Raw genomic sequence first — 56,394 nt, 5'->3', positions numbered from 1 at the left:
CTCGAGCAGCACTTGGTAATCGTGCGGGCTGTTGAACATGGCCAAGTGCGAGGCGTACACGCGGCCCGTGCCAAATACCAGCATCCCGTGCACGCCGGGGCGGTCGGGGGTGGTAAGCGGAGCGGGGGAGTGCTGCCCGTGCTGGGCTTGGGAGGTAGCTTGTACCAGTAGGAGCGCTGCGGCCAGGGCTACACAGTGCTTAACCCGGCGAAGGGTAGTAACCATTTGTCAGAGGTCGACAAAAAGGGGGATTGCCAATACGCGGCACCGCAGTAAATATAACATTTGTTTGAACCTGCGCGAAGTGGAGGGCCTCGCAGGACGGGCCTGAGGCACGGTTCCGCGGCCTCACCCCCCGGCCCCTCTCGAAGGAAGAAGGGGGCCACGGCGGCGCGGCCGTCAGCAACGATTCCGTGCAACGATTGCGGCGGCTGCGGCTGGTGCCTACGCCGCCGCAGCCCTAGGTGCTGGTGGCAGCAAGCGGCATACAGGAGCGCTATTATCAGCCCGATAACCCCGCAGATGGCAACAGGTTCGGCGAGAATCAGCCGCAGCTTAACATGAAGCAGCAACCCGTAAAAAAGCCGCCCCGGTTTCCCGAGGCGGCTGGCAACTCATTAACTGCCCAACTATTCCCACTCAATCGTTGCGGGCGGCTTGGAGGAAATGTCGTACACCACGCGGTTGATGCCGCGCACCTGGTTGATGATGCGGTTCGATACATCGGCCAGGAACTCGTAGGGCAAGTGCGCCCAGTCGGCCGTCATGCCATCCACGCTGGTTACGGCGCGCAGGGCTACCACTTGCTCGTAGGTGCGCTCGTCGCCCATTACGCCCACGCTCTGGATGGGCAGCAGAATGGTGCCCGCCTGCCATACCTTTTCGTAGAGGCCGGTTTGGTGCAGCGCGTCGATGAAAATAGCGTCGGCTTCCTGCAGCAGGCGCACTTTCTCGGGCGTGATGTCGCCCAGGATGCGGATGCCCAGGCCGGGGCCGGGGAAGGGGTGCCGGTGCAAAATGTGGTGCGGCAGACCTAGGGTGTCGCCCACTTCGCGCACCTCGTCTTTGAACAGCATGCGCAGCGGCTCCACCACTTTCAGGTGCATGCGCTCGGGCAGGCCGCCCACGTTGTGGTGGCTCTTGATGGTTACGGCCGGGCCTTTCACCGACACCGACTCAATTACATCGGGGTAAATGGTGCCTTGCGCCAGCCACCGCGCGCCTTCTACTTTGTGCGCCTCGCGGTCGAACACTTCAATGAAGGTGCGGCCAATGGCTTTGCGCTTCTGCTCGGGGTCGGAGAGGCCCGCCAGGGCCGCGTAAAACTCCTGCGAGGCATCCACGCCGGTTACGTTCAGGCCCAGGCCCTGGTAGGAGTGGAGCACGCTCTCGAACTCTTCTTTGCGCAGCAGGCCGTTGTTCACAAAAATGCCGTGCAACCTAGGGCCGATGGCCCGGTGCAGCAGCAGCGCCGCCACCGACGAATCGACGCCACCCGACAAACCCAGAATCACCTGATCATCGGGGCCGATGGTTTGCTGCAGCGCGGCCACGGCGCCATCCACGAAGTGCTCGGGCGTCCAGTCCTGCGCGCAGCCGCAGATATCCACCACAAAGTTGGCCAGCAGCTGCTTGCCCTGCGTGGAGTGCGTTACCTCCGGGTGAAACTGAATGCCGTAGGTGGGCTGATCTTCAATCTGGAAAGCGGCCACCCGCACCTCGGGCGTGCTGGCAATTACGTGGTAGTTATCGGGCAGCGTCTTGATCGTGTCGCCGTGCGACATCCACACCTGCGAGTTTGGGCTGATGCCCTGCATGAGCGGGTTTTCGGGGCGCAGGTCGGCGAGGCGGGCCCGGCCGTATTCCCGGATGGTAGCCGGCAGCACTTCGCCGCCGGCCTGGTGGGCCAGCAACTGCGCCCCGTAGCACACGCCCAATACCGGCACCTTGCCCAGGTACTTGCTCAGGTCGGGGTTGGGGGCTTCGGGGTCGCGCACCGAGCAGGGAGAACCCGAAAGCACAACGCCCCGGATATCCTCAGTGAGGTCCGGGGCGTGCGTGAAGGGGTGGATTTCGCAGAAGACGTTCAGCTCGCGGACGCGCCGCGCTATCAGCTGCGTGTACTGCGACCCGAAATCAAGGATCAAAATCTGTTGAGGCATGGGCAAAGGTAGGGCGCCGAAGCCGAGCTATCCAACCCCTGGGCACTTTGCCAGCCGCAAAATAAGCCACCAGGCACCGGCACGCCCATAGCCCGAATAGCTATATAGTACCAAACTTGGATAGTGCCAATGGCTTGTTTCAATTTATTGATAAACAGCGGGTAAACGCAATTCCGTCGTTGCAGGGTAAGGGTATAATTAGTTTTTTTACAGAATACCCCGAACTCCGCTTTACCACCTGCTGCTTGAAAAAACTTCTACTTCTGCTCCTAGGCCTGCCCTTGTTTTCGTGGGCCCAAACTTCGCCCGATAGTACCGCCGCCAGGCCGCCGGCGGCCTGGCAGGGCGGCCTGCTTATCGGGCACGATTTGTTTCGCGTAACCAATCCGCAGCCGGGCTTTGTGGTGGGCCAATACCAGATTATTCCGCGCCTCACCACGCCTTCGGCCGGTTTCCGGATCGGGTTTTGGGCGCGCCACAACTTTGGCGGCCCCGCCCGGCGCTGGTTTGTGCAGCCCGAACTCACGTACTCGCGCAGCCAAAGCTGGCACCACATCAACAACACCGCCCGGCAGCCCAACTCCGATGATTTCTGGACGATGTCGTCGGCGCAGGATTGGCAGCGGCTCAACGTGGCCTTGCCGGTAGGATACCGCTTGGGCAAGCGCGTGCGCTTGTTGGGCGGGGCCGCCTTTGCCGTGCGCATTCCTACCGGCTACGAGCGCGCGGAGCAGGATTACGAAACGCGCATTGTGAGCAGCATCAACCACAGCATGCGCCGGCATGGCTTTGCCCTGCAGGCCGGCGTGGGCTACGATGCAGGCCGCGTGCTGCTTACCGCGCGCTACGAACGCGGCCTTACCAAAGCCGCTACCGAAATAAACCTGGATGAGCGCGAGTACGGCTTTGTGCACTACGTGAGCCAGTTGAGCTTTGGTATGGCCTTGCGGCTGCTTCCCTTTAAGCCCTGAAAACCGCACAAAAGCAGAAAAAACGCAGCCGGGCTTGCAATTGCGCGGCCCGCTGTGTTACCTTTGCAACGGCGAATCAGTACGACCAGCTCCTGCTGAACTCCCCCAGGACCGGAAGGTAGCAAGGGTAGGTGGTTGAGCGGTGCGATACTGGTTCGCTTTTTTTTTTGTGCCTGCCCCAACTAGCCGAGGCGAAGGTTCGTTTCCTTCGCCGCCAACAAACGGTTAGCTTTGGGGCATCTTTTGTTTTTAGGGCTTTAAGCTTTTTCGGATGAAGTTTTTCATTGATACCGCCAACCTGAAGGACATTCAGGAAGCTGTGGAGCTGGGCGTGCTCGACGGCGTTACCACCAACCCCTCGCTGATGGCAAAAGAAGGCATCGGCGGCCACGACAACGTAATGGCGCACTACAAGCGCATTTGCGAGCTGGTGGACGGCGACGTGTCGGCGGAAGTAATTGGCACCACCTACGACGAGATTGTGCGCGAAGGCGAGGCCCTGGCCGAGCTGCACCCCAACATTGTGGTGAAAGTGCCCATGATCCGCGAAGGCGTGAAGGCCATCAAGCACTTCTCCGAAAACGGCATCAAAACCAACTGCACACTGATTTTCTCGGCTGGCCAGGCGCTGCTGGCGGCCAAAGCCGGTGCCACCTACGTGTCGCCCTTCGTCGGCCGCCTCGACGATATCGGCCACGATGGCCTGCAGCTGATTGAGCAAATCGTGCAGATTTTCGGCAACTACGGCTACCCCACGCAAGTACTGGCCGCTTCGCTGCGCCACGTGCCGCACCTGATTCAGTGCGCCGAAATCGGGGCTGACGTGGTTACTTGCCCGCTCAACGTAATTACGGGCCTGCTGAACCACCCCCTCACCGACAAAGGCCTGGCTACCTTCCTGGCCGACCACAAGCGCGTAAACGCGTAAGGAGTGGGAATTATGAATTGAGAATTATGAATTATGAATTATGCACGGCCCCAACGGCCAATTCATAATTCATAATTCATAATTCATAATTGAAAAAGCGGTGTACATCATCAAAGTCAAAGGCAAGGCCAAGATTCCGGATTACATTCAGCTGCGCGACAACGAGTTCGTGCTGATTGCCTATTTCCGCGCCGACCGCCCCCTGAAAGACCTGCACCGCTACGGCCTGGAAGGAAAGGAAACCGAACTGGCCGCCGTAATTGAGCAGCTCGAGTTTGGTAAGCTGCAGCCGCTCAACCTGTAGCACAATTGCTGGGGTAACCAGTTAGTCCTTTTTCCTTGAGCCCGGCCCTAGGTGCCCAAACGCATAACCTTCGCACAGGACCCGCAACAGCCGCTATTCAACGCCCCCATGGACAACGCCGCCGTTATTGAGCTTCGCGACGCATACATTATGCAGGACGTGAACACCGTGCTGCAGAACGTATCGTTTGAGCTGGGTAAGGGCGAGTTTGCTTATCTGGTGGGCCGTACCGGCTCGGGCAAAAGCTCGTTGCTGAAAACCCTGTACGCCGATTTGCCCCTGCACGAGGGCATGGGAACCGTGGTGGGCTACTCGCTGCGCAACCTGGCGCCCGAAAAAGTGCCCTACCTGCGGCGCAAGCTGGGCATCGTGTTTCAGGACTTTCAGCTGCTCTACGACCGCACCGTGGCCCAAAACCTGCTGTTTGTGCTGCAGGCCACCGGTTGGCGCGACAAAGCCAAAATGAAGCAGCGCGTGCAGGATGTGCTCATGCGCGTGGGCCTGACGGGCGTAACCGGCAAAATGCCCCACCAGCTCTCGGGCGGCGAGCAGCAGCGCGTGGTAATTGCCCGCGCCCTGCTCAACGAGCCGATGCTACTGCTGGCCGACGAGCCCACCGGCAACCTCGACCCCGACGTGACCGACGGCATCATGCGGCTGTTTATGGAAATCAACAACGCCGGCACGGCCGTACTGATGGCTACGCACAACTACGAGCTCATTCGGCGCTACCCCAAGCGCGTGTTTCGCTGCGAGGAAGGCAAGCTGCGCGTCATCACCAACGACGACCTGCGGGTAAGTACCTGGCTTTAGCCGCCCGGGCGCGCTGCTACCTAGGTCTGTTTTGCTGCCTCACGCTCAGCCACCTGCTGCCATGCCCGGCCTGTCGGTTCTCATTCCGGTGTACAACTGCGATGTGCGGGCGCTGGTGCAGGCACTGGTAAACCAGGCTGCCACCTGGCCCGGCCCCCTCGAGCTGCTGTGCTTCGACGATGCCTCTGCGGAAGCATTTAGAAAACTGAACCGCGAAATAGCTGACTGGCCCGGTGTGCGCTACCACGAGCTGCCGCGCAACCTAGGGCGCGCGGCCATTCGCAACCGCCTGGCTGCCGCGGCCAGCCACCCGTGGCTGCTGCTGCTCGATAACAACACACGCATTACCAGCCCCGACTTTTTGGCGCGCTACGCTGCCGCGCAGCATACAGCGCCGGTAATCGTTGGTGGTTCGGTATACTCCGAAACGCCTCCGGCCAACATGCGCCAGCACCTGCGCTGGCACTACGGCCGCACCCGCGAGGCCCGCCCCGCCGCCGAGCGTCAGCAAGCGCCCTACGCGCAGTTCAACCTCAAAAACGTGCTGATTAGCGCGGCCGTGTTCCGGCAGTTTCCGCTTGATGAAACCCTGACGCAGTACGGCCACGAGGATACCAAGCTGGGCTGGCAGCTACGCCAGCAGGGCGTGCCCGTTCACCACTTGCCCAACCCCGTGGAGCACGCCGTGCTTGAGCCGGCCGAGGAGTTTCTGGCAAAAAGCCAGGCGGCCGTGCGCAACCTGCTGCAGCTCTACCGCGCCAGCGGCCTCGGCGCCGATACCCGCCTGCTGAGCACCGCGCTGCGCCTGCGGCACCTAGGGCTGGCCGGCGTAGCAGCCCGGGCGCTGGCCGTGGCGCAGCCGTGGCTCCGGCACCGGGTGCTGGGCCCGCGCCCCGATTTGCGCAGCCTCGATCTGCTGAAGCTGCTGTGGTTGCTGCAGGCATGGCAACGCCCCCCCGAAAACAAAAAGCCGACCTAGGACAGGTCGGCTTTTTCGTGCAATAGGCAGTGGGGTAGTAAGGCAGTTGCTTAGTCGTTGTCGGTGTTTTTTACTTCCGACTTCACTTCCTTGTAGGCGCCCTTCACGGCACCGCCTACCTTCTGGCCTACGTTCTTGCCGGTTTCGGCGGCGTCTTTGCCTACTTCTTTGGCATCGGAGCCGGCGTTGCGGGCCGATTGCTCCAGGCGTACGCCCGAGCCTTTGGCAGCGGCCTCTTCGCGCTTGCCGGTAGCCAGGTCGGCGCCCTGCGATACGCGGGTTTCGGCTTTGTCGTACGACTTAAAGGCGGCGTACTTCAGCTTTTCCTTGGCAATTTCGGCCTTGTCGCCGGTGCTTACGTCGCCCTTAATCTGCTCGTACTTTTGGTCGAGGGCACGCCACTCAGCGTTGATGTTGCGCCAGTCGTTGATGTCGTAGCGGTCCTCGTTCTGCTTCACCATCTGAATGAAGTTCTCGTAGGTTTGGCGCGCGTTGGCAGCGGTGAGGCTACCGGCGAGGTTGCTGGGCTTGTAGTATTTGCCCATAGCCCCGGCGCCCGAGGTGGCGTTCATCGAGCTGCTGCCACTGGCCGAGCTGCCGCCCGTGGTGGTGTTCATAGCCACGGCGCCGCGGTTGCGGTACGTTTCTTCGCGGCGGGTGTAGGCCGTGTTGTAGCGGGTTTTCAGCTGCTCGTACTCCGTTTTGCGGGCGTCGTCCCAGGTGGCCATGTCGGCCTCGGCGGCGGCAACTTTGCTGTCGTAGTCGCTTTTCAGCTGAGTGCTTTCTTCGTTGTACTCGGCTTCGGTGATGTCGCCCATGCTGTCGGCGCGGGCCTCGGTATTGGCTACAAACGTTTTAAAGTCGTTGTAGGCATCGTTGGTGGCAGCGGCCGTTTCGTTGGCGGCTTCCTGGCGCTCGGCGCGGTTGCAGCTGGCTTGGCTGAAAGCAATGCCGCCGCCCAGCAACAGCAGGGCCAGGGCATGCGTGGAAATGGTTTTCTTAAGCATGATGATCAGACGTTTGGTGGGAAGGAAGCCGCTTGCGGCAGCGGCTATCTTGGCCCGCTTAACGCAAGCGTTACATAGTAGGTTACGCATGTTTGCCGCTGAGGATAGCTGCGCCGGCCGTTTTTCGAAGCCGCGCATCCTATTCAAACTCCGCAGCTGCGCTATATTTCGGCTTTTCAGCGCTGTTTTGCCGGTTCCCTTGCATTCTGTTTTGCCTCCCGTACCCATTCGGCTGCTCGATTTGCCGGCGCAGCACGCTCCCATTCAGGCTGAGCTGGATGCGGCCCTGCACCGCGTGATGCAGGCCGGCGACTTTATTCAGGGCACCGAAGTGCAGCTGTTTGCCGACGAGCTGGGCGCTTACCTGGGCGGCGCACACGTGGTACCCTGCGCCAACGGCACCGATGCCCTGCAGCTGGCCCTGATGAGCCTGGGCCTGCACCCCGGCGACGAAGTAATCGTGCCCGCGTTTACCTACGTGGCCTCGGCCGAAGCAGTAGCGGTGCTGGGCCTGAAACCGGTGCTGGCTGATGTGCTGCCCGACACCTTTACGCTCGACGCCGCTGCCGCCGCAGCCGCCATTACCCCGCGCACCCGGGCCGTTATGGCCGTGCACCTCTACGGCCAGTGCGCCGACCTGAACGCCTTGCAGCAGCTTTGCCGCCAGCACGGCCTCGCCCTCATCGAAGACAACGCCCAGGCCATTGGGGCCACCTGGCAGCTGCCCGACGGCCGCCGCGCCCCGGCAGGCACGGTAGGAGAGGTGGGCACTACGTCGTTTTTCCCCTCCAAAAACCTAGGGGCCATGGGCGACGGCGGCGCCCTGCTCACCGCCGATGCCACCCGCGCCGCGCAGCTCTACGAGCTGGCTAACCACGGCCAGCGCCGCGGCCAGAAATACGTGCACCACCGCATCGGCCTTAACTCGCGCCTGGATACCCTGCAGGCTGCCGTGCTGCGCGCGAAGTTGCCGCACCTAGGCCCCTGGACGGCCGCCCGCCAGCGCGTGGCAACCGCGTACGACGCGGCCTTGGCCGGCCTGGCCGGCCTGCAGGTACCCGCCCGGCAATCCGGCAGCACGCACGTGTTTCATCAGTACACCATCCGGCTCGAAAACCCAGCCCGGCGCGACGCACTGCAGCAGCACTTGCGGCAGCACGGCGTGCCCTCGGTGGTGTATTACCCGGTGCCCCTGCATCTGCAGCCGGCTTACCAGTACCTAGGGCACGGGCCGGGCGCGTTTCCCGTGGCCGAGCAACTGTGCGCCACGGTGCTTTCGCTGCCCATCCACCCCACGCTCACGCCCGAGCAGGTGCGCTACGTAAGCGCGGCGGTGCAGGCCTGGGCCCAGGCCTAGGTGCAACTGGCACTGTTTTTTCTTGCGCCCGTACAAGTTGTCATCAACCCGAATACTACGCTCATGACCCGCTCCTTTCTTGGCCTGCTGGCGGGCCTCACGGCACTAGCCGGCCTCACCACTGCTGCTATCAACAAGCCCCACCAAGGCTTCAATATTTTCTCCGTCGATCAGGACATTGCCCTGGGCGCCCAGGTAGCCCACCAAACCGACTCGCTGTACCAGGCCAAGGGCCAGCTGCTTTCGCGCAGCGGCAACGCCCGCGCCTACCAGCTGCTCGATGGCGTGGTGAAGCGCGTGCTCGACAACGGCAACATCAAGTACCGCAACCAGTTTGCCTGGGACGTCAAGATCATTAAAGACGACCAGATGCAAAACGCGTTTGCCACCCCCGGCGGCCACATCTACGTGTTTACGGGCCTGATCAAGTTCCTCGACAACGAAAGCCAGCTGGCCGGGGTAATCGGCCACGAAATTGCCCACGCCGACCGCCGCCACAGCACCCAGCTGCTGCAGCGCCAGTACGGCATCAGCCTGCTGATGGGCGTGGTGCTGGGCAAAAACCCCAACATGCTCACCCAAATTGCCGCCGGCCTGGGCCAGCTCAAGTTCAGCCGCACTTTCGAGCAAGAGGCCGACAAGTACTCTACCGTGTACCTCAACGGCACGCGCTACTACGCCTGCGACGGGGCGGCCGGCTTCTTCATCAAGGCCGAAAAGCAAGGCGGTGCCCGCTCGCCCGAGTTCCTGAGCACGCACCCCAACCCCGGCTCGCGCGTTACGAGCATCCAGAACAGCGCCCGGCAGCTAGGCTGCACCAACCGCTCGGTGGCCAACGGCAACTTCGAGGAGCTGAAGCGTATTCTATAAGTTCGGTTCGCGCGTTTCAGCGAAAGCGCTCCGTTGCGGCTGCAGCGGAGCGCTTTATTGTTTATCAAACGATGAACAAGGCTTGCGGAATCCGCTTTTTTCGGAGCTTGCGGTGTGTTTTCAGCAAGTACCTCTGCTACCGGAATGGGCGCGGCTGCGCTGCCAGTGGTTCGTTTTGTAATCTGTGGCGTGGGCCACATTGGGCGGCGCCACGCCGCCTTGGTAGCGCGCAACCCCGCGGCGCGTTTGGTAGCTCTTATCGATAGGAACCCGGCGTTGCGGGCTGGGCTGCAGACGGAGTTTCCGGGGGTGCCACTCTTTACTTCGCTCGATGAGTACCTAGGCCAAGGCCCTGCAGCCGATGTGCTGACGGTAGCCACGCCTAATTACCTGCACGCCGAGCAGGCCACGCGGGCCCTGCGGCAAGGCCTGCATGTAGTTGTCGAAAAACCCATGGCCCTGCACCGCGCCGATGCCGAGGCCATTGTGCAAACCGCGCAGCAAACCAACCGGCTGGTGTTTGGCGTGATGCAGAACCGCTACTCGCCGCCTGCGGCCTGGCTTAAGCAGGTGTACGACGCGGGCCACCTAGGGCAAGTGTACCTGGTGCAAATCAATTGCTTCTGGAACCGCGATGCGCGCTACTACCGCCCCGGCTCCTGGCACGGCACGCAGGCCCACGATGGCGGCACGCTGTTCACGCAGTTCAGCCACTTCGTCGATTTGCTGTACTGGGTATTCGGCGACATCACCAACCTCGCGGCCCGGTTTCGCAACTTCAACCATCAGGGCCTCACCGAGTTCGAGGACTCGGGCCTGGTTACCTTCGATCTGGAGCGCGGCGGCAGCGGCACCCTGCAGTACAGCACCAGCGTGTGGGATCGTAACCTCGAAAGCTCCATTACGGTGGTGGCCGAGCACGGCAGCCTGCGCATCGCCGGCCAGTACATGGATAAGGTGGAGTACTGCCACATCCGCAACTACCAACTGCCCGCGCTGGCCCGCACCAACCCCGCCAACGACTACGGCGCCTACCAGGGCAGCGCCGCCAACCACGTGCACCTCATCGAGAACGTGATTGATACCTTACAGCACCGCACCGTGGCCACCACCAATGCCCACGAAGGCCTGAAGGTGGTGGAGATAATCGAACGGATTTACAGCCTGAAGTAAGGCCTACTGCACAAACGTGACGCGCCGGATCAGGCCGTTCTCTACTTCGTAAATGGCCACGGCCTCCAGCACCTGGCCGTTGGGCAGGCCCGTTACCCGCTCGTGGTCGATAACCTTGTTGCCCAGCACCGTGCGGTGCATAATCTGGCAATGCAGGTCAGGGGTTTGGGCGAAAAACTGGCCGTAGCCCTCGCGCAGTTTGGCAACGCCCTTGGAGCGTAGCGTGGCCGGAAACGTAAGCAGCTCTACCTGCTCGTGGTAGGTAGCGGCAAAAGCATCGAGGTTGCGGGCGTTGTAGGCGTCCAGCTGCCGTTGCACCACTTGCTCGGCCTCCGAAAGCGCCGGTGCGGGCGCTGGCTCCGGGGCGGGAGCCGGTACCACGGGCTGAGCCGGCCGGGCAGCAGGCGCGGGCCGCTTAACGGGGCGTTTTTGGGCGTGTACGGCCGGAGCCCCCAACAACAGCAGCAAGCAAAGTAAAGCGGGTTTCATTAAGCTGAAAGTAGGAGTGGTATCTTGAAAGCGGCCCGCTAATAAACGGCTAAATCGGCGAACCAGCGGGCCGGGTGCCGGCGTGCGTACCCTGCGCCGCTCTGGCTGCGTACTTGGCTTTCATTCACCTAGGCCCCGCCCTCCTCCATGACGCCCCACGAACAGCAAGCCTACCACGAGCTCCGGGCCTGGCAACAGCGCATGCAGCGGCCGCCCTCGACGCTAAACCGCTTTGCGCGCCACGTACAAACCCGCCTGAACGCCCTGTTGCCCGAGCGGGTGCACAAGGCCCTTACCTCGGCCATCAAGCAAATGGTGCGCGGGGTGTTGTTCGGGTCGATGCACACCACGCGCCAGCCCTTGCTGCAGGCTGCTTTGGCCGAGCGCGAAGCCGCCGTGCGTACGCGCATCAAGTATTACCGCAACACGGCCGCGGCCGAAGGCGCCGTTACCGGAGCGGGCGGGTTTTTGCTGAGCTTGGCCGACTTCCCGTTGCTGCTCGGCATCAAGCTGAAGCTGCTTTTCGATGTGGCCGCGCTCTACGGCTACAACGTGCACGATTACAAAGAGCGCCTCTATCTGCTGCACGTATTTCAGCTGGCCTTCAGCAGCCAGCAAACGCGCAACGAGGTGTACCAGCGGCTGGCCAACTGGGAGGCCTACCGCCAAACCCTGCCCACCGATGTAAACACCTTCGACTGGCGCACGTTTCAGCAGGAGTACCGCGACTACATCGACCTGGCCAAGCTGGCCCAACTGTTGCCCGTGGTGGGGGCGGCCGTGGGGCTGGTGGCCAACTACCGCCTGCTCGAGCAGCTCGGCGAAACCGCCATGAACTGCTACCGCATGCGCTTGTTGCCGGCCTCGTAAGCCCGCCACGGCACCTAGGCCAGCGGCTGGTTTGCACAATCCGCGGATTGCGGGCTACCTTTGCGGCATCAATTCTTTACTCTGAAGGATTGTTTTTATACAGAGGCGTGGAGAGACAGGCTCCCTGAAGCGCCGGCAACCCTCCGGATCATCCGGAACGGTGCCAATTCCTGACCATATAAAAACAAGTAGCTGTGGGCTTTACCTGCCACTTTCCCGTTTCCGGTTTCCATCGTGCATCCGCACACCGCTTGTTTGCCAGCGCCGCTACGGCCGCGCATGCACCCGCGTGTGCTGTGGGTTGTTGTTGTTGAGGCCAACAGGCGCCGCATAGCCGGGCTGCCCGGGGAGTGGTGCTGCGGCACGCTCCCGCTGCCCCGGGCAAGCGCCGCCACCTAGGGCCTGGCCCAAGCCACGCCCAACCTTTTTGGTAATCTTTTCATCGTAAGCCTGTTGGCTGCCCGCTTAGCCTGCCCCGCGCAGGCGCGCGGCGGGTGCCAGGGCGCTTTTTCGTTCGCACGGGCGCTAGCCCGTGTACCCATTTTTGTATGCTTAAAAAATCATTGGAGCTGCTGCGGCAAGAGGCCGCCGAGAGCGGTACGCACACGCTTAAGCGTAGCCTGGGGCCGTTCAACCTTATTGCCATTGGGGTAGGGGTAATCATCGGGGCGGGCCTGTTTTCGCTCACGGGCATTGCCGCCGCCAACCACACCGGCCCGGCTATTACGCTCTCGTTTATCGTGGCCGCGGTGGGCTGCGCGTTTTCGGCCTTGTGCTACGCCGAGTTTGCCTCCATGGTGCCGGTGGCCGGCTCGGCCTACACGTATTCCTACGCCACCATGGGCGAACTGTTTGCCTGGATTATCGGCTGGGATTTGGTGCTGGAGTACTCGGTGGGCGCCGCTACCGTGGCAATCAGCTGGTCGAACTACCTAGGCAAGTTCCTGAGCAAGTACGACATCCACCTGCCCCCGCAGCTGATGATGTCGCCGTGGGAAACGGCTACGCTGGCCGACGGCAGCACCGTAAGCGGGCTGATAAACCTGCCGGCCGTGCTGATCGTGCTGGCCATTACGGCCATTATCGTGCGCGGCACGCAAGGTTCGGCGTGGTTCAACGCCATCGTGGTGGCCCTCAAAGTGTCGGTGGTGCTGGTGTTTATTGCCCTGGGTTGGCAGTACATCGACCCCAGCAACTACCAGCCGTACATCCCCGAAAACACGGGTACCTTCGGCGAGTTTGGCTGGAGCGGCATCTTGCGCGGCGCGGGCGTGGTGTTCTTCGTGTTCATCGGCTTCGATATCGTGGCTACCATGGCGCAGGAGGCCAAAAATCCGCAGCGCAACATGCCCATCGGCATCATCGGCTCGCTGCTGGTGTGCACCGTGTTGTTCGTGCTCTTCGGCTACGTCATGACGGGCCTCGCCAACTACACCGAGTTCAAAGACAGCGCCGCGCCGGTGGCCATTGCCATCGAAAAAACGCCCTACGGCTGGCTGAGCACGGCCATCATCGGGGCCATCCTCATCGGCTACACCTCGGTAATCCTGGTTGATTTGCTGGGCCAGTCGCGCGTGTTCTTCTCCATGTCGCGCGACGGGCTGCTGCCCCAAGTCTTCTCGCAGATTCACCCCAAGTTCCAGACGCCGCTGAAGTCGAGCCTGCTGCTGGGCTTGTTCATTAGCCTGTTCGCCGGCTTTGTGCCCATCCGGGTAGTGGGCGAAATGTGCAGCATCGGTACGCTGCTGGCCTTCGTGATGGTGTGCGTGGGCGTGCTGATTATGCGCAAGCGCGAGCCCAACGCCCCGCGGGCCTTCCGTACGCCGTGGGTACCGGTGGTGCCCATCCTGGGCATCGTTACCTGCCTGGTGATGATGTTCTCGCTGCCCCAGGACACCTGGATACGCCTGTTCGTGTGGCTGGCCATCGGCTTGGTTATTTACTTCCTGTACGGCAAAAAGAACAGCAAGCTGGGCCAGGGTCAGCTGGTAAAAACCGCCGTGGAGCCGGCCGGCAATACCGTTGCCTAGGCCTGCCGGGGCGCTGGCTACCTAGTACGGTTCTATCATTTTGCACCGGGCCCGCGGCACTGCCGCGGGCCCGGTTTGCTTTTGCGTGTATTTTGCCGCCTTATAAGCCGCATTCAATGGAACACATTTATCCGCAAGAACCCTACATGATGGCCGCGCCCGCCACCCCGCGCCGCCCCAAAAAAGCGTACCCCACGTACGCCGAAAGCTGGTGGGTACTCGGGTGGTTTCTACTAGCCTCGCTTATTGCGGGCATCCCGCTGGTGGTGCTTTCGCAGTGGTTGCCCGAGGCCCAGGCCGAAACCTACGGCATTGCTTTGGCCTCGCTCGCCATGCCGTTGCTGGTGTGGTTTCTGCAGCGAACGGAAGGCCCCGGCCGCATTGTGCCGGCCAGCTGGCACGGCCGCCTCGATGGCCCGGGGCTGTATGCCTTGCTAGCCCTCACCACGGTGGCGCTGCTGTTCGTGCGGCTGCCCGTTCATTGGCTGAATTTGCCTACCTGGTCGTTGCCCGACATGCTGCTGAAGCTGATGGCGCACCCCGTACTCTGCTTTGTGGTGGTATGCGTAATGGCGCCGGTATTTGAGGAGTGGTTGTTTCGGGGCGTGCTGCTGCCGGGCCTCGCGCGCAACTACGGGCCTACCAAGGCCATTGTGCAAACCAGCGTGCTGTTCGGCATCATCCACTTCAACCCGGCGCAGTCGTTGTCGGCGGCCATGCTGGGCCTGTTTCTGGGTTGGCTGTACCACCGCACCGGTTCGCTGCGGGCCTGCATTCTGGTGCACGGCGTCAACAACTTCATTGCCTGGCTGGGCATGTTCATGATCCGCAACGACAAAGACGCCTTGGCCCAAATGACGAAGTACCAAGCACCAAGCTGGTCCGTGGCCGCTGCAGCCCTAGGTTCGGCGGTGGTGCTGGCGCTGGTGGTGCGCTACCTGCAGCAGGCTACCCACGAGCCCGCCGATGCGGCGCCGGCCGATGCGCCGGCCGCCCCGGTTGTCGAAACGGCGCCGTAGGCACCGTGCCTGCGCATAATTAACTTCTTGCAATCCTGGGCCGGACGAAGCTACGCTTTGCTCCGGCCCAGGATTTTTTGCAGCAAGGGCATGGCTTCGGGCACTGCGCGGGTTGCCAGCACCAGGGCGCCGTACACCGCGGTTAGGGCCGCCGAGCGCACCAACATCGTCAGCCACGCGGAGGGGAGGGTGGGCACCAGCCAGCCGGCCACGCCCGCCAGGGCAGCAATACCGAGCAGCAGCGGTATGCGCTTGTCGAAAGGCTGTAGCCCGTAGCTGTACCACACAAACCACGTGCGCGCCACGTTGATGAGCACCAAAGCCAGCGAGGTAGCCGCCGCCGAGCCCGCCAGCCCGTAGCGCGGAATCAGCACGAGGTTGAGCAGCACGGTAAGCGCGGCCAGCGAGGCGTTGAAAATGAGGTCGTAGCGGTAGCGCGGCGAGGTAACCACAATCAGCGCGTTTACGCCGGTAATGCCATCGAACAGGCGCCCCACCAGCAGGAGCAGCACGGCCGTGGCGCCGGCAGCGTACTCCGGCTTCATGAGGGAGTAAATAAAATCGAGGTTGAGGCCGATGCCCAGGGCCAGGTAGCAGCCCAGCACGGTGTTGAGGCGCGTGGTGCTGCGGTAAAACTCGGCCATGCGCCCTAGGTCGCGTTGCTTCCAGTAATCGGCCAGCAGCGGAAAAGCAATTTTGTAGAGCGAGCGAAACGGGATGGTTAGCGCCGTGCTGATGTAGAAGGCCACGGTGTACACCCCGGCAGCGCCAATGTTGATGGTGGAGCCCACCATCAATCTATCAATCGAGCTGATAACCGTGCCGGAAATGTTGGAGAGAAGCGCAAAAGCCCCAAAACCAAGCAATTCGCCCATGGGCCGCACGTTGAGTACGGCGGTGCTTGGGCGGAGATGCAGCTCCCCGATGGCAGCAAGGTAAGCCGTAAGCAGCAGCGAGATGCCGCTGTTGAGGCCAATATACAGCAGCACGAACTGATGAAAGTTCAGCCAATCGTGGTCGTATGCCAGCGCGGCCCCTGCCACTAGTAGGCGCAGCAAAATTTCCTGTACAAACGACGAAAAGGCGGTATGATACAGGCCCTTGAGGTAGGCATCCTGCAGGGAGTAGAGCAACGTGAACAAAGCCAGTACGCAGCCCCACAAATAATACGGCCCGAGCAACGAGGCATCCTTGGCGTATTGCGCCATGATCAGGGGCCGACCCAGGATGTACAACGCCGTGATGGCGGCAAATCCCAGCATGGGCACGCCCAGCAAAAAGGGCAAAAAGCCTTGGTGGCCGGCCTCGCGGTTGCGGAAGTACGGGAAGAACCGAATGCCCATGCTCGCAAAGCCCATGGCCGAGAGCTGGGCGTAAATGGTGGCAATGGCAATCAGCAGCTGCGTGAGGCCTAACTGCTCGGTTTCCAGGATTCTGGGCAACACGAAAACCGTGTTGACGAACCCCAGCCCCAGGCCGATGTAGGAAATGATAGTATTGCGCAGCCCTTGGCGCTGGACGATGCCCAAAATGGTGGATAAGTGGATGAGTAGATGAGCGAATGCGTAGCGGAGTGGCTGAGTGGATGCGTGGCTGAGTGGATGCGTGGGTTAGCCCTGGTTAGCATCCTACTATCCACTCATCTGCTCATTTATTCATCCAAGCATCCGCTATTTGCCCGCCCGTGATGAACGCGGCATGACGGCTGCGAAGGTAGCGTACCAACGCGTGGAACTGCTTAGGTCCGTTGAGATGGTTGCGCCGCGAAAAGTTTTCGTTGTGCCACAGCAGCGTGAACACCCCGCCAAAATGCTCGATTTCAGCCAACATGGGCCGCACGGCCGGCAGAATTTCCTCGGGGCCGAGCTGCAGGTAGTTGGGGTGGTGCAGGGTCGCGTCCATCAGGTTCAGGGGGATTTCCAGAAACCGATGGCAGCCGCCCGTGGCAAAGTTATAAGGCCAGAAGGGCAGGCAGTAGCTGTGCCGAAAGCCAAAGTGCTCGGCAAAACCCAGGGTGGTATCAAACTGCACGCCGGCCTCGTCGAGTACATCGGGGGTGGTTTGCGGCTCCCAGCTGAGGTAATGAAAGCGGTTGCCCCGAATAGGAGGCGGCAGCTGGCCGATTTCGCGCTGCAGCGCCGCGGCACTGCCGCTGGTACCAATGCTGCCGTGTACCCCAATTTCGGCCCCGCCCGAGCGCAGGCGCTGCAGGCAGCGCTGGTAGCGCGGGTGGCGCACGTCGTAATCGGCGTTGGGCGTGCCGTTGGGGGCCGGGCGCGCGTTGCCGAGCATGAAGAACGTGGAAATCTGGCCATGAATGGCCACTTCGCGCTGCACTACGTCGAGGTTGTCCCAGGCATCGCGCCCGCCCAACCGGCGCGTGAGCAACGACACGAACGTGCCCACCTCGCCCGCCTGCAGCGCTTTTTTGCCTTCGGCTTTCCAGCCGCTGCGGCAATTGTCCACGTCGTGGGTTATCCAGCAGGCAAAGGGCGCTTGCTGCGGCCAGGGGCGCCGGGGCAAGGGGTGGCCCAGCACGTGCTCCACGGCCGTGCGCAGCAGCTCGAAATAGTAGTTTACCACCGGCACCGCCACAAAATCGTAGCGTTGCTGCACGCTGGCGCGGTACGGAAATCGGCCGTGGTGGTCGCGCTCGGGCGAGTAGTACTCCTGCCAGCCGCTGAGCAGGTAAAAGGCGTTGGCCACCACATCGGCCTGAATGGTGGCGCGGCCCGGTGCCAGCGTAAGCAGTTCGGCGGGGAGCTTGGGTTGAAAGAAAAAGGGCAGTTTGCGGCCCGCCCACTCGCGCCACACGGGCTCGGCGGGGTAGGGCTCGGCCTGCTCGAAGAAGTTGGTGCTTTGCGCCGCTACCTGCACCGGTGCCCCGGGGTGCTGCCCCGCGTAGCCAATGGCCAGCGGCTCGGCATCGTAGGCCGACCAGAAATGCCGCAGCACGTACGCCAGCATGTTTTGCTGGAGCTCGGGCGCCGCCGCGGGCCGCCGGGGCATGGTTGAGGGTGCGGTTGGCATCGGGGCTAAAATAGCGGCTTTGCCCTAGGTATGCCAGTGTCGAGCTTGCTGCATGAGCCAGGAAGTGCCACCTACTTAGCTTCTTGCATCAGCCACGAATCGAGTTGCTGCAGGGCCAGCTCCTGGCTCCGGCCTTCGTGTGGGGTGCCCAGGGTGGCGCAATAGTAGGCCGCGCGCTGGTAGTGCCCGGCCGGCTTGTGGTGGGCGTAGCGGTGCAGCAGCTCGCCCAATTCGGGTAAGCTGTGGGCTCGTTCTACCAGGCCTTGGGCGGCGTAGCCGTAATAATCGTCGGCCACGCCGTGGCTGCTGAAGCGGTAGTACAGGCTGACGAGGTTGAGCAGGGTTGCCTCGAGGTGCGTGGAGGTATCGGCGGCAATAAGCGCATCGTGCTGCTGCAGAAACTCAAACACCGACTCCTGCCGCGCATCCGAAAAGCGGAGCTGCGGGAAGCGCTGGCGCAATTCGGCAAAGCTGCGTGCATCGCTCGGGTGGGCCCGGAAGGTGAAGCTCAGCGCCGGAAACTCGGCCAGCAGGTATGCTACGGCGGCCAGCAGCCCGGCGGTATCGTCGAGGGTATTGGCGGCAATGGCCACGCGCTGCACCCTAGGTTGCTGGTTGCGCTGCCCGATAAAGGCATCGGCCTTGGGCATGCCTACCAGTTGCACCTGCCCCCGTACGGGGCCGCACTGGCGGTATTTGTCGAGCGCATCCTGCCCTTCAAGTAGGTTAAGATCGAAGCCCAGGGGCGGGAAGTTGGTGCTCACGCTGGCATGCTGCACGTAGGCCGTGGGTACTCCTTCGGCCGCGCAGGCCAGCAGCAGGGCGCGGGCGTCGTCGTTGTGGTCGTTGGCAAACACCACGGCCCTGGGTCGGTAATGCCGCAAGGCCCGCCGGTACACCTCGTAGTAACCGATGGCGTTGAAAATCAAATCGAAGAAGCGCCACGCCCTAGGTCCTTCGCTGCGCCACAAGCCCAGCAGCACCTCGGGTAGCTGCCAGTAATACAATAGCTTGCGGCGTAACGAAAGGCGGTTTACCTGCTGGTTGTAACGGCCGATTTGCTTGGCCTGGCCGGCTACCAGCACGGCATCGGCGCGGTGCTCCCGGATAAAGCGCAGCGAGTCGTAGTTGTTCTGGCTAACCACATACAACCACACGGCCCCCTGCAGCCGCTCGGGGTTGCGGATGGGCCGAAACACGTTGCCCACCAGCCGCACGGCCGCATAACCCAGCACTTTGGCCAGCCGCTTCAGCGGGTTGGCCGGCGAAATAGGCTCGAGGGTGGTGGCCGGCAACGAGGCAAACAGCGGCGTAAAACGCAGCTGCAGCATGTCGCGCAAGCGAGCAACCCGGTTGGTGGGTGGCCAAACCAGCATTAGAGCACGTCCCAGGTGAGCGGCGTACCGGCTTTCAGGTCGTGGCGGGCCGTGCGGCCAAGTACCTGCTCGTAGAACCTAGGGGCCAGGCCGTCGCCGGGGCGCACCACCCGAATGTTTTCGGCGGTGAACGGCTCACCAAAACGGATGTCCTTTGACACGTAGATGGAACGCTTGAACAAGCGGCTTTTTTCTTCGGCGCGCTGCACTCCGTACTGCACGTGGCCCAAGGCTTGCCAGGCACGTTCGGTTTCAGTAACAAGTTGCGCAACCTCCTCGGGCTCAAGCGAAAACGCAGAATCGACGCCGCCGTCGGCGCGGCGCAGGGTCACGTGCTTCTCCACTACGCAAGCACCTAGGGCCACAGCGGCAACGGCGGCACCTACGCCCATGGTGTGGTCGGAAAGACCCACGAGCGTATCCGGAAACAGTTGCTGCAGGTGCGGAATGGTGCGCAGGTTGGTGTTTTGCGGAGTAGCGGGGTAGGTGCTCGTGCATTTCAGCAGCACCAGCTCGCGGCAGCCGGCGGCGCGCAGCACGTCCACGGCTTCGGCTACTTCGGCCAGTTTGCTGGCGCCGGTGCTCATAATCACGGGTTTGCCCGTGGCGGCTACGCGGCGCAGCAGCGGCCAATCGGTATTTTCGAAGGACGCAATTTTGTAGGCCGGCACATCCAGAGTTTCGAGGAAATCGACGGCGGTTTCATCGAACGGCGAGCTGAACGCCAGCATACCGTGCTGCCGGGCGCGCTCGAACAGCACCCGGTGCCACTCCCAGGGCGTGTGGGCTTCTTCGTAGAGCTCGTACAGCTCGCGGCCGTACCACAACGAGCCCGGGTCCTCAATGCGGTGAGCCCCGCGCAAGGTCATGGTTTCGGCGGTGTACGTCTGCAGCTTAATGGCGTGGGCACCAGCCGCGGCCATGGCGTCCACGATGGCCAAACCGCGCTCCAGCGACTGGTTGTGGTTGCCGCTGAGCTCAGCAATGATGAGGGGCGGCTGATCGGGGCCAACGAGGCGGGAGCCAATCTGTATGTTCATTCCGCTGGGGGAGGGCAAGCTATTGTTGGAGGGTAGGAGCGTAAGCGTCTTCGGCAACAGCTACCGAAGGCGCCGGTTCGCCCAGGTTCGAAATTTTGGTGCGGAGTTGGAGCACGGCCTCGGCGGTAGCCACCCGCCGGATTACCACAACGGTAAGCACCGCCATTGCAATCGATAAACTGTACTCCAGCACCATAAGGGTGGTATAGGCCATGTCGCCGGGCTCGGCATCGGAACGGCCCGACATCCGGGCCGCGCCCAGGTGCAGCACAAACAGCAGCCACCAAATCCGCAGCAGGCCGTGGGGTTGTACGGCGTCGTAGGCCAGTAGCTGGGTGTGGCGCCACACCTCCTTCATCATGCTGTAGGGCCTGAAGAAGCTGAGAATCGGCACAAACCAGGCGCCGGCCGCCCACCCATCGGAATATTGCGTTGGCTCGCCGGCCCGCGCAATGTTGGCGTAAGCCCTCCGGAACCAGCGAATCAGAAATACATAGCTGGCAACGCGGATAAGCAGATAAAGAATAGCCGACGAAAAAAGGCCCATGCCCAGTAGGCTTAGCTCGTCGTCGGCGGTGGTGTAATCCGATTGCGCGTTGTTGGCATCAAGCAGGCCGAGCACCATATTAAGGCCGGCCGCAACGGCCGTGAGGATAAAAAACCAGGCGGCCTGCGTGGCGCGCTGGCTGTTGTCGCGGATCATAAAGAAAAAGATAGGGCAGGCTTAGTACACCCACGCAAAAGTAACCGATTCGGGGGGCGTTGCCTCATCAGCGCCCAGCTCGGCAAAGCCCGCCCGGCGGAACGACCTAAGTGAGGCCTCGTTGCCCAGCTGCACATGGCCCAGCACCCGGCGTACCTGGGGCTGCAGCTGGTGCAAGGCCCCGGTGCCGGCCGCCAGCAGCGCAGCCGAGAGGCCCCGACCGCGGTATTCGGCGGCAATTTGGTAGCTGAGGGTGGCATCGGGGCCGTCGACAGCAAACCGGATAAGGCCCAACGGGCGGCTGGTGGCGGCATCTTCGGCAATGAGCAGCACGGCCTCGGGGCTGGCGAGGCGGCCGGCAAACCAGGCATCGTGCTCGGCGCGCGCAATAGGGTTGGGGTTAAAGGAAAACTGCCGGACGGCGGGGTCGTTGCTCCAGCCGAACAGCAAATCGGAGTCGGCCGGGGTAGCCAGGCGCAGGCGAAACGCGGGCGCGGGTAGCTGCAGCGTTGCAAAAGCCTGGCGCAGGCGCTGCGGGGCCAGCCCATCGAACTGGCGGCGCTGGGCCTGGCGCATTTGCTGGGCCAGGCGGTCGGCCTCGGGCGAGGTAAGCACGTTGGCGGCCGCATGAAACGGCAGCGCCAGGCCCGAGCTGCGCAAAAACAGGTCGATGTCGTGCTGGTTATCGGCCACGGGCTGCACCAACAACAAGCCGCCCCCGGCCGCGCAGTACTCGTAGCTGATGGTGCTGGGCGAGCATACGGCCGTGCCGCATTGCTGCATCAGGGCGCACATTTCGGCGGCCCCTAGGTTGCGGTGCAGCAACAGCCGCGGTTGGTCGTGGGCCCAGCTTTGCAGCGCCTCCCAGCCGACAAAGGCGCTGCCCACCACGGCGTGTACTTGCCGGATGGGCTCCAGCCCGAGCAGCAAATGGGCAATGCGCTGGGTCTGGTGCGTAGGGTCGGCGCCGCCCAGGCACACCAGCACCGTGTGCGCCGGCGGGGCTTCGGGAGCTGCCTGCTGGGCCGCTTGCTGAAAAGCCGGCCGCAGCGGGGCGTAGCGCGGGCCCGTCAGCACGCGGGCGCCGGGCTGGCGCAACTCGTAGTCTTTGGCCGAAATGCCGCCGGCGGGGTTGATGATCAGATCGGCGGCCTGCGGAAAACCGTGCAGATCGTCGATGTACACCAGCCGGGCCACGTGGGGGCGTACGGCTTGCTGGTAGGTGTACTCGAAGCCATACCCATCGAGTACCAGCACATCCGTGGGCCGCAACACCTGCTGCGCCAGCCAGGCCGGCTCGCCTTCGTAGGGCATGGGGGGCGCCTCCACCACTTCGTTGCACGTGGCGCGCAACAGCTGCAGCAATTCGGGCCAGGGCTCCTGCACCACAAACACCGTGGGGTACTGCTCGCCCAGCGTGTCGGCCAAAGCCAGCAGCCGCATTACGTGGCCCAACCCGATGCGCGGGTTGCCATCGGCACGAAAAACAAGGCGGGACGAAGCAGCAGCCATGGCTTACACTTTTACTTGCGTGTTCTGATCGTTGATGCGCGCCAACCACGGGTGCTGGCGCAGCAGCTCGCCCACCGCCGCCAGCCCGAAGCCGGGCGGCAAGGTACTGAAGAGCAGGTGCAACAAGGCGTAGTCGCTGGGGTAATCGAGGGTAAGGCGCAGCGAGGCTGGTATTTCGGCGGTGGCTAGGTCGAGCGTTTGCAACCGAAACCTATCGGGGTGCCGCCGAAGGTACGGGGTCACGTGCTCACGCTCCTCGGGCGCCGTGGCCTGGGCAAAGGCCGTGGCCAGTGTCTGCTGGCCGAACACCTCGAGGTTGGTACCTAGGGGCAAGCCCGTGCTGAGGGTGTAATCGGCGCCGGCGGCAAGGTGCGCGGTTACGGCGCGGTCGAGGTAGCCAGGGTCAATGGCAGGATTGTCGGCAGTCAGGCGAACCACCACATCCAGCCGATGCGCAAGGGCCGCTTCATGAAAGCGCCGCAGTACATCCTGCTGGTCGCCGCGGTAAACGGCTACGCCGCACGCCTGCGCGGCCTGGGCCAGGGCGTCGTCGGCGGGCAGGGTAGAGGTGGCTACCACTACCGTGTGCACGAGCTCGGCGGCTTGGGCCCGCGCCAGCACATGGCTAAGCACTGTGGTGGCCGCACCTAGGGGCAAGGGAAGCAAGGCTTTACCCGGCAAGCGCGTGGAGCCCATGCGGGCCTGCACCAATGCGCCTACGCGGGGTGGGGTTAGCGTATGGTCCATCCGCCGTCGACAACCAGGTTGTGGCCCGTAACAAAATCAGAAGCCGCGGAGGCCAGAAATACAAAAGCGCCGGCCAAGTCCTGCGGCTGCCCAATGCGGCCCAGCGGACTGCGCTGCTCGAGTTGCTGCACAAACTCAGCATGTTGCTGCACGCCCGGGCTCGGAAAAGCGCCCGGCGTTACGCAGTTCACCTGAATGCGGTGCGGCCCGAGGTACGAGGCAAAGTATTTGGTAAGCTGAATGACACCGGCTTTGGCCGCGCCGTAGTGCGGCGGGTTGGTAAACTGCGGCGTCGCCTCGTAGGCCGCAAAGTCGGGCGCTACCACGCCGTACATCGAGGCCACGTTGATGATTTTGCCGGCGCCCCGCTCGCGCATGTACGGCAGCACCTCCCGAATGCAACGGTAGGCACTGCCCAAAGAGCCGTCGAGCCCGAAGGCAAAATCCTCGTCGGTGAGGGCATCGGGCTGATTGCCGCGGCTGTAAAAAGCATTGTTCACAAGCACCGCCGGCAAACCAAACTGCGCCCGTACGTGGGCAAATGCGGCTTTTACCGAATCGGTTTCGGCTACGTCGCAGGCCTGAAAATAAACGTTTTCGAGGCCAGCAAATGCTTCGGTAAAAGCCGCCGGGTTGCGGCCGAGCACCACCACATTGGCGCCGTGGGCCGCCAGCCCCAGCACGATGGCCCGGCCTAGGTGCCCGTAGCCACCGGTTACCAGCACCACCTGCGCGTGCAGCGAAAACATGTTGGCGTAAGCAGCTAGTGCGGAGTGGGCCATGCGTAAGGCAGAATGTACGTGTCGGTGGGTTCGGCCAGGGTTTGCAGCTGCGCGCGCACCGGCCCGAAGTCGGTCAGGTAAGCCGCGGCGGCCAGGTTGGCGCGCAGGTTTTCGGGCGAATCTACACCAATAACCACGCGGGCCAGGCCCGGTGCGGTAGCGGCAAACAACAGCAGCCCAGCTTCAAGCGGAATGCCCGTTTGGGCTAATAGCGCCTGCAAGTGGGCCAGTTTGGGCCGCAGCGCCTCAAAAAAGCCAGGCAATGTAGCCAACGGGCGCAGCAGCAAGCCCTGCAGAAATGCCGACCGGCCGTGCACCTCCACGCCGGCGGTGGCCAGCTGCGGCAGCAACGGGGCAAAGCGCTGATCGAGCACGTTGTAGGGCACTTGCAGCAGCTGCGGCTGGTAGCCGCGCTCCAGCAGCCACTCGGCCTGCCAGGGGTGGTAAAGCGAGACGCCGATGCGCTCGGTAAGGCCGGCAGCCTGCGCCGCCAGCAAACCTTGCCACGCATCGGGCTGTCGCCGTAGCGCCTCAAAATCGTGAAACAGCACGCCGTACACCCTCGGCCGCTGCAACCGCGCAACCGATGCCCGCACGGCAGCCTCCACGACGGCGGGTGCGGCGGCGCCCACTTTGGTAATAAGCTGAAAAGGCTGCTGCGGTTGCTGGTGCAGCCAAGCGCCCAGGCGTGCTTCGCTGTCGCCGTATGCCGCAGCAGTATCCAGCAGCGAAATGCCGGCGGCTTGGGCGTCGGTAAGAATGTCCCGCACCACCTCGTCAGTGGGCCGGCCTAGGGTATTGTTGATGCCGTAAGCCAGGCCGAACTGGGCCGTGCCCAGGGCCAGCCGCTGAACAAACGTTTCGGCCGTCATGCGCCCAAAAACTCCCGTACGCTCTCAATCACATACTGCTGCTCCTCGTCGGTTAGCGAGGGAAACATGGGCAGGCTGAGGCAGCGGGCATAGTACGCTTCGGCCAGCGGTAAGTCGCCGCGCTGCCAGCCCAGCTGCTCGTAGTAAGGCATGGTATGGACGGGAATGTAGTGCACCTGCGCAAAAATCTGCCGGGCGCGCAAAAAGTCGTAAAGGCCGCGGCGGTCGTCTACCTGAATGACGTACAGGTGATAAGCATGGCCAGCGGAGCCGGCCAGCGGCGTAACGCCGGGCACCTCGGCAAACGCCGCATCGTACTGCCGAGCCAGTTGGCGACGACGCTCCAGGCCCTCCTCGGCGCGTTGCAGCTGCGTGATACCTAGGGCGCACAGCATATCGGGCATGCGGTAATTGTAGCCGAGCTCTTGCATTTCGTAGTACCAACCGCCTTCGTCGGGCTGCGTGAGGCGGGCTGCGTCGCGCGTGATGCCGTGGGTGCGCAGTAACAGCAGTTGCTCGTAAAGGTCGCGGCGGTTGGTGGTAATCATGCCACCTTCGCCGGTGGCAATGTGCTTAACCGGATGGAAGGAGAAGATAGCCAGATCGGCCAGCTGCCCGTTGCCGCAGCGTTGCTCCCGACCTAGGCTGTCGAGGAAGTAGCCGCCCGGCGCGTGGCAGGCATCTTCAATTATCCAGAGGCCAAACTCATCGGCCAGTTGGCGGGCTTCCTCCAGGTTCACGGGCAAGCCGGCAAAGTCAACCGGAATCAGCCCGCTGAAGTAGCCTTTGGGGTGCCGTTCGAGCAGGCGGCGCACCTGCCCTAGGTCAATCAGCGCCGTGGCCGGGTCGATGTCGACGAAGTGCACCTCGCCGCCGCAGTAGCGGACGCAGTTGGCCGAGGCCGCAAACGTGATGGGCGTGGTGATAACGCGCTGCCCCGGCTGCACACCTAGGGCCAAGGCGCACAGGTGCAAAGCGGCCGTACCGTTGCTTACGGCCACCGCGTACTCAACCCCGATGTACTCGGCAAACCGTTGCTCAAACTCGGCCACTTTGGGGCCTTGCGTCAGAAAATCGGATTGCAGCGTTTCAACAACGGCTTGCACATCGGCTTCGGTGATGTGCTGGCGGCCGTAAGGAATGGGGCGAAGTACGGGAGTGCTCATGCGGGTTCAAAGATAGGCGGCTCGTTGCTTAGCTGAACGGCGTTTTCGGGCGGATTTGCTAGTGCTTATAACAACGGAGGCCCGCAACAAGCGGGCCTCCGTTGTTATAATTGCTTGTGAACCTAGGCGGTAAACTCCGCGTCGACGTGCAGACGGATTTCTTCGCGCAGCTGCTCGGCGCTCAGCCACTCGGTGTTGTTGGCCGAATCGTAGTGGAAGCCCAACGGCACGCGCTTACCCCCAAAATGCTGGATAAACTTCTCTTCGCTCCACGGCGGGGTGGAGGGCAGGATAACGTAGTATTTCTCCAGCTCAACCGTGCTTAGGGCATCGGTTTCGGTAATCATTTCCTCGTGCAGCTTCTCGCCGGGGCGGATGCCCACGATTTCCTGCTCGCAGTTCGGAGCAATGGCCGTGGCCAGCTCCGTGATTTTGTACGAAGGAATTTTCGGCACGAAGATTTCGCCGCCCCACGCGTGCTCCAGCGCATACAGCACCAAATCAACGCCTTCTTCGAGCGAGATGTTGAAGCGCGTCATGTCGGGGTGGGTGATGGGCAGCACGCCTTTGTGGCGCTCCTGCAGGAAGAAAGGCACCACCGAGCCGCGCGAGCCGATTACGTTGCCGTAGCGCACCACCGAGAAGCGCAAATCGCGCGAGCCTTTCATGTTGTTGGCCGCCACAAACAGCTTGTCGGAGCAAAGCTTGGTGGCCCCGTACAGGTTGATGGGCGCGGCGGCTTTGTCGGTGCTCAGCGCCACCACGTCTTTCACGCCGCAGTCGAGGGCGGCGTTAATCACGTTTTCGGCCCCGAAGATGTTCGTCTTGATGCACTCCATCGGGTTGTACTCGGCGGCGGGCACCTGCTTGAGGGCCGCGGCGTGCACAATAATATCGATGCCCTCGCAGGCGCGCTTCATGCGTTCGGCGTCGCGCACGTCGCCGATGAAGTAGCGCATTGCCGGGTATTTGCTCTGCGGAAACTGCTGAGCCATTTCGTACTGCTTCAGCTCATCGCGCGAAAACACCACGAGGCGCTTCACCTGCGGGTACCGATCGAGCACCAACTGCACGAACTGTTTGCCAAACGAACCGGTACCGCCGGTGAGCAGAATGGATTTATGGTTGAGGTCGAGGGCCATGCCTTGCGTTTTGTGGCTTGCCGACCTGGGCCGGCAAGGGCGCAAAAGTAGGCAATCGGGGCGGGGTTTGCGTAGTTTTGCGGCGGCATACCCGCGTCGTAAGTTATCCTGAGCAAAGCCAGGGGCCTCACCGCGCGGGCACGGCTAACGTTGGTGAGCTACTATCCGACGTGATAAGGTCCTTCGCTGCGCTCAGGATGACAGTTCCACACGCTAATTTCCCCGACCCCGTCAAGCTCATTATCTGGGACCTCGACGATACTTTTTGGCGCGGCACGTTGTCGGAGGGCGAGGTACAGGCCGTGGCCGAAAACCTGGCGCTCGTGCGCGCTACGGCCGCCCGCGGCATGGTTCATACCATCGTCAGCAAAAACGACCCAGGGCCCGTCGAGGCCAAGCTTGAGGAGCTGGGGGTGCGCGACTTGTTCGTGTTCCTGCAGGTAAGCTGGCAGCCCAAAGGCCCCATCATCAGGCAATTGCTTGATGACATGCAGCTGCGGGCTCCCAATGCGCTCTTTCTCGACGATAACCCGATGAACCGGGCCGAAGCGCTGCACTACAACCCCAGGCTGCAGGTAGCCGACCCCGCCGATTTGCCCCAACTGGCGCCGCAGCTGCTGGCCCTCGGCAAGCCCGACCCCACGTACGCCCGCCTTGGGCAGTACCGCCTGCTGGAGCGGCAGCAGCAAGCCCGCGCCGGGTACCACGGCGACAACCTCGCTTTTCTGCGCGATGCCCAGGTGCAGGCGGAGGTGCGCGAAGGCGCCGATGCCCTGCGCCCCGACATAGGCCGCCTCGACGAGCTGATTAACCGCTCCAACCAGCTGAACTACACCAAGCGCCGCGTGGCCCTGCCCGAGCTGGAGGCCGGTTTGGCCAACCCTGCGTTGCGCTGGGGCTCCGTGCGCGTGCACGACCGTTTCGGCGACTACGGCCTGGTGGGCGTGTACTGCCTCAATACTCAGACCAACGAGCTGGAGCAGTTCACGTTCAGCTGCCGCATTTTGCACCTGGGCGTGGAGCAATGGACCTACGCCCACCTAGGGTTTCCGCAGCTCGCGGTGCAAGGCGACGTGGCCACCCAGCTGAACACCACCGACAAGCCCGACTGGATAACGCTTGTTACGCGCCGCCCTGCCGAGGCAGTGCCCCGGCAGGGGCCAGCCAAGCCGCGGCTCCGCATTCTGCTTAAGGGCGGTTGCGACCTAGGGCAGCTGACGCCGTATCTGCAAACCTACCAGGTTGACGTGGTGGAAGACTTTAACTACGTCAACCACAACCAGATTCCGGTGCACACCGAGCACACCGAGCTGCTGCGCCTGAGCCGCGCGTTGCCGGAAGCTGAGCAGCAACGCCTGGCCGCCGCTTTGCCGTTTCTGGATGCTGAGGCCTTCCGGCCGTTGCTCTGGCAAGGCGGCTACGATGCCGTGGTGTACAGCCCGCTGATGGACTACACCCAGGAGCTGTACCGCGAAAGCAGCACCGGCATTGCCATTCCGTTTGGGGGTTACCAAAATCTTACCGCCGTCGATCCGCAGCAGCAGGCGCAGCGTTACCAGCAGCGCAGGTTTCGCGGCATGGACGAAGCTTTTCTGCAGCGTTTTCAGCAAGAGTTTACCTGCCTCGGCCCCCTCACGCCCGAGCAGTTTCAGCAAAACCTTCGGTGGCTGCGCGAACAACTGCCCGCCGGCGTGCCTTTGTTGCTACTAACGGGCGCCGAAGTGGAACTTCCCAATTCAGCTGAACCGGGTGCCGCTGAGCGCCATCGGCTGATGAACCGGGCTTTGGAGGAGTTCGTGGAGCGCACGCCGCATTGCTACCTGATTGATGTGCGCGAAATCGTGCATACTCGCGCCGACGTCACCAACAACATTCGCCATTACCAACGCCCGCACTACAAAGCGCTGGCCGAAAAGCTGGCCGAGGTGCTGGCGCAATGGCAAGGCCAAAAGCTCGGGCGTTCGGCCCTAGGCCAGCTGCGTGCAAACCTGCTCGATGCCTTGCCCAAGCCCGTGCGCAAAGTGTGGGAGCGGCTGAAGTTGTAGCAGGAGCGCACTGTAGCGCGGACTTTGGCTACGCCGACCTTCGGTTGTAGTCCGCGTCACCGGATAGTAATTTCTGACCTAGGGAGTTAGCGCGGTGCAGCGCGGGCTGAACCGCAGGAAGGCAAAGCCAAAGCCCGCGCTGCATCAGCCCCTAATCAACCCAGCCAACCGCTGCGTGAGGGCGCGGCGCGAATAGCGGGAGTGGCTGAAAGCCGGCAAATCCAGGTTTGGGCTTTTCTGCCACGAGGCTACCAGTTGCTCCAGGTGCTCCCGCATATCGGGGCGGTCGTCGTAACCTAGGGTTACCCCGGCGTGCGTTTCGTCGAGGATGTGGGCCGCATCGGAGGCGGTAGGGCCGATGCAGATGATGGGCTTGTTGGCCGCCATGTACTCGAACACCTTGCCCGGCAAAATGCCCAGGTTGTGCGGCACTTTCGGAATAGCCAGCAGCAGCGCGCTGCTCCGGAGCATGTAGCCTACGGCCTCGTCGTGCGGCACAAATTCGAGCAGCTCGGTGCGCTCCTGCAGGCCTGCCTGCGCAATTTGACGCTCCACTTCTTTGCCCACCCGGCCCACGAAGCGCAGGCGCAGCGGCACCTCGGGGTGGCGTTGGGCGCACGCCGCTACTTCCTCCAGAAACGGCTGCACGTGGTACTGGCCCGTAATGGTGCCCACGTAGGTAATCAGCAGCTGATCGGCAGGAGGGGCCGAAGGCAGCCGGAAATCGGCCTCGTCATAACCATTGGGCAATACCACAAACTTGTTGGTGGGCAGGCCCGCGGCCTTGCCCAGCAGCAGGCGGCGCGTATCGGCGCTGGTGGTGATTACCACGTCGGCCGCTTCGAGTACCTGCCGTTCGTAGCGCGCATCGATGCGACGGGCCAGGGCCGTACGGTGCAGGGCCTGGTTGTAGTAAATATCGGTCCAGGGGTCGCGCATGTCGGCCAGCCAGCGCATGCCGTAGCGCCGTTTTAGCTCCAGGCCAATCAGTTGCGTGGAGTGAGGCGGCGATGAAGTAAGCACCGCGTCGAACCGCTCGCCGGCTTGCAGCAGCTCCTCTACCTGGCGCAGCACAAAGCGGTTCCAGCCCCGGCGCGGGTCGGGCAGAAACAGATTGCCGCGCACAAACCGGGCTACCCGCTGCGCCAGCGAGGGCCGCCCTTCGTTGGCAAAGCCGCCGTGCGGAATGGGCCGGTTCGTTAGTTTCTGGTAAGCCCCAAAAGGCTCGAGGGTGCCCGTGCGCAACACCCGTACGTCGGCGGGTACATCTGCTTCGAGCGAAGCATCCAAAACCGGGTACGCCGCAGCCGCCGGATCAACGGTAATTACCGTGGGCTCCACGCCCATTTCGGGCAGGTGCTTTACCCACTTCAGGCAGCGCTGCACGCCTGCCCCGCCCGAAGGGGGCCAGTAGTAGGTAATGACCAGCAAACGAAGCGGTGCGGGCACGGCAAGGCACTTTTTGGTGTTCGGGAAACGCGAAAGTAAACCACCGAACCGGCATTCATGGTTTTGTGGCTATTTTTGTGCTTGGCGCCGAACCAGCCGGCACTCCTGCGGGGTGTTGCATCGGCCGCCAGGCCTTCAGCCCGAAGCATTCCTTTGCTACGCACAACCCATGTTTGATAATTTATCTACCAAGCTCGACCGCGCCTTCAAAACCCTGAAGGGCCAAGGCAGCATCACCGAAATCAACGTTGCCTCGACGGTTAAGGAAATCCGCCGCGCGCTGGTTGATGCCGACGTAAACTATAAGGTGGCCAAGGAAGTCACCGACAAGATTAAGGACGAGGCCATGGGCCGCGAGGTACTCACCGCAGTATCGCCGGGCCAGCTCATGGTGAAGATCGTGTACGACGAGCTGACCCAGCTGATGGGCGGCGAGAAGCAGGACATCGTCATCAAAGGCGACCCGGCGGTGGTGCTGCTCTCGGGCTTGCAGGGTTCGGGCAAAACCACGTTTGCCGGCAAGCTGGCCTCGTTTATCAAGAAGCAAAACCGCACCGTGCTGCTGGTGGCTGCCGACGTGTACCGCCCCGCCGCTATCGACCAGCTGAAGGTGCTCGGCGAGCAAATCGGCGTGGAGGTGTACTCCGAAGTGGAGAACAAAAACCCCGTGCAGATTGCCCAAAACGCCATTCAGTTCGCCAAGCAGAACAACAAGAAGGTAGTCATCATCGACACCGCCGGCCGCTTGGCCGTGGATGAGGAGATGATGCGCGAAATCGAACAGGTGAAGCGCGCCATCAACCCGAGCGAAACCCTGTTTGTGGTTGACTCGATGACCGGCCAGGACGCCGTGAACACGGCTAAGTCGTTCAACGAGCGCATCAACTTCGACGGCGTGGTGCTCACCAAGCTCGACGGCGATGCCCGCGGCGGTGCTGCCCTTTCGATTCGGGCCGTGGTGGAGAAGCCCATCAAGTTCATCTCGACGGGTGAAAAGATGGAGGCCCTCGACCTGTTCTACCCCGACCGCATGGCCCAGCGCATCCTGGGCATGGGCGACGTAATTTCGTTGGTAGAGCGCGCGCAGCAGCAGTTCGACGAGGACGAGGCCAAGCGCATCAACCAGAAGATCCGCAAAAACCAGTTCAACTTCGACGACTTCCTCTCGCAACTCGAGCAGATCAAGAAGATGGGCAACCTGAAGGATCTGGTGGGCATGATCCCCGGCATGGGCAAGGCCATGAAGGACGTGGAAATCGACGACGACGCCTTCAAGCCAATCGAAGCCATCATCCGCTCGATGACGCCGCAGGAGCGCGCCAACCCCGACATCATGAACGGTTCCCGCCGCAAGCGCATCGCCGCCGGTTCGGGCCAGGGCATTCAGCAGGTAAACAACCTGATGAAGCAGTTCGACGAGATGCGCAAAATGATGCGCACCATGAACAAGATGAGCCAGAGCAAAGGCGGTATGCTGCAAATGGCCCGCATGATGGGCATGCGCCGCTAAGCCCTAGGTGCTACTGCAACAAAAAGCCCGGCTGCCGAAAGGCAGCCGGGCTTTTTGTTGCAGTAGCAGTTGAGTAATCATCATCTGTCATCCTGAGCAAAGCGAAGGACCTTGCCACGCCTGAACAGTTGAGGTTACGACGTTTAGTTCTAGCGTGAGGAGGTCCTTCGCTTTGCTCAGGATGACAACGGTACTTTAATTCCAGCGGTTCTTTAGTATTCCGTCTTGCCCTCGTGCTGGGTCCAGGCCTGGAAACCGGCAATTGCCTCGTCGCGCAGCAGCTGCTCCATCGGGATCTGGCGGTCGGGGAGGGGCTTCTCGATTTCGTCGTAAATGAATTGGTCGTCGAAACCGATGGCTGCCGCATCCTGCTTGGTGTTGCCATAAAACACGCGGCGGGGGCGGGCCCAGTAAATGGCGCCCAGGCACATAGGGCACGGCTCGCAGCTGGTGTACAGGTCGCAGCCGTCGAGCTGGAAGGTGCCGAGCTCTTTGCAGGCTTTCCGGATGGCATCTACCTCGGCGTGGCAGGTAGGGTCGTTGGTGCTGGTTACCTGGTTGAAACCGCGGGCTATGATTTGGCCGTCTTTCACGATTACGGCACCAAAGGGGCCGCCGTGGCCGGCTTGCATTTTCTCTATCGAAAGGCGGATAGCCTCGCGCATGAATTCGGGATTGGGAGTATCCATAGTTGCTGAACGGGAAAAGGGTTGCAAAAGTACACCCCGCGCTGCAATACCGGTAAATCAGGGTTTTGGCCAGCTGTAAAGGCTGCGCCAAAAAAATCCGGGGAAGCGTAACAAGTTGGGCACCAACTTACAGGCTTGTCTGTTGTGACATGACGTTCTTTCAAAGCAATGTGCTGATGCAACCTTCCGGAGCGATTTATGCTCCTTGAGGAGGAATCTGAAGCCTCAAGCAGATTTTTTAACTAAAAATGTTTCTGGCACGAAGATTGTCATTACCTTTGCGAAAGAATAGTTTTTTAGGTGTTTTGGTTGTGGAAAAGAGGGCGGCTCATAGCTGCCCTTTTTTTATGCCCATTCAACTTACCTAGGCGTGCATTTGTGGCATCATTGCTCCGCGTAAGGGTTTTTTATATTGCTTATATGCTGCGCTGAAACCAAGCAGTAAGCTATTGTCTAAGCTTTGGAGGGAGATGAATAAATATAAATATTCCGCTTTATGCTTGCGGAGGCGGGCTTAGTTAGTTGCCAACTTGGCAGGCTGACTAGCGCAAGTGCCACGCTGCTAAGCGGAAAAATGTGCAGCCCGTGGTTTATTCTATGAGGCTGATTTGGAGTGCTGGCCAGCCCTAGGTGAGGGTGCAGGTAAGCGCAGTAGGAGAAGCCGGGCAGGAAGCAACATTCGGAGTTGTTGGTTATTGTTGCCGAACGAACGGGCAAATCCAGCATCGGCCCGCCGCGCGGCGGGCCGATGCTGGATTTGCTGTACCCACTTCCTATGCCTAAAATCATTTCGCCCCAAGTAGCGTTTGCTGGCCTCGTTGCGCAGGTAAAGCAAGTTGCTCCCGAAATCTTCGACCCCAGCGGCCGATACCTCAACCTGCTCGAAGGCCGCTGGCAGGAGCCCGGCAAGCCCCAGGATTTTGTGTCGCCCATTGATGGCTCGGTGTTGGGCGCCCTGCCCATGCTCGACCGCGAAACGGCCCTGCGCGCCGTAACCTTCGCCAATGCCGAAGCCGGTAAGTGGGCCCAAACCGACCTCGACGAGCGCCGCCGCTGCGTACAGGATTGCCTCGATCAGCTCCGGCAGCAAGCCGACCTGGTAGGTAAGCTGCTGATGTGGGAAATCGGTAAAACCTACAAGCTGGGCTTCACCGACATCGACCGCGCCATCGACGGGGTGCAGTGGTATGTCGATAACATCGAGAGCATGCTCGGGCAGCGCGAGCCCCTAGGTGTGGTTTCGAACATCGCCTCCTGGAACTACCCCATGTCGGTGCTACTGCACGCAGTGCTGGTGCAGGTGCTGTGCGGCAACTCGGCCGTGGCCAAAACGCCCACCGATGGCGGCTTTATTTCGCTGAGCCTCACCTTTGCCATTGCCCGCCGCTGCGGCCTGCCCGTAACGCTGGTGAGCGGCTCGGGCGGCGAGCTGAGCGACGTGCTGGTGAAAAACGACGCCATTGACTGCCTTTCGTTTGTGGGCGGGCGCTACAACGGCCGCAACATCGCCGACGCCCTGGCCTCGGTACACAAGCGCTACATGCTGGAAATGGAGGGCGTGAACACCTACGGCATCTGGAATTACTCCGACTGGGCCGCGCTCGAAGATCAGCTCAAAAAAGGCTACGACTACGGCAAGCAGCGCTGCACGGCCTACGTGCGCTTTGTGGTGCAGCGCAGCCTGTTCCCGAAGTTCCTGGAAACGTACTGGAATGCCGCCCGAAGCCTGAAAGTAGGCAACCCCACGCTGGTGGAAAACCCCGACGACAAGCTGCCCGATCTGGCATTCGGTCCCGTAATCAATAGCCGCCAGGCCGAAGACCTCGACCGCCTTTACGCCGACGCGCTGAAAACCGGTGCTACGCCGATTTACGAAGGCCAGCTCGACGACAGCCTGTTTCTGCCCGGCCAGGACTGCTCGGCCTACCGCGCACCTAGGGCCCTCGTAAACCTGCCGCGCCAAAGCGAACTGTACTTCAAAGAGCCGTTCGGCCCCATCGACAGCATCGTGCTTGTGGACCGGGTAGAGGAGCTGGTAGGGGAGATGAACATCTCGAACGGCGCGCTGGTAGCCGCGCTGGCCTCCGACGACCAGAAGTGGGCGCAGCGCACGGCCAAGGAAATCCGGGCCTTCAAAGTCGGTATCAACAAACTCCGCTCGCGCGGCGACCGGGAAGAGGTGTTCGGCGGCCTAGGCGAGTCGTGGAAAGGGGCCTTCGTGGGCGGCAAGCTGCTGGTAGAGGCCGTAACGCAGGCCAGCAACGGCCAACCCGTGCTCGGCAATTACGAAGACGCCCTGCTGCTTCCGGAAAAAATCTAACCATCGGCCACCTGCAACCAAGCACGCCAGTCCAGCAACCGGGCAAGCGCGTGTTTGGTTGCAGCCGAGCCGTTCCGGCACGCTGCGGTCGGGTTTTCACCCAGGTGGGCACAACAGCCTCCCCAGCGAAAGTTACCCGCAGGTTAAATTTTGTAGTTGGAAATCAGATGGGTAAGGCCGTGAAGTGCGTTTTTGTGGCCTGAACCACGATTCAGGCTTGCGGAAATAAAAAGGCTTTGCTTACCTTTGCATCGTCAAACGACAAACGCTCCGTTCGTCTAGGGGTTAGGACTGCAGATTTTCATTCTGCCAACAGGGGTTCGATTCCCCTACGGAGTACAACAAAAGCCGCTTCCTGCATCAGGAAGCGGCTTTTTTGTTTGGTATTGGTCGGGCGCAATTAGTGCACGATGCGTAGCATGTACTCGGGCTGGCCGGGTTTGGGGTTGTCGAGCCGGAAAGCGCCCACGCGGCTGGGGCCGTAGCCTAGGTTCACCTTCACCCACTCGTCGCGGGCAGGCAGCAGTTGCATTATCTCGTCGCGCAGCTGGGCAATGGTTTGCTGCAGCTGCTGCCGTTGCTGCTCTACCTCGGCCAGGGGGCGGGGCGGCTCCACGGCCGGAATGTTCTGGATAAAGTTGTTGGCCGCTACTTCGGCCCCCGAGGGGTGCGCCGTTTGCAGGTTGCGGGCCTCAACTTCGGTTTGGCGCAAGTCCTCTTCGGCTTCGAGGTAGGCTATTACTTTTTGCTCCAGGGGTACGAGGTTGGGGTTGAGGTAATCGAGGTTCGATGACATGGCTCAGCAGAGAAGGGTGTAGTAAGTACTCAACGCAAGCTCCTCGGCCAGGGATACACCTAGGGGCCGGTAGGGCGCCTCAGGAAGTGGCGGGGCCGCTACCAACTTCGGGCCCCGGGCGGTTGCGGCGGCACTTCTCGCCGCAGTACTTTACCTCGTCCCAGCACTGGCTCCATTTCTTGCGCCAGGCAAAGGGCCGCCCGCAGGTAGCGCACGGTTTAGTGGGCAAGGTGCTTTTGGTGTAGCGCGGGGCGGCGGAGCGGGCAGGCATAGGCAAGCGGGGCTTTGCCCAAGTAAACCGCGGGCCTTGCGCTTGGTTGTGGCTAACTTGCCGCGTTTTTTCATTTCCGGTTTATGAATCGTTTGTTGTTGATGCTGCTGGCCGTGAGCATGGGCGCATTGCTGCCCGTGCAGGCGGCCCTGAATGCCCGTCTGGCCCGCGCCGGAGGAGGACCCGTAATTGCCGCCCTGGCATCGTTTGCCATTGGCACCGTAACGCTGCTGCTGATTGCCCTAGGTTCGGGCATGCGCCTGAGCAGCCTGGCAGGGGCCGCCCGCTCCGAGTCGCCGGCCGTGTGGTTGGGCGGGGTAATCGGGGCGTTTTATGTGGGCTCCGTAACCGTGCTCACGCCGCGGCTGGGCGTGGCCCTTACGTTCGGGCTGCTGATTGCCGGGCAGCTGTTGCTCTCGGTGGCGCTCGATCATTTTGGGCTGCTGGGCCTGCCGATGCAGCGCGTATCGGTGGGCCGCGTGGCCGGCATACTTTTGTTACTGGTTGGCGTACTACTCATCCGCCGCTTTTAGCCAGCAGTATCTAATAGCGGGTGCCTGGCCCGAAAAGCCAACTGCCCACTACCACCTACTCCCTACTTACTACCTCACATGGCTTCTGCTTTCGACCCCATCGGGGCTGCGCTTCTCGACTACCTGGGCGGCAACCACTCGGCAACCCTTACGGTGCACAGCAGCGTGGCCGAAGACGAGCCGCTGCCCGCGAAATACTTTTTCCGGACGCTGTGGGAAATGCCTGAGCTCGAACGCACCGCCCTCGACGAGTGCCGCGGCCGCGTGCTCGACCTAGGGGCTGGCGCTGGGGCCCACGCCCTGGAGCTGCAAAACCGCGGTTTTCAGGTGAAAGCCATCGACGTATCGGCCGGGGCCGTGCAGGTAATGCAGCAGCGCGGGGTGCGCGAGGTGGCCCGCCACAACATCTTCGAGCTGACCGCCGCCTCGGCCGAGCGCTACGATACCCTGCTGATGCTGATGAACGGCCTGGGCGTGGTGGGCACCCTCGATGGGCTGGCCAAATTTCTGCAACAGGCCCACCAGCTCCTGTTGCCCGGCGGCCAAATTCTGGCTACCAGCTCCGATATCAGCTACGTTTATGAAGACGAGGACGGCGCGCTCAACTTCAACCTCAACGGCCCATACTACGGCGAGGTGGAGTACCAGATGAGCTACCAGGAGCAAACCGGTCCGCAATTTCACTGGCTGTTCGCCGACCCCACCATCGTGCAGGACTACGCTGAAGAAGCCGGTTACGATGTCGAATTCATCGACGAAGACGACCAGCAGCAATTTTTGGTGCGCCTCACCCGCCGCGGCTAACATTGGCGCTTTCCCGTAACAGGGAGCTTACTTGCCAACTACATGCACTACCACAAGCAATATCCCATCCGTTGGGCCGACCTCGACCCCAACGGCCACATGCGCCACTCCGCGTACAACGACTACGCCGCCCAACTTCGCCTGGACTTTCTGGAGGATGCCGGTTTTCCGCTGGCCAAGTTTGCCAAACTGGGCATTGGCCCGATTCTGTTTCGCGAAGACACCCGGTTCCTGAAGGAAATCAGCCCCAACGAAACCATTAAAGTGGGTGCCGAGCTGGCCGGCCTTAGCGCCGATGGCAGCCGTTGGCGCATCGTGCACACCATTTACAAAGCCGATGGGCGCGAGTCGGCCATCATCACCGTCGACGGGGCCTGGCTAGATTTGCGCCAGCGCAAGCTCGCCACGCCGCCCGCCGAGCTGGCCGAAGCCCTAGGTCGGCTGGAACGGCACAGCTCGTACGCCGAAATCGAGCGGGGCCCGCAAGCCAGTGCCTAAACCGTTTGGCGCAGGGCTTTGCTGATGCGGCCCAACTGCTGCTGATGGTGCAACACGTGGTCGAGCATAAAATCGAGCGTTTGCTGAATCGTGAGCATGCCTACCCGCGGGTGCTTAAAAATGGCCCGACTGACGAGTTGAGCCGGAAACTCGTTCAGCAGGTTTTCGAGCTGCCGGCGGCTGGCACGCCACTGCGCGCGCATGTCGGCCAGCGAAGGCAAATCGGTAGCGGCCGTGGGCGTGAGAGCCGCCACCCGGCCGGGCGCCTTAAACCGGATGCCCGGCAGGCGCAGCATTAGCCGCAGCAACCCGGCCCGCAGGCGCATGCCCAGGGTGCCGTTGGCTAGCGTGGTTTGTTCGCGCAGCTTTTGCTGCAGGTATTGCCCAATGGCCGCCTCCGAGGCCAGCAAGTGGTGCACCACATGCGCCGCCGACCACTGCCCCGGCGCCGGAGCGTGGTAGGCTTGCTCGCCCAGCGTTTCGGCCGATCGGAGCAGCTTTTCCGTGGCGTTTTCGAGTTGCTCGAAGCGGAGGTGCAAGCGGTGATTCATGGAGGCAGTCAAGAAGACAATGTATCTGGCCGAACCTATGTATGGGCCCCACCTTTGCGCTCAATTTTACCCTTTCTTGCGCACTTTTCCGAACCGCGACACAGGTGCGTGATACCGGGCTGTTGGGCCTAAGTAACCAGGTCGGTTCGGGCTAATCGGCACCGCTGCCGCAAGGCCCACTTGTACAGACATGCCCTAGAGGTTTTTGAAGCCCGCCCATTTTTTGGCTTTCTGGGCTTTGGCAACTCCAGGCCAAGGGCATCCGTGCCGCTGTGGTTAGTGCCCCAAGGCATCAAGCCGAAAACCCCACTTGAGCTATATTTGCTTGCAATCTTTGCGTTGATATATGGAACCAACTAAAGCGCCTGGTAAATCAATATACGAATACGGTTTTTTCTGGTACGCCCTGGCCTTTTTGGTTTTTTTGGTGCATCTGTTGACATCTAAGTACAACAAGTTATACTATGACGCAGATGTTTACTGGAAATTATCGGGCCTATTTGCTGTTGACGGTAAATTCTCGTTGTTAAATTACAGTCAACCACTTCGGGGATATATGTACCCGCTTTTGAATTACCCGCTATACGCATTTGTGCATAAAAGCCCGAATATTTCATCTCAGGAGCTACTGGCAATTAAAATATCGGGAGCTTTGTATGCGGCAGCTATTTTTGGCTGGTTGGCACCACAGCTATGGATGGCAATTACTAGCAGAGATAAGGTGCATTGGCTGCGTAGGCTGCTCTTTATTCTATACGGATTACTGTTCTGGCGCGATTATTTCAACTTTACTTTATCTGATTTTCCGGCCTTTGCGGCTTTAATGGCTTCGCTAATCGTAGTAGTCAGAGTACCAAAATTAGCAGGAGCTTTTGTTTCCGGCGTTCTTTTTGCCTGTGCAGTATACATCCGTCCGATATACATCGTATCAGCACCGGTAATGTTCTTGGTAGGCGCGTACTATGCATTACCAATACTCAGATCCAAATGGGCGCTTTTGCATTCGTATATCTTGCCTTTTGCGTTGGGATGCGTGTTGGTAGCCATCCCGCAATGGATGATCAACGTTCGTCATTTTAACGTCAAAAACCCACTGGTTTTGGCTAACGATGAAAATTACAAAGTAAATGGCAAGCCAAACCTGTATCTATGGCAATTAAATGCTGGTCTGATTGTTCAGCGTTACGAAACCAATGTTGGAACGGATTATCCGAGTCCGCAGGTGAGATTTAATGATCTTTCCGGAAAAGCGCTACTTCAGGCAAAAAATATTGAGGTGATAAATTCGTACCGTGAATATATTGAGTTTGTTGTAACTAAACCAGTAGATATGGCTGCGCTTTACGTCAGGCATATTTTTAATGGATTAGATCTGCTGTATCCTACTCCGTATGTTTATAAAGTGCACAATAATTCGTTGTTCATGTCATTTGTGAATTATACTGTATTATTTTTTGCGGTTTTGGCTATTTCTTCACGAGGAGCGAAGTTGTCTGTGGGGCAATGGCTGGTGGTTGGGGCGTTACTCGTGCCATGTGTTGCCTGCATCCCCATTGTAATTGAATGCCGATTTATGTTGCCGTTGCACCTAATGCTCAGCGCGGTGGTGTGCTTTGGTTTTTCGCGTAATTGGATATGGCATGATTTATCCGGAAGCCAACGCTTACGGCTGTTAGGAGCCTACGGGATTTTTGTGTTGATCTGCTTCACGTTCTCCTCGAGCACTCAGGCTACATTACAACTGAGTACGAAAATAATTGAGCCGTAAAGTGCCAGACAACAATTGGCCGGTATGGCCGCCGTGCAGTTCAATCAGGGTTGAGCAAACGTGCTGCAGAAGGCCGCAGCGTGTTTGACGCGGCCTCGGGCAAAAGGTACACCTTTGCAGCCAATGTCGGCACCTACGTCTTCTGCCTCCGAAACGCGCGTAACGCTGCGGGTTTGCTTAGCTGTGTTCGGGGTGTTCCTGCTGTACCTCTTCGGCAGTGGCTACCAGGCACTTTACTACGATTCGAATACGTATTGGGAGCTTAGCGGGCAGTTTTACTTCGAGTTCAAGCGTTTCCATCTACTCTCGTACCACAACAGCCTGCGGGGCTACTTGCTGCCGCTGCTGTTGTTTCCGCTTAAGGTTGGCTCGGTGGTTACGGGCATTGCGCCGCTGCAATGGTGCCGGCTGCTTGGGGCTGCGCTGGCGGCCGTTTTGTTTGGGTGGGCGGTGCCGGCACTTTGGCAGCAAGTATTGTTATCCGGGCGGCTGAGCTGGCGTCGCCGGCCCGCCTTTGCCGGGCTCGGGTTCCTGTTTTGGCGCGACTACTTTAACTTCCCGCTATCTGATTTTCCGGCGTTCCTCAGCTTGGTAGTAGCTTGCTGGCTGATGCTGCGCTGGCCTCGGTACCTAGGGGCCATGCTGCTGTGCGGCAGCTTGTGCATGGCGGCGGCCAACTTCCGGCCTATTTACCTGAGCAGCGCTGCTTTTTTGTTTGCAGCTCACGTCTGGCTGAACCGGCATGCGCTTGCGCAAGCAGTATTCTGGAAAAGCATTGCGGCATTTGCCCTAGGTGTATTGCTGATAGGAGGACCGCAACTAGCCATCAACCTTCGGCACTGGCACAAGGCTACCCCGCTGGTGCTGGCTACCCGCAACCCGGCGCACCCAACGGGCCTGTACCTGGCCCAGCTTACCTGGGGCCTGGCGGTGCAAAAGTTTGAGGGCACGATTGACCCTACGGCAGCCGATCCGCGCATCATGTACACCGACCCCGTAGGCCAGCGCATCCTCGATTCGGAGCATCTTTCGTTTGAGCAGGGCATACCCAGCCCGGGGCATTACGCTCAAGCCATGTGGCGCAACCTGCCTGAGGCCGCCACGCTGTACGGCCGGCACGTGTTCAACGGGCTCGACTTGAAATATGCCACGCCTTACATCAAACAGCTCTCGGGCCCCACGCTGCCCTTGTCGGTGCTGAATTACACGGTGCTGTTTCTGGCATTGCTCGTGCTCTGGCACAACCGACGCCGCTGGGTTGCAATCCGCTTCTGGCTGGTGGCCGGCATACTCCTGGCGCCCGTGGCGTTGGCCATTCCTACGGCTATCGAGTGCCGGTTTTTTATTCCGTTGCACGTGGCCTGTTATGCCGTGTTGTGCTTTGCCTGGCCGCGCAACTGGCAAGCCTTACTCTGGCGTTGGCCCGTTGCGCTCAGCTACCTCGCGTTTGTGGCGGTTTGCCTAATGCTCTCGGCAAATACGCTGCTTCACGCCAGCTCCGGACCGCGTTTGCTCTGGCCCTGATAAACGAACACGCCCCGCCGGACCTAGGTCCGGCGGGGCGTGTTCGTTTGCTAAGCGTGAACCTTAACGGTACAGCACTTCCTTCACGGCCTTCACCGTGCGGGCTACATTTGGCAGCGCGGCTTCGATGAGCGTGGGAGCGTAGGGCAGGGGCACATCGGCCGAGGTGATGCGGCGGATGGGCGCGTCGAGGTAGTCGAAGGCGTAGCGCTGCACGTGGTAGGCCAGCTCCGAGCTAATGCTGGCCAGCGGCCAGGCTTCCTCTACCACCACCATGCGGTTGGTTTTCTTCACCGATTCCACCAGCGTAGCGTAGTCGATGGGGCGTACCGAGCGCAGGTCGATTACTTCGGCCTCGATGCCGTCTTTGGCCAGCTCGTCGGCAGCACCTAGGGCCACCTTCATCATCTTGCCGAACGACACAATGGTTACGTGCTTGCCCTGGCGAACCACGTTGGCTTTGCCAATCTCAACGAGGTATTCCTCTTCGGGTACCTCGCCTTTGTCGCCGTACATCAGCTCCGACTCCATGAAAATCACCGGATCTGGGTCGCGGATGGCCGACTTCAACAGGCCCTTGGCATCGTAAGGGTTCGAGGGAACCACCACTTTCAGACCGGGAGTATTGGCGTACCAGTTCTCGAAGTTCTGCGAGTGCTGCGACGAGAGCATGCCCGCGTTGCCGGTTGGGCCGCGGAACACGATCGGAACGGTGTACTGCCCGCCCGACATCGACATCATCTTCGCGGCCGAGTTGATGACCTGGTCGATGGCCACGAGCGAGAAGTTGAACGTCATGAACTCGATGATCGGCTTCAGGCCGTTCATGGCCGCGCCCACGCCAATGCCAGCAAAACCCAGCTCGGCAATGGGCGTGTCGATTACGCGCTCGGGGCCAAACTCGTCGAGCATGCCTTGGCTTACTTTGTAGGCGCCGTTGTATTCAGCTACCTCTTCGCCCATCAGAAACACGCTCGCATCGCGGCGCATTTCCTCGGACATTGCTTCGCGCAGGGCTTCCCGGAATTGGATCGTCCGCATGTAGATGTCAGGAAAGGAAAAATCGGGTCAATGAAAAAAAGGCCGGCTCACGAGGAACCGGCCCGTAAAGCTACAATGATAGGCGGGAGTGGGCAAATCATTAGCTGAACGAAAAGCTCCCCTTCTCAGCTGAGGAGGGGACGCGGCAGCTTTAGCTGACGCTGGGGTGGTTGGCCTCGCGTCAGATACTAACCTCAACCAACCAGCAAGTCATGCTGAGCTTGCCGAAGCATCTCTGCGGATAACATTCTCAACGAAGCGGTAGAGATGCTTCGGTAAGCTCAGCATGACGACCTAGGGTAATTTTTCAGGCGTTAGCCAACGATTGTCAACCACCCCGCCCTTCGGGCACCCCTCCTCATCTGAGGAGGGGAATTACTGTTCTATTGCCGCAGCGCTTCAATAAACGTTTTACTGCCGGCGTAGCTGCGGAACTCTAGGTCTTCGACGGCGCGCTGGGCAAAGGTGCGGTCGAGTTGCACGGCGCGGCGCAGGTATTGGCCTACGTCGCCTTCGCGCTGGGCCCGGGCGGCCACCACGGCAAGGCAATAGTAGGCCATGGGGTCGTTGGGCTTGAGGTTGAGTGCCTCCTGGTAAATCTGTGCGGCGCCGTCGTAATTCTCCTTGGTAAGGTAAATGAGGGCGCGGTTCATCACGTTCTGGTACGATTTGTCGCTGTAGCTCAGGCTGCGCAGCGCGTCATCTACCTGCCCAATTTCGATTTCCAGCGCGGCTTTGTCGGCAAATACTTTGTCGAGCACGGGTTTGGGGCCGCCAAGCTTGATGGCGTAATCGTAGTTCTGCAGGGCTTCGAGCCGGTCGCCGGCGCGGTGCCAGGCAGTGGCCACGTGCGAGAACATGGTGGCCGTTGGGTTGCGGTGGGCGGCCAGGGTAAAGTTGGTGGCGGCGCGGCGCTGGTAGGCGCGGCGCACTTTGTCGCTTACTTCCTTCTCGGAACGCTCGAGCAATACCACGCCCAGGTTGTGGTAGGCTTCCCAGCGGCCCGAAGTAGCCACGGCGGTTTCGTAGATGCGCTGCTTTTCGGCCAGCAGGGGCGTTAGCGTAGCCGAGTAGCGCAGCTCCTCGGGCGTGAGGGCGTCGGCTTCCAGCTCTTTTTCGACAATCTTCTTCGAGAGGATGTAAATCTCGGACTGCAGGCGCTGCGGCGCCGTGTAGCGCACGGCCACCGTACCGAAGCGCATTACGGGGTACACGTACTGCTCGATGTAATCGAAGAACGACAGCGTGTGCAGCTGCTTTTCCTTTTGGGCCCAGGTGCCGCGCGAGTCGTTGATGATGCTGACCACCGAATCGATTTGCTCGGGCTGCAGGGCCGAGGCCTGCACTTTGCTCAGGAACAAATCCCAGCGGCGGCGGTACGTCTGCGTTTCGAACTTAACCGAGCTGAGCGAATTCAGGTAGGAGTTGTTGTCGAGGCGGCGCTTGTAGTAGCGCATCAGGGCCTGCACACGCTTTTCGGGCAGGCGCGGGTCGTGCGAGTCGAGCGAATCGGGCGAGTGGCCGGCCACAATCATCACCTTTTGGGTGTGCTGGTTGGCCTCGATAAATTCCTCCAGGGCCGCCACGTTGGTGCCTAGGTAGTTGCGGATAGCGCTTTGGCCTTCATCAAAGAAAAAAGGCAGCACGCGGGTGCCGCCACCCTCCAGGCTGGCTTCTTCGGGCAAATAGGTTACGCGCTCAGCCTCGCGCACCACCAAGCGGCTGGGCAGTACCACGCCGCGCGCAACCAGCAGCTCCTGCTCGGCCTTCAGCACTTTGCCGCCTGATTTCAGGCGGCGCACCTGCGGCACCGCTACCAGCTGGCCGGGGTTTTTGCGGGGTTCGTACGGAAAGGCAATGGGCTTCTTGATAACGAGGAAGTTGCGGTCTTGCTCGTCGTACACGTATTCGCCCATCAAAAAGCGCACGGTGCCGGCGGTATCTTCGCGCAGGCCGTTGTCGTAGCGGTAGCGCAGCGGCAGCTCGTACACCGCGCCTTTGTGCAGGTGCCTGGCCGGCACGCGTACTTCCAGCTCGGCCAGCACATTCTCGCCGTTGGCCTCGAGCACCGGCGGCCGCACCTGAACTTGTTGACCCTCTTGCGCAACCCGCAGCATGCGCGGCAGCGTACAAGCAGGCAGGGTAGCGGCCGTAACGACCGGAAGGAGGCGTAGAAGCGCGGTGCGCGTAACTCTCATGCAACTAAATTCAGACGGCAAAATCAGCACCCTTAACGCAATTAGCCGCTTTTCGGACATAGCAGCAGCAAAATTTACTGCTGCTATGCTTGACGCTCGGCTCGCCGCAAGTTATATTATCGACTGAACAGCCTCGACCATCACCCAGCTATGAAACGAATTACGGACTTTATTGAGCAGCAGAGCTTCGGGGTGTGCAGCTCCTTGGGCAACAAACTGGGCTTTTCGACCAGCAGCGTGCGGCTATCCTTTGTGTACGCGTCGTTCTTCACGTTCGGCTCGCCCATTGTGCTGTACTTCGCCCTGGCCTTTTGGATGAACGTACGCCGGGCTATGCGCCGCCAGCGCAGCACCGTGTGGGATTTGTAATCGGCATCGGCACTTGGGGCAATTAGGCCCTTGACACAATAGCATAACAGGTCGGCAACCCCGGTTGCCGACCTGTTGTTTTTTCTGGCCACCTAGCCGACCTAAGGCTGATGTCAGTTGAATTTCAGTTCTGAAAAGCGCCGTTTGCCTTGGCCGAAGTAGGCCCATACCAAACTGCCCAGGTAGGTGCCGGGGCGTTGGGCAGCGGGCAGTTGCGGCCTGGCCAGCCTGCGCCGCTCGCGCCAGTAGCTTAGCTTACCGAAGAAGTGCCGATGCGCCCGCACGATGGCCGCGGCATCGGCGGGGTTGCCTTTAGTCAGCATTTGCGCTGCGGCTACATAATCGAGTGCAAAGCGGGTAAGCAGGGTAGGCCACAACTCGCCCGGGGCTAGGTTCTTATACAACAAAGCCAAGCCGTTGCGGAAGTTGAGGTAGGTTTTGCGCGGGTTTGATTTGTGCAAGGTGCCGCCGCCCACGTGGTACACCGTGCTGCCGCCGTGGTACCAAACCTCGTGGCCGGCATTCCAGAGTCGCCAGCAGAGGTCTATTTCCTCCATGTGCGCGAAAAACTCGGGCTCCAGGCCTTGCAGCGAGTGCCAGGCGGCGGCGCGCACCATCATGCAGGCGCCGGTAGCCCAGGCCACGCGGCGCGGGTCGTCGTACTGGCCTAGGTCGGTTTCGAGGGCATCGAACAGGCGGCCGCGGCAGAAGGGGTAGCCCAGCCGATCGAGGTAGCCGCCGGCCGCCCCGGCGTACTCGAACTCGGTACGGGCGTTGTAGGCTCTGATTTTCGGCTGAACGGCGGCTGCTTTCAAGTTGCTTTCGAGCAGTTCGCGCAGGGGCCGCAGCCAGCCGGCAGTTACCTCCACATCGGAGTTGAGCAGCACGTAGTAGTTGTAGCCGGGCAGCTGACCTAGGGCCTGGTTGTAGCCCTGGCAGAAACCTAGGTTTTCAGCGTGCTGAAGCACTTGCACCTGCGGGTAGTGCGCGGCCAGCCAGGCTACCGAGTTATCGGAGGAGGCGTTGTCGGCCACTACCACGCGGGCATTGTCGGAGTGGGCCAGCACCGACGGGAGAAACTGCTCCAGCCAGCGCTGCCCGTTCCAGTTCAGGATGACTACGGCTACATCGGAGGCGTTGTAGTCGCCATCAGCTGGGGTATTATAAGCCAAAGCCGCTTAGGTCGAGACCGGGAATGTTGGGCAGCAGGCCGCTGGTGCGCTGCTTCATGTGCTCTTTCGATTTCTCGTTCACCTCGTCCATCACCTTGTTCACGGCAGCCACCACCAGGTCGGCTACCATGTCCTTGTCCTGGGGCGAAAGCAGCGTCTCGTCGATTTCGAGCTTCAGCAGTTGGCGCTTGCCGTTGGCCGTAGCCCGCACCATGCCGCCGCCGGCTTCGGCAGTGGCCGTGATGTTCTTCAGCTCTTCCTGGGCTTGTTTTACTTTCTCCTGCAGGTCCTTGAAGCGACCCATCATGCCCATCATATCAAACATAAGCGAGGTATGTTGTTGATTGTTAGTTGTTACAAAATTGCCAGTGCTGCCCCTGAGTAAACCCAAGAGCACACAGCGGCGCCAAAAGTACGGCGCAGGGCGCAAGTAGCCGCCGCTGGGCGGGCCTACCTGAGCAGCGTAATGGTGCCGCGTTGCACTACGCGCTGGCCGGTTTCGTCGATGGCTTCGAACTGAAACGAAAAAACCTGCGGCGCGGCTACCACGCCGCGCACGCGGCCATCCCAGGTTTGGGTGCGGTCGGTGCCGCGGAACACCACCACGCCGTTGCGGTCGAAGATGGTGAAGTTGAACGTGTTCAGGAAACGGCCTTTCACCTCCAGCACGTCGTTCAGGCCGTCGGCGTTGGGGCTGAAGGCGTTGGGCACCACCACCACCACCGGGCGGCTTACGGTGGCAATGTTGCTGTACACGGTGCGGCCATTGCTGGTGGCGGCCAGGCGGTAGCGCAGCACCTGGCGCTCGGCGGGGGGCTGGGCATCGAGGTACGTGGTGTCGGTTACGGGCTGGTTGCGCAGCTCGCGGTTGGCGGCATCGAGGGTGAGGAGGCGGTACGTCCAGCCGGTGCCCTGGCCCGAGGGCTCCGTCCAGCGCAGGCGCACCTGGCTGCCGTCGGCGTTGGCGGCTTGGGCACCTAGGGTGGGCGGGCAGGCCGCCGGGCCCTCGGCCGAAGTAGTGCCGCACTCATCAATCAGCACGCCCGTGTAGCACGGAATGCGCCGGGGCGAGGCCGTGCCGGGCTGGTCGGTAACGGGCAGTTGCTGGGCGGGCGGCAGCAACTGCGGGGCGGCGCTGCCCACCCGGCGGCGTAGCTGCAGGCGGGTGCCGGCACCTAGGGCCGGCCCGAGCGTGGTTATTTCCACGGTATTATCAAGCGCGATGGACACCGACAGCTGCGGCGGGGCGGCGGGCTGCCCCACGCTGGTTTGCACCGTGCGCGTATCGGAGAGCGAGGTGCCGTTGGCGGTGCGCGCCGCAACCTGGTAGCGGTACGTTTGCCCGCAGGTTACGGCCACATCGGTGTAAGCCGTGGTGGTAGCTGGCACGGTGGTCAGCAGTTGCCCGTTGCAGCTAATCTGATAATCGGTAACGTTGCTGCCGGGTGGCTGCACCCAGTTCAGCTGGTTTTGCCCGTTGGCCGAAGTGGCCGTGAGGCTAACCGGACAAAGCTGCGCCGAGGGCAGCGACAACGTACCGCAGGCATCGGTAAGGCGCAAGCGGTAGCAGCTACCTAGGGCGCCGTTGGGCAGCGAAAAGGTGGTGCTACCGGCCGGCAGCGTGGCCACGCTGCTGCCATCTTGCTCGAGCACGTAGCGGTACTCGGGCTGCAACGCGGCAAAGCCCAACTCGAGCGTATTGCCCTGCACGGCCAAGCGCTGCAACACCGGGCTTTGCGGGGCAACTTGCACAGGGTAGGGCTTGGTGGTGGCGCCTTCGCAAATGCGGGCGTCGCGGTAGCTGCCGTATACTGTAATGTTAGTTGCGCCGGGTGTGGCAGCGTATACGGCCGTGGGTTGCGTAACCGGCTGGCGCGGGCCGCTGCCTACTTGCACCTCGTACTGCACGTTGGCCTGCGGCTGCAGAATGGTGATTTGCACCTGCGTACGGGCCGTGCCGCAGTACGCAAACGTAAAATCGGGTTGCGGCCGGGCGCGCACCTCAAACCGCCGCGAAAACAGCTGCCCTGTGCCCGTGGGGTAGCCTGGGCCACCGGGGTTGGGGGTGTTCTGCTGAATAATGAGTGTGCCCGGCGTGTTGGGCACGGTGCGGGTGGTTACGGTATCGAGGTTGGTGTTGGTCGTCGAAAAGCAATCGAAAATGTACCGGATGTTCTGGCGCGGGTAGTTCTGGCCGCTGCAGTCGCGCAACCGAATGCGCGAGCCAGCGCAAAGCACTGTTACGGGCTGGCCGGGTACATCGAGCAGCTGGCCGGTGGCGTCGTCGTACACCCGAAAGCAGGCGGTGGGGCCAAAGGCATCATTAGTGCACACCTGCGCCAGTGCGGGCCCTAGGTTCAGCACCAGCAACAAGCCCAGCAGCAAACAGCGCATCATCATGCCAGTGCCAACGCCCCAACGCCCGTTTTCATATTTCATGTGCTTAAAATAAGCGCCAGTCGGCTTCGCAGGTTTATGCCCACTGATACGTGCGCACAAACTCGGCGGCTTGGTGCAGCGACGGGTACAGCACGCGGTCGGCGGCTACAAAGCTTACTTGCTCCTGAAAAGCAGCCACCACTTGCTCCAGCGCCTCGGAGCTGCGCCTGGGGCGGCGGAACTGCAGGGCCTGCACGGCATTCAGCAGCTCGATGCCCAATACCTGCTCGGTGTTCTCGAGCACGCGCAGGGCTTTGGTGGCCGCGTTCGAGCCCATGCTTACGTGGTCTTCCTGGCCATTGCTGCTCACGATGCTATCCACGGAGGCGGGCGTGCACAGCTGCTTGCTCTGGCTTACGATACTGGCAGCCGTGTACTGCGGAATCATCAGGCCCGAGTTCAGGCCCGGTTCGGCTACCAGGAAAGGCGGCAAGCCGCGCTGCCCGCTGATGAGCTGGTACGTGCGGCGTTCCGAAATCGAGCCCAACTCGGCCACGGCAATGGCCAGGTAGTCGAGCGCCAGGGCCAGGGGCTGACCGTGGAAGTTGCCACCCGACAAAATGGCGTCGGTTTCGGGGAAGATGTTGGGGTTGTCGGTAACGGCGTTGCACTCGGTTTCCACCACCTGGCTTACGTGCTGCACCGCATCGCGCGAGGCGCCGTGTACCTGGGGCATGCAGCGGAACGAGTAGGGGTCTTGCACGGCGGTTTTGGCCTGCTGCTGCAGCTCGCTGCCGTGCAGCAATTCCCGAATGTGCCGCGCCACCGCCACTTGGCCTACGTGCGGCCGAATGCGGTGCAGGCGCTCATCAAACGGCTCGGGGCGGCCATCAAACGCCTCCAGCGAAATAGCCCCAATTACATCGGCGGCGAGCAGCAATCGGCGGGCGCGCAGGGTGGTGTGCACGGCGTAGGCTAGCATAAACTGCGTGCCGTTCAGCAGCGCCAAGCCCTCTTTGGCTTGCAAGGCAATGGGTTGCCAGCTAAACAAATGCATAGCATCGGCGGCGGCCAAGCGGTAGCCCTCGAACAGCACTTCGCCCAAGCCAATCAGCGGCAGGCACAGGTGAGCCAGGGGAGCCAAATCGCCGCTGGCACCTAGGGAGCCTTGCTGATACACCACCGGCACAATGCCGCGGTTGTAAAAATCGAGCAGGCGCTGCACGGTGGCCACTTGCACGCCGCTGTGCCCGTAGCTCAGGCTTTGGGCTTTCAGCAGCAGCATTAGGCGCACCAGCTCGGCGGGCACCTCGGCGCCGGTGCCGCAGGCGTGCGACATCATCAGGTTTTGCTGCAGCTGGCTACGGTCGGCGGGCGAAATGCTGGTGTTGCACAGCGCGCCAAACCCCGTGTTGATGCCGTACACCGGCGCATCGGAGTGCGCTAAGCGGTTGTGCAGGTAGTGGTGGCAGTGCTCGATGCGCTGGCGGGCATCGTCGCTGAGGGCAATGCTGTGCTTTTGCTGAATTACCTGTTCGAGGGTGGCAAGGTCGAGGTAAGTAGCGGGGTTGAGATGGAAAGTTTCGGGCATGGGTGGGGGAGGGTACAGCTAGTGGGTGGGCTAGCAAGGCCGGAAACTACTCGTTTGGCTGAAGATTATGGGTGTGGGTTGGGCAGGAAGTTTTGGGCGGGTGGGGTTTTGTGGCTGTCCTTCTGAGGCGTCAGGCGAAGGACCTAGGGCGCGGCTGTCGTGTCGCGCAAAGCGCGGCTGCTGGGTTGCTGACGTTGTTTGCCCTGTCATCCTGAGACCAAGCGAAGGCGCTTTTGGGTACCTCACCCCCCGGCCCCCTTTCCACAAGAGAGGGGGAGCGGTTAGTATCCGAAGTCAGCACGCGAGATGCCCTCGGCTGGGCGCGGCCTGACAACGACCTAGGGAGGTTGCGCAGGCGTGATAAGGTCCTTCCTGCGTCAGGAAGACAGGGTAAACAACGTTTGCAAACAACGCCGGAAAAACCACGAACAAACCCTAGGTGCCAAAAACACACCTGCCCGCCGAGAACTCGGCGGGCAGGTGGCAAAGCAAGCAGCAAGCAAACCGGCTAGCGTTCGGTGCTGAGCTCCAGCAGTTGGCTAATCACTTCCTCGGCAGGCATGGCAACCTCGCTGCCGGCGCGCATGTCGCGGAGCTTTACCAGGCCAGCAGCGCGCTCATCGGGGCCGGCGAGCAGCATGTACCGGATGCGGCGCTTGTCGGCGTATTCAAACTGCTTTTTCAGCTTCGCTACTTCGGGGTACAGCTCGGCGGCCAGACCGGCGTTGCGCAGCTGGCGCAGCAGCGGCAGCACGGTGGCACGGCCCTCCTGGTCGAAGTTGGCTATGAGGCAAAGTGGGGCCGATACGGCGCCTTCGGGAAACAGCTGCAGCTCTTCGAGCACGTCGTAAATGCGGTCGACGCCGAACGAGAAGCCCACGCCCGACAGGCCCGGCAGGCCGAAGGCGCCGGTGAGGTTATCGTAGCGGCCGCCGCCCGAAATGCTGCCCATCTGCACGTTGTTCACCTTTACCTCGAAGATGCAGCCGGTGTAGTAGCTCAGGCCGCGGGCCAGCGTCACGTCGAAATCGAGGCGCTGGAAGTTCTCGAAGCCGAAGTCCTGCAAGTAGCCTTGCACTTGCTCCAGGTCGGAGAGGCCTTTGGCGGGGCCGGCAGCGGCATCGGCCAGCACGCCATCGGCACCGAAAGCGGTGCGAAGCTGGGTTAACTTCTCTTCGAACGAGCCATCCACTTGCAGGTAATCGAACACCTTCTCAATGGCTTCGTCGGTGAAGCCGCGCTGGCGCAGCTCGTTGCTTACGCCCTCCACACCAATCTTGTCGAGCTTGTCGATGGCCACGAACAAGTCCGACTCGGTGCCCACGCCACCTAGGGCCTGGTATATGCCGGAGAGCACGCCGCGGTGGTTAATCTTGATGGTGAAGTCCGTCAGCCCTAGGGTCGACAGCACCTCGTCGATCATCAGCACAATCTCGGCTTCGCAGAGCAGCGAAGTGGTGCCCACCACGTCGGCATCGCACTGCACAAACTCGCGGTAGCGGCCACGCTGCGGGCGGTCGGCGCGCCACACGGGCTGAATCTGATAGCGCTTGAAGGGCAGCGTGAGCTGGTTGCGGTTCATCACCACGTAGCGCGCGAAGGGCACCGTGAGGTCGTAGCGCAGGCCTTTCTCGGCTACTTTGGGCAGCACCTTTTTGGCGCCAGCGGCCAGGTCTTCAGCCGAAACATCTTTCGCGAAGTCGCCCGAGTTCAGGATTTTGAACAGCAGTTGGTCGCCCTCTTCGCCGTACTTGCCCGTCAGCACCGACAGGTTTTCCATGGTGGGCGTTTCGAGCGGCGCGTAGCCAAACTTTTCAAACACGCGGCGGATGGTGCCGAAAATATAGTTGCGCCGGGCTACCTGCTGAGGACCGAAGTCGCGGGTACCGCGGGGAATGCTGGGTTTCTGAGCGCTCATTCGAGAGGTGAATGCGGAAATGTGGCCGCGAAGGTACTGCCTAGGTCGGAGAGGGCCGAGTTTGATGCATTAAAAGACAAGAGGCCGGTTCTGCAAGCAGAACCGGCCTCTTCAGTTTCAGCTACTCTTCGAATGTCATGCTGAGCCCCGCCGAAGCATCTTTACCGAGTTTCCTGAGAGTATCCTCACTTATTGGGGAGGTTACTATCTGTGGGCTGCGGACTGAAGTCCGCGCTACATGCTGGCGAAGCGGTAGAGATGCTTCGGCGGGGCTCGGCATGACGTTCTTTTGAGCTTAGCCGCCGAAGTCGCCACCGCCTAGGTTGTCATCCTGCTGCGGTTGCTGCTGCTCGCCGCGGCCACGGCCACGTCCGCGCTGCGGGCCGCCTTCGCCCGGCGCTTGGCCGAAACGGTAGGTGAAGCCGATGAAGCCCACGCGGGTTTCGCGCTTAAACTGGTTGTCGCTGCTGAAGTTGGGGCCGCGGAACTTGATGTTGAACTCCTGGGTGTTGAACAAGTCCGACACGCGCAGCGTGATGGCTCCGCGGTCTTTCAGCACGCTGTACTTGGCGCCGAGTTCGGTAGAGAAAATCTGGCCGAACGAGCCCTGCGTGGTAACGGTGCGAGAGCGGTAGAAAGCCGATACCTGCAAATCGAGCGACTTTATGGGCGTGAACACCGAGTTGAGGCGGCCGGTGTAAGCGAAGTTCTTGTTGTCGAGCTCGGTACCAGTGCTTGCGGCAATTATGTTGCGGAAAGCCGAACCGTTCAGCGACACGCGCCACCACTTGGCCAGCGGCTGCGCCAACGAGGCCTCTAGGCCATATGACTTGCTGTTCGAGATGTTTTGCGGGCGTGTAATTGTTACGCCGGTTTCGGCGTCGAGCTCGCGCAGGCGCTGCACCACGCCCGTGGAGTAGCGGTAAAACGCCGTGCCCGTGAAGCTGGTGCGGCCTTTAAACCACTGGTAGCCCAGCTCCGACGCATTGATGTACTCGGGCAGCAAGTAGGGGTTGCCCTGCTGGTAGTTCAGCGGGTCGGAGTAGTCGATGAAGGGGTTAAGGCTGTTGACATCGGGGCGGTTGAGGCGGCGCGAGTAGCTGGCCTGCACCCGCTGCGAAGGCGTAACGTCGTAAGCCAACGTAAGCGACGGGAACAGCCCTAGGTAGTTCCGGCGGAACTGGGCCGGGAAGGGCTGACCACCGGGCGCCGGCGCGGTGTTGTACTGGCGGCCTTGTGCATTGGTTTGCTCGGCGCGCAGGCCGGCCTGGTAGTTCAGCTTGCCGCGCACGTTTTGGTACGTGAGGTAAGCGGCCTGAATGTACTCCGCGTACTTAAAGCGGTTGGAGCGGCTGGGGTCGTAGGTAAGGGGCAGCACATCCGAAAGGCCCAGCAGAAACTGGAAGTCGGCATCGGTGCGGCGCATCACGCTTTTTAGCCCTAGGTCGAGGCGGCCTTTCTCACCCAGAGGGTGCACGTAATCAATCTGGGCCGAGCCCTGGTCGAGGCGGTTGTCGCTGCGTTGCTGCTGCAATTGCGGCTGCGCGGGCTGGCGGCGGGCCTGCACCGAGTCGAGGCGCGAGTCGGTGGTGTTTTCGCTGCGGATGGGCGTAAACACGGCCATGGCCGTAAGCTCGCGGCGCTTCTGGCCGGCCCAGGTGCGGCGGTAGTCGAGGGTGAAATCGGTGGAGCGGTTGCGGCCTTCTGAGTCGTTGCGGCGGATAAAAGAGCCGCGGTCGGCGCCGGTAACGGCGTAGCTGCGGTTGGCATTCAGCGTTTCAATAGCCTCCGAGGTGTTCAGGCGCGGCTGCACCGAGAGCGTAATGGTTTGCTGCGGCGTAATGGTGTAATCGAAGCCGAAACGGCCGCTGTGCGAAACGCCGGTACGGTCGCCGCGGCCGCGCTGCGTGAGCAGAATGGTGGAATCGCGCTCCAAGCGGCCCCGCAGGATGCTTACCTGATCGAGGTTGCGGCGCGTGAAGCGGTTATCGTAGCGGGCGTCGTAGTTGCCGAAGAAGTTGAACTTGCCCTGGCGCAGGTTCAAGGCTATCGAGCCGTTGTATTTGTCGCGGGTGCCAACGTTCAGCGTAGTCGAGCCGTTCAGGCCGTTGCGCTGCTCCTTCTTCAGCACAATGTTCAGAATACCGCCCGAACCTTCGGCATCGTAACGCGCCGAGGGGTTCGTCACGATTTCCACGCTTTCAATCTGCGAAGCTGGAATCTGGTCGAGATTTACGGCGCGGCCACCCCCAGCAGCGCCGGTAGGTTTGCCGTCGATATATATCGTAACGTTCTGCGAGCCACGCAGCGACACCGAGCCGTTCTGGTCCACGTTCACCGAAGGCACGTTCTGCAGCACATCCACGGCGGTGCCGCCCACGGTGCTCAGGTCTTTCGATACGTTGATGACCTTCTTATCGAGGTTGTCTTGCACAATGGCCCGCTCGCCCGTAACTGTCACGCCCTTCAGCTGCTGCGTGGTGGAGCGCAGGCGCAGCTGACCTAGGGCCAGCGTAGGCTGCTCGGCCGACAGCGTAATGGGGCGCCGGGCCGGGCGGTAGCCCAGCTGCGTTACGCGCAAGGAGTAGTTACCAAACGGAACCCCCTCAATCTTGAAGGCACCGTTGTCGGCGGTTTGGGCGCCCGTTACCAGGGTCGAGTCCTGCGCGCGGAGCAGCACCACGTTGGCAAAGGGTACCGGCTGATTGTTAGAGCCATCGAGCAGCGTGCCCGTAACCGAGCCGGTGGTTTGGGCCCACACGCTCAGCGGCAACAACAATAAAAAGGCGAGCAACAGCCTAGGCAGCTGCTGCGATGAAGAAGTAAAAGCTGAACTCATTGAAAGAGAATTGACAACGCACGGCTCAACAACTCACCACAGCGCCGGAGGTTACAAAGTCCTGCTCAGGCGCTGCGGCGGAAAACCGAGCAAAGACCCGGCCCCGGCCGAGGTGTTGCACGCGTTATTCAGTTTTTTCGGCAGCCTGGCGCACCTGGTACAGCACGGAGGCGGCCAGCGGTGCTTTGAGTGCCGAGCGGATACCGGCGCGGCGCAGGCCTTGGTTGGTCCAGTCGTTGCAGGTGCGCAGGGCGTGGTAGCGGCCCCGGGCCCGGAAGAAAAAGTCATCGGGCGAGTAGCCTGCCTGGTTGCGCAGTGCCCAGTTACCTAGGGAATCGGGCCGGAACGACTGCTCGATGTAGCTGGTGAGCTGCCGGTACTCATCAACCGAAATACGCAAGGGCACCACCCACTCGCGCGCCCTAGGTGCCGCGCGGTAAAAGCCCACGTGCATAAGGGTGCGCGCCGGCAGCACCGCCCGGAGTACCGTGCCCAATTTGGGCATGCGCCCGCCGTACGATTCCAGGTAAAACGCCTCGTTGCCCCAGCCAAACGCCACGTACTCGTAGCCCGCAAACCGCGCCTGCAGGGCGGCGTTGCCGGTGCGCTGCAGCCAGTTGGTGTTGGTGCGCGGCTCGTAAATGGGCAGCACCAAATCGGTATGAAAGCCATTCGACACCACGTACACGGGCACGCCATCGGGTGTTTGCCGAAACGCGGCGTTGCGCGGAATCAAGCTCCCGGACATCAGCAACACCACAATGGCAACGAAAGCAGACATGAGCAG

Annotated in this window: 49 protein-coding genes, 1 tRNA gene, 1 other RNA gene and 1 riboswitch (1 of these 52 only partly in view); of the genes, 22 read left to right on the top strand and 29 right to left on the bottom strand. The window is 61.4% G+C overall.

The features are described 5' to 3' along the window. Positions 1 to 225, bottom strand: partial view of a hypothetical protein gene (locus OIS50_RS07345; protein ID WP_264693664.1) — the 5' end (the start) only. 534 nt of this gene lie to the left of the window's left edge; 225 of the gene's 759 nt are visible here — the first part of the coding sequence; it begins with the start codon at positions 223 to 225; its stop codon lies beyond the left edge, outside the window. A 404-nt stretch (positions 226 to 629) separates the two neighbouring features. Then, positions 630 to 2,162 carry a glutamine-hydrolyzing GMP synthase gene (gene guaA, locus OIS50_RS07340; protein WP_264693663.1) on the bottom strand — a complete coding sequence of 511 codons (1,533 nt, stop codon included), beginning with the start codon at positions 2,160 to 2,162 and terminating at the stop codon, positions 630 to 632. Positions 2,163 to 2,407: 245 nt separating this feature from the next. Here guaA and OIS50_RS07335 point away from each other — a divergent pair, with 245 nt between their 5' ends. The 6 genes from OIS50_RS07335 to OIS50_RS07310 all read left to right on the top strand — a co-directional run bounded on the left by OIS50_RS07335 (position 2,408) and on the right by OIS50_RS07310 (position 6,157). Next, a complete protein-coding gene (locus OIS50_RS07335) occupies positions 2,408 to 3,133 on the top strand; it encodes a PorT family protein (RefSeq protein ID WP_264693662.1) in 726 nt (241 codons plus the stop codon). 68 nt (positions 3,134 to 3,201) lie between these two features. Next, positions 3,202 to 3,298: signal recognition particle sRNA small type (ffs, locus tag OIS50_RS07330), an RNA gene on the top strand. A gap of 106 nt (positions 3,299 to 3,404) precedes the next feature. Then, positions 3,405 to 4,061 (top strand): fructose-6-phosphate aldolase, encoded by a 657-nt coding sequence (gene fsa / locus OIS50_RS07325; protein WP_264693661.1) that lies wholly within the window; start codon positions 3,405 to 3,407, stop codon positions 4,059 to 4,061. Between the two features lie 100 nt (positions 4,062 to 4,161). After that, on the top strand, positions 4,162 to 4,365 hold the full coding sequence (locus OIS50_RS07320) for a fructose-6-phosphate aldolase (RefSeq protein WP_264693660.1): 204 nt from the start codon (positions 4,162 to 4,164) through the stop codon (positions 4,363 to 4,365). Positions 4,366 to 4,473: 108 nt separating this feature from the next. Beyond that, the gene (locus OIS50_RS07315; RefSeq protein ID WP_264693659.1) at positions 4,474 to 5,178 is read left to right on the top strand and encodes a cell division ATP-binding protein FtsE; all 705 of its coding nucleotides are present in this window, start codon (positions 4,474 to 4,476) and stop codon (positions 5,176 to 5,178) included. Positions 5,179 to 5,239: 61 nt separating this feature from the next. Next, on the top strand, positions 5,240 to 6,157 hold the full coding sequence (locus OIS50_RS07310) for a glycosyltransferase family 2 protein (protein WP_264693658.1): 918 nt from the start codon (positions 5,240 to 5,242) through the stop codon (positions 6,155 to 6,157). Between the two features lie 50 nt (positions 6,158 to 6,207). Here OIS50_RS07310 and OIS50_RS07305 read toward each other — a convergent pair whose 3' ends face one another. Beyond that, entirely contained in the window at positions 6,208 to 7,164 is a 957-nt protein-coding gene (locus OIS50_RS07305; RefSeq protein ID WP_264693657.1) for a DUF6565 domain-containing protein, read from the bottom strand. 211 nt (positions 7,165 to 7,375) lie between these two features. Between OIS50_RS07305 and OIS50_RS07300 the strand changes: the two genes are divergently transcribed. The 3 genes from OIS50_RS07300 to OIS50_RS07290 all read left to right on the top strand — a co-directional run bounded on the left by OIS50_RS07300 (position 7,376) and on the right by OIS50_RS07290 (position 10,564). After that, positions 7,376 to 8,521 carry a DegT/DnrJ/EryC1/StrS family aminotransferase gene (locus OIS50_RS07300; protein WP_264693656.1) on the top strand — a complete coding sequence of 382 codons (1,146 nt, stop codon included), beginning with the start codon at positions 7,376 to 7,378 and terminating at the stop codon, positions 8,519 to 8,521. Between the two features lie 63 nt (positions 8,522 to 8,584). After that, positions 8,585 to 9,391: a M48 family metalloprotease gene (locus OIS50_RS07295; RefSeq protein ID WP_264693655.1), complete on the top strand. Its 807-nt coding sequence runs from the start codon at positions 8,585 to 8,587 to the stop codon at positions 9,389 to 9,391. A 165-nt stretch (positions 9,392 to 9,556) separates the two neighbouring features. Beyond that, positions 9,557 to 10,564: a Gfo/Idh/MocA family protein gene (locus OIS50_RS07290; RefSeq protein WP_264693654.1), complete on the top strand. Its 1,008-nt coding sequence runs from the start codon at positions 9,557 to 9,559 to the stop codon at positions 10,562 to 10,564. Between the two features lie 3 nt (positions 10,565 to 10,567). On the opposite strand, the gene OIS50_RS07285 is transcribed toward OIS50_RS07290, so the two are convergent. Beyond that, positions 10,568 to 11,053 (bottom strand): nuclear transport factor 2 family protein, encoded by a 486-nt coding sequence (locus OIS50_RS07285; RefSeq protein ID WP_264693653.1) that lies wholly within the window; start codon positions 11,051 to 11,053, stop codon positions 10,568 to 10,570. A 147-nt stretch (positions 11,054 to 11,200) separates the two neighbouring features. Here OIS50_RS07285 and OIS50_RS07280 point away from each other — a divergent pair, with 147 nt between their 5' ends. The 3 genes from OIS50_RS07280 to OIS50_RS07270 all read left to right on the top strand — a co-directional run bounded on the left by OIS50_RS07280 (position 11,201) and on the right by OIS50_RS07270 (position 14,972). Next, entirely contained in the window at positions 11,201 to 11,923 is a 723-nt protein-coding gene (locus OIS50_RS07280) for an EcsC family protein (RefSeq protein ID WP_264693652.1), read from the top strand. A gap of 92 nt (positions 11,924 to 12,015) precedes the next feature. Then, positions 12,016 to 12,108: riboswitch (SAM riboswitch) on the top strand. A 363-nt stretch (positions 12,109 to 12,471) separates the two neighbouring features. Then, entirely contained in the window at positions 12,472 to 13,953 is a 1,482-nt protein-coding gene (locus OIS50_RS07275) for an amino acid permease (RefSeq protein ID WP_264693651.1), read from the top strand. A 116-nt stretch (positions 13,954 to 14,069) separates the two neighbouring features. Further along, on the top strand, positions 14,070 to 14,972 hold the full coding sequence (locus OIS50_RS07270; RefSeq protein WP_264693650.1) for a CPBP family intramembrane glutamic endopeptidase: 903 nt from the start codon (positions 14,070 to 14,072) through the stop codon (positions 14,970 to 14,972). Between the two features lie 50 nt (positions 14,973 to 15,022). Here the strand turns inward: OIS50_RS07270 and OIS50_RS07265 are convergent, their stop codons facing one another. The 11 genes from OIS50_RS07265 to pseB form a co-directional block, all read right to left on the bottom strand. Then, on the bottom strand, positions 15,023 to 16,501 hold the full coding sequence (locus OIS50_RS07265) for a lipopolysaccharide biosynthesis protein (RefSeq protein ID WP_264693649.1): 1,479 nt from the start codon (positions 16,499 to 16,501) through the stop codon (positions 15,023 to 15,025). A gap of 118 nt (positions 16,502 to 16,619) precedes the next feature. After that, positions 16,620 to 17,981, bottom strand: coding sequence for a DUF7033 domain-containing protein (locus OIS50_RS07260; protein ID WP_264693648.1), 1,362 nt, complete (start codon positions 17,979 to 17,981; stop codon positions 16,620 to 16,622). A gap of 92 nt (positions 17,982 to 18,073) precedes the next feature. Beyond that, positions 18,074 to 19,333, bottom strand: coding sequence for a hypothetical protein (locus tag OIS50_RS07255; protein ID WP_264693647.1), 1,260 nt, complete (start codon positions 19,331 to 19,333; stop codon positions 18,074 to 18,076). Positions 19,334 to 19,377: 44 nt separating this feature from the next. Then, positions 19,378 to 20,418, bottom strand: coding sequence for a pseudaminic acid synthase (pseI, locus tag OIS50_RS07250; protein WP_264693646.1), 1,041 nt, complete (start codon positions 20,416 to 20,418; stop codon positions 19,378 to 19,380). A gap of 19 nt (positions 20,419 to 20,437) precedes the next feature. Beyond that, positions 20,438 to 21,121, bottom strand: a complete 684-nt coding sequence (locus tag OIS50_RS07245) for a DUF4328 domain-containing protein (RefSeq protein WP_264693645.1) — start codon at positions 21,119 to 21,121, stop codon at positions 20,438 to 20,440. 21 nt (positions 21,122 to 21,142) lie between these two features. Beyond that, entirely contained in the window at positions 21,143 to 22,633 is a 1,491-nt protein-coding gene (gene pseG / locus OIS50_RS07240) for a UDP-2,4-diacetamido-2,4,6-trideoxy-beta-L-altropyranose hydrolase (RefSeq protein ID WP_264693644.1), read from the bottom strand. A gap of 3 nt (positions 22,634 to 22,636) precedes the next feature. Beyond that, entirely contained in the window at positions 22,637 to 23,380 is a 744-nt protein-coding gene (locus OIS50_RS07235; protein WP_264693643.1) for a glycosyltransferase family protein, read from the bottom strand. Then, positions 23,365 to 24,162 (bottom strand): SDR family NAD(P)-dependent oxidoreductase, encoded by a 798-nt coding sequence (locus tag OIS50_RS07230; protein ID WP_264693642.1) that lies wholly within the window; start codon positions 24,160 to 24,162, stop codon positions 23,365 to 23,367. Before OIS50_RS07230 ends, OIS50_RS07235 begins: the two co-directional genes overlap by 16 nt. After that, positions 24,144 to 25,034 carry an aldo/keto reductase gene (locus OIS50_RS07225; protein WP_264693641.1) on the bottom strand — a complete coding sequence of 297 codons (891 nt, stop codon included), beginning with the start codon at positions 25,032 to 25,034 and terminating at the stop codon, positions 24,144 to 24,146. Before OIS50_RS07225 ends, OIS50_RS07230 begins: the two co-directional genes overlap by 19 nt. Further along, positions 25,031 to 26,200, bottom strand: a complete 1,170-nt coding sequence (gene pseC, locus OIS50_RS07220) for a UDP-4-amino-4,6-dideoxy-N-acetyl-beta-L-altrosamine transaminase (protein ID WP_264693640.1) — start codon at positions 26,198 to 26,200, stop codon at positions 25,031 to 25,033. The genes OIS50_RS07225 and pseC overlap by 4 nt, the downstream gene beginning before the upstream one ends. 122 nt (positions 26,201 to 26,322) lie before the next feature. Then, positions 26,323 to 27,342 (bottom strand): UDP-N-acetylglucosamine 4,6-dehydratase (inverting), encoded by a 1,020-nt coding sequence (pseB, locus tag OIS50_RS07215; RefSeq protein WP_264693639.1) that lies wholly within the window; start codon positions 27,340 to 27,342, stop codon positions 26,323 to 26,325. 197 nt (positions 27,343 to 27,539) lie between these two features. On the opposite strand from pseB, the gene OIS50_RS07210 reads away from it, so the two are divergent. Next, the gene (locus OIS50_RS07210) at positions 27,540 to 29,387 is read left to right on the top strand and encodes a hypothetical protein (protein WP_264693638.1); all 1,848 of its coding nucleotides are present in this window, start codon (positions 27,540 to 27,542) and stop codon (positions 29,385 to 29,387) included. Positions 29,388 to 29,531: 144 nt separating this feature from the next. On the opposite strand, the gene OIS50_RS07205 is transcribed toward OIS50_RS07210, so the two are convergent. Then, positions 29,532 to 30,836: a glycosyltransferase family 4 protein gene (locus OIS50_RS07205; protein ID WP_264693637.1), complete on the bottom strand. Its 1,305-nt coding sequence runs from the start codon at positions 30,834 to 30,836 to the stop codon at positions 29,532 to 29,534. Between the two features lie 169 nt (positions 30,837 to 31,005). Between OIS50_RS07205 and ffh the strand changes: the two genes are divergently transcribed. Further along, complete coding sequence (gene ffh, locus OIS50_RS07200; protein WP_264693636.1) at positions 31,006 to 32,346, top strand: signal recognition particle protein; 1,341 nt, start codon at positions 31,006 to 31,008, stop codon at positions 32,344 to 32,346. 212 nt (positions 32,347 to 32,558) lie between these two features. On the opposite strand, the gene OIS50_RS07195 is transcribed toward ffh, so the two are convergent. Next, positions 32,559 to 33,035, bottom strand: a complete 477-nt coding sequence (locus OIS50_RS07195; protein ID WP_264693635.1) for a nucleoside deaminase — start codon at positions 33,033 to 33,035, stop codon at positions 32,559 to 32,561. A gap of 775 nt (positions 33,036 to 33,810) precedes the next feature. Between OIS50_RS07195 and OIS50_RS07190 the strand changes: the two genes are divergently transcribed. Both OIS50_RS07190 and OIS50_RS07185 read left to right on the top strand, forming a co-directional pair. Continuing rightward, positions 33,811 to 35,355 carry an aldehyde dehydrogenase family protein gene (locus OIS50_RS07190; protein WP_264693634.1) on the top strand — a complete coding sequence of 515 codons (1,545 nt, stop codon included), beginning with the start codon at positions 33,811 to 33,813 and terminating at the stop codon, positions 35,353 to 35,355. A 267-nt stretch (positions 35,356 to 35,622) separates the two neighbouring features. Beyond that, positions 35,623 to 35,694 (top strand) — tRNA-Glu (locus OIS50_RS07185). Positions 35,695 to 35,755: 61 nt separating this feature from the next. On the opposite strand, the gene OIS50_RS07180 is transcribed toward OIS50_RS07185, so the two are convergent. Beyond that, entirely contained in the window at positions 35,756 to 36,151 is a 396-nt protein-coding gene (locus OIS50_RS07180) for a hypothetical protein (protein ID WP_264693633.1), read from the bottom strand. A gap of 79 nt (positions 36,152 to 36,230) precedes the next feature. Beyond that, complete coding sequence (locus OIS50_RS07175; protein WP_264693632.1) at positions 36,231 to 36,422, bottom strand: DUF2256 domain-containing protein; 192 nt, start codon at positions 36,420 to 36,422, stop codon at positions 36,231 to 36,233. Between the two features lie 83 nt (positions 36,423 to 36,505). Here OIS50_RS07175 and OIS50_RS07170 point away from each other — a divergent pair, with 83 nt between their 5' ends. The 3 genes from OIS50_RS07170 (at position 36,506) to OIS50_RS07160 (ending at position 38,257) form a co-directional block, all read left to right on the top strand. Beyond that, a complete protein-coding gene (locus OIS50_RS07170) occupies positions 36,506 to 36,955 on the top strand; it encodes a DMT family transporter (RefSeq protein WP_264693631.1) in 450 nt (149 codons plus the stop codon). A gap of 78 nt (positions 36,956 to 37,033) precedes the next feature. Next, positions 37,034 to 37,759: a class I SAM-dependent methyltransferase gene (locus tag OIS50_RS07165; RefSeq protein WP_264693630.1), complete on the top strand. Its 726-nt coding sequence runs from the start codon at positions 37,034 to 37,036 to the stop codon at positions 37,757 to 37,759. A gap of 42 nt (positions 37,760 to 37,801) precedes the next feature. Next, positions 37,802 to 38,257, top strand: coding sequence for an acyl-CoA thioesterase (locus OIS50_RS07160; protein WP_264693629.1), 456 nt, complete (start codon positions 37,802 to 37,804; stop codon positions 38,255 to 38,257). Here OIS50_RS07160 and OIS50_RS07155 read toward each other — a convergent pair. Next, positions 38,254 to 38,808, bottom strand: coding sequence for a DinB family protein (locus OIS50_RS07155; protein ID WP_264693628.1), 555 nt, complete (start codon positions 38,806 to 38,808; stop codon positions 38,254 to 38,256). The two genes, OIS50_RS07160 and OIS50_RS07155, sit on opposite strands and share 4 nt — an antisense overlap. 346 nt (positions 38,809 to 39,154) lie before the next feature. Between OIS50_RS07155 and OIS50_RS07150 the strand changes: the two genes are divergently transcribed. Both OIS50_RS07150 and OIS50_RS07145 read left to right on the top strand, forming a co-directional pair. Next, positions 39,155 to 40,576 (top strand): hypothetical protein, encoded by a 1,422-nt coding sequence (locus tag OIS50_RS07150; RefSeq protein WP_264693627.1) that lies wholly within the window; start codon positions 39,155 to 39,157, stop codon positions 40,574 to 40,576. Positions 40,577 to 40,699: 123 nt separating this feature from the next. Then, positions 40,700 to 42,100 (top strand): hypothetical protein, encoded by a 1,401-nt coding sequence (locus OIS50_RS07145; protein ID WP_264693626.1) that lies wholly within the window; start codon positions 40,700 to 40,702, stop codon positions 42,098 to 42,100. Between the two features lie 63 nt (positions 42,101 to 42,163). On the opposite strand, the gene OIS50_RS07140 is transcribed toward OIS50_RS07145, so the two are convergent. Continuing rightward, a complete protein-coding gene (locus OIS50_RS07140; protein WP_264693625.1) occupies positions 42,164 to 43,141 on the bottom strand; it encodes a pyruvate dehydrogenase complex E1 component subunit beta in 978 nt (325 codons plus the stop codon). 383 nt (positions 43,142 to 43,524) lie between these two features. Next, positions 43,525 to 45,258, bottom strand: coding sequence for a tetratricopeptide repeat protein (locus OIS50_RS07135; RefSeq protein WP_264693624.1), 1,734 nt, complete (start codon positions 45,256 to 45,258; stop codon positions 43,525 to 43,527). Positions 45,259 to 45,489: 231 nt separating this feature from the next. Here OIS50_RS07135 and OIS50_RS07130 point away from each other — a divergent pair, with 231 nt between their 5' ends. Beyond that, positions 45,490 to 45,708, top strand: coding sequence for a PspC domain-containing protein (locus OIS50_RS07130; protein WP_059071098.1), 219 nt, complete (start codon positions 45,490 to 45,492; stop codon positions 45,706 to 45,708). Between the two features lie 113 nt (positions 45,709 to 45,821). On the opposite strand, the gene OIS50_RS07125 is transcribed toward OIS50_RS07130, so the two are convergent. From OIS50_RS07125 to OIS50_RS07095, 7 genes are all read right to left on the bottom strand, one after another. Next, positions 45,822 to 46,880 carry a glycosyltransferase family 2 protein gene (locus tag OIS50_RS07125; protein WP_264693623.1) on the bottom strand — a complete coding sequence of 353 codons (1,059 nt, stop codon included), beginning with the start codon at positions 46,878 to 46,880 and terminating at the stop codon, positions 45,822 to 45,824. After that, positions 46,870 to 47,205 (bottom strand): YbaB/EbfC family nucleoid-associated protein, encoded by a 336-nt coding sequence (locus OIS50_RS07120; protein WP_059071100.1) that lies wholly within the window; start codon positions 47,203 to 47,205, stop codon positions 46,870 to 46,872. Before OIS50_RS07120 ends, OIS50_RS07125 begins: the two co-directional genes overlap by 11 nt. A gap of 125 nt (positions 47,206 to 47,330) precedes the next feature. Next, positions 47,331 to 49,319, bottom strand: a complete 1,989-nt coding sequence (locus tag OIS50_RS07115) for a T9SS type B sorting domain-containing protein (RefSeq protein ID WP_264693622.1) — start codon at positions 49,317 to 49,319, stop codon at positions 47,331 to 47,333. A 34-nt stretch (positions 49,320 to 49,353) separates the two neighbouring features. Next, complete coding sequence (gene hutH, locus OIS50_RS07110; protein ID WP_264693621.1) at positions 49,354 to 50,850, bottom strand: histidine ammonia-lyase; 1,497 nt, start codon at positions 50,848 to 50,850, stop codon at positions 49,354 to 49,356. 508 nt (positions 50,851 to 51,358) lie between these two features. Further along, positions 51,359 to 52,768, bottom strand: a complete 1,410-nt coding sequence (hisS, locus tag OIS50_RS07105; protein WP_264693620.1) for a histidine--tRNA ligase — start codon at positions 52,766 to 52,768, stop codon at positions 51,359 to 51,361. 295 nt (positions 52,769 to 53,063) lie between these two features. Further along, a complete protein-coding gene (locus tag OIS50_RS07100) occupies positions 53,064 to 55,607 on the bottom strand; it encodes a TonB-dependent receptor (RefSeq protein ID WP_264693619.1) in 2,544 nt (847 codons plus the stop codon). Positions 55,608 to 55,731: 124 nt separating this feature from the next. Continuing rightward, complete coding sequence (locus OIS50_RS07095) at positions 55,732 to 56,388, bottom strand: TIGR02117 family protein (protein WP_264693618.1); 657 nt, start codon at positions 56,386 to 56,388, stop codon at positions 55,732 to 55,734. Positions 56,389 to 56,394 lie beyond the last annotated feature (6 nt).

The sequence above is a fragment of the Hymenobacter sp. YIM 151858-1 genome, assembly GCF_025979705.1.
Lineage (GTDB): Bacteria > Bacteroidota > Bacteroidia > Cytophagales > Hymenobacteraceae > Solirubrum.
Note: the sequence above shows the minus strand (reverse complement) of the source record. Positions and strands in the feature narration are given on the sequence as shown.

Excerpts from the sequence above, each read along its gene's own strand:
- guaA (WP_264693663.1), bottom strand. The coding sequence starts at position 2,162 with ATGCCTCAACAGATTTTGATCCTTGATTTCGGGTCGCAGTACACGCAG.
- fsa (WP_264693661.1), top strand. The coding sequence starts at position 3,405 with ATGAAGTTTTTCATTGATACCGCCAACCTGAAGGACATTCAGGAAGCT.
- OIS50_RS07315 (WP_264693659.1), top strand. The coding sequence starts at position 4,474 with ATGGACAACGCCGCCGTTATTGAGCTTCGCGACGCATACATTATGCAG.
- OIS50_RS07310 (WP_264693658.1), top strand. The coding sequence starts at position 5,240 with ATGCCCGGCCTGTCGGTTCTCATTCCGGTGTACAACTGCGATGTGCGG.
- OIS50_RS07305 (WP_264693657.1), bottom strand. The coding sequence starts at position 7,164 with ATGCTTAAGAAAACCATTTCCACGCATGCCCTGGCCCTGCTGTTGCTG.
- OIS50_RS07295 (WP_264693655.1), top strand. The coding sequence starts at position 8,585 with ATGACCCGCTCCTTTCTTGGCCTGCTGGCGGGCCTCACGGCACTAGCC.
- OIS50_RS07285 (WP_264693653.1), bottom strand. The coding sequence starts at position 11,053 with ATGAAACCCGCTTTACTTTGCTTGCTGCTGTTGTTGGGGGCTCCGGCC.
- OIS50_RS07280 (WP_264693652.1), top strand. The coding sequence starts at position 11,201 with ATGACGCCCCACGAACAGCAAGCCTACCACGAGCTCCGGGCCTGGCAA.
- OIS50_RS07275 (WP_264693651.1), top strand. The coding sequence starts at position 12,472 with ATGCTTAAAAAATCATTGGAGCTGCTGCGGCAAGAGGCCGCCGAGAGC.
- OIS50_RS07270 (WP_264693650.1), top strand. The coding sequence starts at position 14,070 with ATGGAACACATTTATCCGCAAGAACCCTACATGATGGCCGCGCCCGCC.
- OIS50_RS07260 (WP_264693648.1), bottom strand. The coding sequence starts at position 17,981 with ATGCCCCGGCGGCCCGCGGCGGCGCCCGAGCTCCAGCAAAACATGCTG.
- OIS50_RS07255 (WP_264693647.1), bottom strand. The coding sequence starts at position 19,333 with ATGCTGCAGCTGCGTTTTACGCCGCTGTTTGCCTCGTTGCCGGCCACC.
- pseI (WP_264693646.1), bottom strand. The coding sequence starts at position 20,418 with ATGAACATACAGATTGGCTCCCGCCTCGTTGGCCCCGATCAGCCGCCC.
- OIS50_RS07245 (WP_264693645.1), bottom strand. The coding sequence starts at position 21,121 with ATGATCCGCGACAACAGCCAGCGCGCCACGCAGGCCGCCTGGTTTTTT.
- pseG (WP_264693644.1), bottom strand. The coding sequence starts at position 22,633 with ATGGCTGCTGCTTCGTCCCGCCTTGTTTTTCGTGCCGATGGCAACCCG.
- OIS50_RS07235 (WP_264693643.1), bottom strand. The coding sequence starts at position 23,380 with ATGGACCATACGCTAACCCCACCCCGCGTAGGCGCATTGGTGCAGGCC.
- OIS50_RS07230 (WP_264693642.1), bottom strand. The coding sequence starts at position 24,162 with ATGGCCCACTCCGCACTAGCTGCTTACGCCAACATGTTTTCGCTGCAC.
- OIS50_RS07225 (WP_264693641.1), bottom strand. The coding sequence starts at position 25,034 with ATGACGGCCGAAACGTTTGTTCAGCGGCTGGCCCTGGGCACGGCCCAG.
- pseC (WP_264693640.1), bottom strand. The coding sequence starts at position 26,200 with ATGAGCACTCCCGTACTTCGCCCCATTCCTTACGGCCGCCAGCACATC.
- pseB (WP_264693639.1), bottom strand. The coding sequence starts at position 27,342 with ATGGCCCTCGACCTCAACCATAAATCCATTCTGCTCACCGGCGGTACC.
- OIS50_RS07210 (WP_264693638.1), top strand. The coding sequence starts at position 27,540 with ATGACAGTTCCACACGCTAATTTCCCCGACCCCGTCAAGCTCATTATC.
- ffh (WP_264693636.1), top strand. The coding sequence starts at position 31,006 with ATGTTTGATAATTTATCTACCAAGCTCGACCGCGCCTTCAAAACCCTG.
- OIS50_RS07195 (WP_264693635.1), bottom strand. The coding sequence starts at position 33,035 with ATGGATACTCCCAATCCCGAATTCATGCGCGAGGCTATCCGCCTTTCG.
- OIS50_RS07190 (WP_264693634.1), top strand. The coding sequence starts at position 33,811 with ATGCCTAAAATCATTTCGCCCCAAGTAGCGTTTGCTGGCCTCGTTGCG.
- OIS50_RS07180 (WP_264693633.1), bottom strand. The coding sequence starts at position 36,151 with ATGTCATCGAACCTCGATTACCTCAACCCCAACCTCGTACCCCTGGAG.
- OIS50_RS07175 (WP_264693632.1), bottom strand. The coding sequence starts at position 36,422 with ATGCCTGCCCGCTCCGCCGCCCCGCGCTACACCAAAAGCACCTTGCCC.
- OIS50_RS07170 (WP_264693631.1), top strand. The coding sequence starts at position 36,506 with ATGAATCGTTTGTTGTTGATGCTGCTGGCCGTGAGCATGGGCGCATTG.
- OIS50_RS07165 (WP_264693630.1), top strand. The coding sequence starts at position 37,034 with ATGGCTTCTGCTTTCGACCCCATCGGGGCTGCGCTTCTCGACTACCTG.
- OIS50_RS07160 (WP_264693629.1), top strand. The coding sequence starts at position 37,802 with ATGCACTACCACAAGCAATATCCCATCCGTTGGGCCGACCTCGACCCC.
- OIS50_RS07155 (WP_264693628.1), bottom strand. The coding sequence starts at position 38,808 with ATGAATCACCGCTTGCACCTCCGCTTCGAGCAACTCGAAAACGCCACG.
- OIS50_RS07150 (WP_264693627.1), top strand. The coding sequence starts at position 39,155 with ATGGAACCAACTAAAGCGCCTGGTAAATCAATATACGAATACGGTTTT.
- OIS50_RS07145 (WP_264693626.1), top strand. The coding sequence starts at position 40,700 with ATGTCGGCACCTACGTCTTCTGCCTCCGAAACGCGCGTAACGCTGCGG.
- OIS50_RS07140 (WP_264693625.1), bottom strand. The coding sequence starts at position 43,141 with ATGCGGACGATCCAATTCCGGGAAGCCCTGCGCGAAGCAATGTCCGAG.
- OIS50_RS07135 (WP_264693624.1), bottom strand. The coding sequence starts at position 45,258 with ATGCTGCGGGTTGCGCAAGAGGGTCAACAAGTTCAGGTGCGGCCGCCG.
- OIS50_RS07130 (WP_059071098.1), top strand. The coding sequence starts at position 45,490 with ATGAAACGAATTACGGACTTTATTGAGCAGCAGAGCTTCGGGGTGTGC.
- OIS50_RS07120 (WP_059071100.1), bottom strand. The coding sequence starts at position 47,205 with ATGTTTGATATGATGGGCATGATGGGTCGCTTCAAGGACCTGCAGGAG.
- OIS50_RS07115 (WP_264693622.1), bottom strand. The coding sequence starts at position 49,319 with ATGAAATATGAAAACGGGCGTTGGGGCGTTGGCACTGGCATGATGATG.
- hutH (WP_264693621.1), bottom strand. The coding sequence starts at position 50,850 with ATGCCCGAAACTTTCCATCTCAACCCCGCTACTTACCTCGACCTTGCC.
- hisS (WP_264693620.1), bottom strand. The coding sequence starts at position 52,768 with ATGAGCGCTCAGAAACCCAGCATTCCCCGCGGTACCCGCGACTTCGGT.
- OIS50_RS07100 (WP_264693619.1), bottom strand. The coding sequence starts at position 55,607 with ATGAGTTCAGCTTTTACTTCTTCATCGCAGCAGCTGCCTAGGCTGTTG.
- OIS50_RS07095 (WP_264693618.1), bottom strand. The coding sequence starts at position 56,388 with ATGTCTGCTTTCGTTGCCATTGTGGTGTTGCTGATGTCCGGGAGCTTG.